This is a genomic window from Micromonospora reichwaldensis, assembly GCF_031845925.1.
GTDB classification, from domain to species: domain Bacteria; phylum Actinomycetota; class Actinomycetes; order Mycobacteriales; family Micromonosporaceae; genus Micromonospora; species Micromonospora reichwaldensis.
Genome location: NZ_JAVRFL010000020.1, coordinates 1 through 57671, shown reverse-complemented (window position 1 = coordinate 57671; position 57671 = coordinate 1). Strand labels below are relative to the sequence as shown.

Here is a 57671-nt window from a genome sequence, read left to right as displayed (position 1 = left end):
TCTATGGAGCGGGGCACCGACCCCAGGGCGCCGAGGTGGACGACACTGGCCGCCCCGCTGACCGCCTCGTCGAGCAGGTCACGGTCGAGAATCGTCCCAGTGAACAGCCGGACCGGCAGGTCGATCAGGTTGTCCAGCGATCCGGTGGAGAGGTCGTCCACCGCGACTATCTCGGTGACGGCCGGCGCTTCAGCCAGGGCGCGTACCAGGTTGGAGCCGATGAATCCGGCACCACCGGTAACGACGATCTTCAAGGGTTCCTCCTCGTGCTGCTCGCCCGGCGCACCACCTGAGCGCAGGCACGGGCGCCGAGCCCTCAGACCCGCGCCCGCCTCAACCAACGACCGGCGCAGCCGAGCGTCACGCAGAGCGCCTGGCCTATGACACAGCGACATTTCAAGCGACCACCGGCGCGCATTCCGATACGCCCGTCGGGACGTTCGGGATGTGGTGAGCTGTAGACATGGATCGGAGCCGGCTCGGGCTGGTGCTGCACCCCACCCGGGACGTCTCCGCGGTGGTCGACACCATCGTGACCTGGGCCGCAAGGCACCACATCGACCTGGCCGTACGCGCCGAGGACCGGCACCGCGTACCGGCCACGGTCGAACCGCTGCCGGTGGGCGAGGTGGCCGTCCGGTCGGACGCGCTGATCGCCATCGGCGGCGACGGGACGATGCTCGGCGCGCTCCGGTCGGCCGTCCACGATCCGAAGCCGGTGCTCGGCGTACACGTCGGCAAGCTCGGCTTCCTCGTCGAGGTGGAGCCGCCGGAGCTACCGAGGGCCCTGGACCGGCTGGTGGCGCACGACTTCACGGTGGAGAACCACAGCTGCCTGGCCTGCGACGTCTGCGGCGACGACCTCGTCGCGTTCAACGACATCGCGCTGATCCGGCAGCCCGGATCCGGCTTCGTCAGCGCCTCCCTCGCCGTCGACGGGCAGCAGTACGGGTACTACCGCTGCGACGCCCTGGTGGTCAGTACCCCCACCGGCTCGACCGCCTACAGCTACGCCGCCGGCGGCCCGCTCGTCTCGCCGGCCACCGAGGCGGTGGTGGTGACCCCGTCCGCCCCGATGGCGGGCATCTCCCGCGCGGTGGTGCTCTCCCCCGACGAGACAATCCGCCTGGAGTTGCGCGAGGACTCCGGGCCGGTGGCGGTGGAGGTCGACGGCCTGGTCATCCGGGACGCCGCGACGGAGGGCGTCGTGCAGATCCGCTACCGGCACGACGCCGGCCTGGTCGTCCGCCTGGACCCGCGCCGCTACCAGGAACGCAACCAGCTCAAGCTGAGCCTGCTGGACCTGCCACTGCTTCCCGACCAACTCCGCGAACTGCTGCCGGAGGGCCTGCGGGAGAGGTTCAACCGCCGCGAGCTGCCCCCGCCCCGCTGACCATGCCCCCACGCCCCGCCCCGGCCCTCGGCATCCCCGGCGGTCCGGGCGGCTGGCGGCTGGCGGCTGGTGTGCGGCTGCTGGTCGTGCGGCGGTTGCGGGACCGGCGCCACGGACCTGGTGCAACGCTGTCGAGCTGCCCCACATATGGGACCACTTCTCGCGCAGCCTCCCTGCCCCAGCTATAGGGGCAGCTCGACAGCGCGCACACTGCGCCCAGGACCCTGGCACCACACCACGCCGATCCGGCATCACAGGACCCGACATCGCACGGTTGAACACCGCACGATCCGACATCGCACGGTCCGATACCGCAACGATCCGACACCGCACGGTCCGATACCGCACGGTCCGGCCCACGCGACCCGCGGCGCGTCAGCGCACCGCACGACGATGCTGGACCAGGCGGCCGGGTAGCCGGGCGAGATGGCGACGGCGCCGAAGGTGCCCAGCACCCGGCCAAGCCGGAAGGCCGCCCGGGACTGGTGTGCCCGGGCGGACTCGGCTCCGGGGCGACGAGGTGGCCGATGAGTAGCCGGCGAGACGGTGGTTGACGAGGGTGGCGCGGGCGTTCAGGCCTGCTGGAGTACCTCGGAGACCAGGTCCTTCGCCTCCTGCTGGATCCGGGCGAGGTGCTCCGGGCCCTGGAAGGACTCGGCGTAGATCTTGTAGACGTCCTCGGTGCCCGACGGCCGGGCGGCGAACCAGCCCGATTCGGTGGTCACCTTGAGCCCGCCGATCGGCGCGCCGTTGCCGGGCGCGGTGGTGAGGGTCGCGGTGATCGGCTCGCCGGCCAGCTCGGTGGCGGTCACCTGCTCCGGCGAGAGCTTGCCGAGCACGGCCTTCTGCTCGCGGGTCGCCGGCGCGTCGATGCGGGCGTACGCGGGCGCGCCGAAACGCTCGGCCAGCTCCGCCCAGTGCTCGCTGGGGGTGCGGCCGGTGGTGGCGATGATCTCGGCGGCGAGCAGGCAGAGCAGGAGGCCGTCCTTGTCGGTGGTCCAGGTGCCCCCGTCGCGGCGCAGGAAGGACGCGCCGGCGCTCTCCTCGCCGCCGAAGCCCACCGCGCCGTCGAGCAGCCCCGGCACGAACCACTTGAAGCCGACCGGCACCTCCAGCAGCGGGCGGCCCAGGTCGGCGGCGACCCGGTCGATCATCGAGGAGGAGACCAGGGTCTTGCCCACGGCGGCGGCGGGGCCCCACTGCGTCCGGGTACGGAACAGGTGGCCGATCGCCACCGCCAGGTAGTGGTTGGGGTTCATCAGGCCGCCGTCGGGGGTGACGATGCCGTGCCGGTCGGCGTCGGCGTCGTTGCCGGTGGAGACCTGGTAGTCGGCGCGGGCGGCGATCAGGGAGGCCATCGCGTTGGGCGAGGAGCAGTCCATCCGGATCTTGCCGTCGCCGTCCAGGGTCATGAACCGCCAGGTCGGGTCGACCGTCGGGTTGACCACGGTCAGGTCCAGCCGGTGCCGCTCGGCGATCTCGCCCCAGTAGGCCACGCTCGCGCCGCCGAGCGGGTCGGCGCCGATGCGCACCCCGGCGTCGCGGATCGCGTCGATGTCGATAGCCGCCGGCAGGTCGTCGACGTAGCGGGCGAGGAAGTCGTACGACCCGGTGGTGTCGGCGGCGCGGGCCCGGGCGTACGGGATCCGCCGGACCTCCTTCAGGCCCTCGGCGAGGATGGCGTTGGCCCGGTCCTGGATCCACCTCGTGACGTCGGTGTCCGCCGGGCCGCCGTGGGTGGGGTTGTACTTGAAGCCGCCGTCGTCGGGCGGGTTGTGCGACGGGGTGATCACGATGCCGTCGGCGAGCCCGCTGGTACGCCCCCGGTTGTGGGTGAGGATGGCGTGCGACACCGCCGGGGTGGGCGTGTAGCCGTCGCGGCTGTCGAGCAGCACGGAGACCTCGTTGGCGGCGAGGACCTCCAGCGCGTCCACGGCGGCCGGGGCGGAGAGCGCGTGGGTGTCCCGGCCGAGGAAGAGCGGCCCGTCCAGGCCCTGCTCGCGGCGGTAGTCGCAGAGCGCCTGGGTGACCGCGAGGATGTGGTCGGAGTTGAACGCGTTGCGCAGGCTCGACCCGCGGTGCCCGGACGTGCCGAAGGAGACCTGCTGCGCCGGGTCCTGCGGATCGGGATGCTCGGCGTAGTAGGCGGTCACCAGCCGCGGCACGTCGACCAGGTCGGCGGGCTGGGCGGGCTTGCCGGCCCGGGGATGACTGCTCACGGTTCCACCTTCTGTCCCTTGCCGATCACCACGATGCCGTTGTCGGAGACCGTGTAGCGCTGCCGGTCCTTCTCCAGGTCGACGCCGATCTCGGCCCCCTCGGGCACGATCACGTTCTTGTCGAGGATCGCCCGGCGCACGACCGCGTGCCGGCCGATGTCGACCCCCTCCATCAGCACCGCGCCGTCCACGTGCGCCCAGGAGTGCACCTTCACCTTGGGCGAGACGACCGAGTTCTCCACCAGCGAGCCGGAGATCACCGCGCCGGGCGAGACCATCGAGGCGACCGCCCGGCCGACCCGCTCACCCCACTGGTGCACGAACTTGGCGGGTGGGTAGGTCAGCTGCCCCGTGTAGATGGGCCAGTCGAAGTTGTAGAGGTTGAACACCGGGTGCACGTTGATCAGGTCCATGTGGGCGTCGTAGAAGGAGTCGAGCGTCCCCACGTCGCGCCAGTAGCCGCGGTCCCGGTCGGTGCTGCCGGGCACCTCGTTGTCGCGGAAGTCGTAGACGTTGGCCTCGCCGCGCTCGACCAGCATCGGGATGATGCTGCCGCCCATGTCATGCTTGCTGGTCTTGTCCTCCGCGTCGCGCTCGACCGCCTCGCACAGCGCCTTGGTGCTGAACACGTAGTTGCCCATCGAGGCGTAGATCTGGTCGGGCGCGTCGGGCAAGCCGACCGCGTCGGTGGGCTTCTCGCGGAACGCCCGGATCCGCCGGCCGTCCTCGCCGACCTCGATGACGCCGAACTGGTCGGCCATCGACAGCGGCTGCCGGATGCCGGCCACGGTGACGCCGGCGCCGGAGGCGATGTGGTCCTCCACCATCTGCCGGGGGTCCATCCGGTAGATGTGGTCGGCGCCGAAGACGATCACGTGGTCGGGCTGCTCGTCGTGGATGAGGTTGAAGCTCTGGTAGATCGCGTCGGCGGAGCCGGCGAACCACCACGGGCCGCGGCGCTGCTGCGCCGGCACCGGGGTGACGTAGTTGCCGAGCAGGGTCGACATCCGCCACGTCTTGGTGATGTGCCGGTCCAGCGAGTGGGACTTGTACTGGGTCAGCACGACGATCTTGAGATAGCCGGCGTTCGCCAGGTTGGACAGGACGAAGTCGACCATGCGGTACATCCCGCCGAACGGGACGGCCGGCTTGGCCCGGTCCGTGGTGAGCGGCATCAGGCGCTTGCCTTCTCCGCCGGCCAGGACGATCGCGAGCACCTTGGCAGCCATGTCCAGACGCTATCTACCCCGCCGTCACTTCACCACTCGTACGGCACAGTTCCACAGCCGGGTGCGGTGGCGCGTTCTGCACTAGGGTGCCGTTCATGAACGACTCCGCCGGGCTGCGCGTCGACCTGCTGACCCGTGAGTACCCGCCCGAGGTGTATGGCGGCGCCGGTGTGCACGTCGAGTACCTGGCCCGGGAGCTGCGCCGGCTCGCCGACGTACGGGTGCACTGCTTCGGCGCGCCGCGCACCGAGGCGGGTGTCACCGCGTACGCCGAACCGGCGGGCCTGACCGGCGCGAACGCCGCGCTGCGGACGATGGGCGTGGACCTGGAGATGGCCGCGGCCTGCGCCGGCACCGAGGTGGTGCACAGCCACACGTGGTACGCCAACTTCGCGGGGCACACGGCGAAGCTGCTGCACGGCGTGCCGCACGTGGTGACCGCGCACAGCCTGGAGCCGCTGCGGCCGTGGAAGGCCGAGCAGCTCGGCGGCGGCTACGCACTCTCCTCCTGGTGCGAGCGCACGGCGTTCGAGGCGGCCGACGCAATCGTCGCGGTCAGCGAGGGGATGCGACGCGACGTGCTGACCGCCTATCCGGCGGTGAACCCGGACCGGGTCCGGGTGGTGCACAACGGCATCGACACGGCGCAGTACGCCCCGGACCACGGCACGGACGTGGTGGACCGGCTCGGCATCGACCCGGCCCTGCCCAGCGTGGTGTACGTGGGGCGGATCACCCGGCAGAAGGGCCTGCCCTACCTGCTGCGCGCGGCGCGGGACCTGCCGGCGGACACCCAGCTGGTGCTGCTCGCCGGCGCACCGGACACCCCGGACATCGCCGCCGAGGTGGAGGGCCTGGTGGCGGAGCTGCGGGCGACGCGCTCCGGGGTGGTGTGGGTCGCGGAGATGCTGCCCAAGCACGAGGTGATCCAGGTGCTCACCCACGCCACGGTCTTCGTCTGCCCCTCGGTCTACGAGCCGATGGGCATCGTGAACCTGGAGGCGATGGCCTGCGAGACGGCGGTGGTGGCCACCGCCACCGGCGGCATCCCCGAGGTGGTCACCGACGGCGAGACGGGGCTGCTGGTCCCCATCGAGCAGGCCACCGACGGCTCCGGCCGGCCGCTGGACCCGGACCGCTTCGTGGCCGACCTGGCGGCGGCGATGAACGAGCTGCTCGCCGACCCGGCTCGCACCGCCGACTTCGGCCGGGCCGGCCGGCAACGCGCCGTCGACCACTTCTCCTGGGACACCATCGCCGCCCGCACCCTCGACCTCTACCGCTCGCTGCTGAAGTGAGTCGGCAGGGTCGTCGATCCGGCACCTGACCGTCGAGACCCCAGTCGCCGACGGTGGGCAGAATGGCGGCATGGGCTGGCGGAGGAGACGTGCGCCGATCCGGCTGCGCAGCCGGTGGCTGCCCGGGTACTGGCTGCGCCACCCTCTGCTCAGCCTCGTGGTCCTGCTGGTCGGGGCCGTGGGGCTCTTACTGCTCCAGATCGACTCGGCGTACCGCACGCACCGGTTGAACACGTACGGCGTGCGCGCCACGGCGACGGTGCTGGAAGTGCACGGTCTTCAGCGGGACTCGTACGTGGTGGCCTCGTTCACCACCGCCGACGGCCATGACGTCGTCACGCAGGTCAGCGACTACTACTGGCGTCCACGGCCGCGGGTGGGCGATGCGGCCACCGTGGTCTATGACCCCGCCTCACCCGACGCGATCGTGCGCGACGTACGCATCGGCGACGACCGGTACGCGGCGTGGGTCGGCATCGGCCTGGTCGTGGCGTTGGGATCGGGTGGCGGTGTGTTCCTGTGGCGCACCTGGCCGATATGGCGCGAGAACGCCGAAGACTGGCGATCCGGACGCCACTTCGCCTGATGGCGAAGCGGGGTCAGGTGGCGTGCAGGGCGGCGGCGAAACGCCGGCCGGCTCGCTGGCCGCGCGGCCTCAGCCCGTCGGGGTGATCAGATCGAGCTTCGGGAAATAGGTGCGGTAGCGGGTGCCGTCGCGGGTGAGCAACCGGTACCCGCACACCGCTGCGTGCGCCCCGATGTAGAAGTCGGCGATCGGCGATCGCTTGGCCCCTCCCTGGGAGCGGTATCTCGCGTAGGCCTTCCCGGCCAGGAACCCGGCCAGGTAGGGCAGTTCCTCGCGGAGGAGGTCCGCCGCCGGAAGCGCCTCGTCGAGCTCCTCGATGGTGTCGAACCGGACGGAGACCTCGGCGTAGACGATCGGGTTGATCACCAGGGCGCCGGTGTCCCGGGCGGCGGCGAGGGCATCACTCGACCAGCCCGCCCAGTTCGGGTCCTCGGTGAAGATGTCGAGCAGCACGTTCGTATCCACCAGCGTCGTGGCGGAGTCGACGGGCCGCGGTGCCAGCGCGCGGAGTCTTTCACTCCCCACGTAGCAGCTCCATCAGCTCGTCGGTGGACATCCCGCGGGTCTGCTTCGCACCGCCACGACCGCGCATGTGCCGAACCAAGCGCTGCCCTCTGCTCTCCGCGCCGCTAATCCGGACGATCCGCAGTGCACCGCCCTCCTCCACGACGTCGACCTCGTCGCCCTCGTGCAGCCCGTGTCGAGCCCGCAACGCGGCCGGGATCGTGACCTGGCCCTTGCTGTTGAGCTTCATGACGCCTCCTCCTACCACGTAATACGAACGATACGTGTCGGAAGTGAGGTACGGGCAGGCGATGCGGCAGCGTCAGGTGACGTGCAGGGCGGCGGCGAGGCGGGCCAGGCCGGCGGGGGCGGCGGCGTACCGGGCCACGGTGGCGACCAGGTCGCGCACCGCCGGCCGGTCGTGCACCTCGCTGTGCGCGGTGCGTTCGGCGTCCAGCAGCGCCCGCCCCGCCCGGACCATGTCGCCGGCGAGAGCGTGTACGCGGGCCACGTCGAGCAGGTACGCCGCCCGGTGCTCGGGCGGCAGCCACCGCCACTGCTCACCGCAGACCAGCCGCTCGTGCCGTACCGTCGTCGCCTGCACGTCTCCGACGGCGGCCTCGGCCACCACCCGCGCCGCCTCGACCGACGCCCGGCCGAAGCCGCCGACGGTGCCGACCGCTGCCGCGGCCTGGCCGAGCAGGCCGGCCACCCGGTGCTCGTCTCCCCGGCCGGCAGCGGCGAGGGCGGCCTGGAGCAGCAACGTCACGCGCAGCGACGGGGCACCGTCACCGCCCGGCGACAGGGCACCCTCGGCCGGCTCGCGCGGCGGGAGACGGCGGGCGGCCACGAGCGCCGTCTCCATCGCGGAGCGCCGCCGGCCGACGGCCCGCAACGCCTGACTCAGCGGTACGGTGGCGACGGCGGCCAGCCGCGCATCGTCCGTGGCCAGCGCCACGGCCATCCCCCGGTCGGCGGCCAGCCACGCCAACTCCCCCTGACCGACCTTGACCAGTACCAGGGCGACGAGCCCGTACGCGGACACCAGCAGCTCGTCGGCAGCCCGGCCGGGGCGGGCGACCCGCGCCTCGCGGGCGGCGTCGAGCAACCCGGGCAGCAGGCCGAGCAGGATCGGATACCGGGCGTGCCGGTAGCTCTGCTCGGCATGATCGAGGCGGGCCCGCACCGTCGCGACGTCGGGCGGCCGGGACGACGCCTCGACGTGGTAGCGGGCCAGGGCGGCCCGGACCCGCGCCACACCGGCGACGGCGACGTCCGGTTGCCCGATCCGCTCCGCGAGCAGAACCTCCAGGTCGATCCGCAGCGCCTCGGCGACCTCCCGCAGGTTGGACATCCGTTCCAGCGGGCGCACTCCGCGCTCGACCTTGTCCACCCAGCTCTTCGACTTGCCGAGGCGGTCGGCGAACTGCTGCTGGGTCATGTTGCGCCGTACCCGCCACTGGGCGACCCGCCGGCCCACCGGCAGGCCGGTCACCGCCGGCCCGTCCCGCTCACCGCAGGATCCCGGCCGCGACGAGCACGAGTACGAGCAGCGCCACCGTGATGCCGTAGGCGTACTGGCGACGGGTGAGCGGCGCGCGCTGCGGGCGGGGCGGACAGGGCACCTGATCCCCGTCGGGTTGCCGAGCGCGGGCACCCGGAACCGGATGCGCCGCCGGCAGCGGCCCGTCGGGCGGACGCTCCTGCATGGTGAACCTCCCTGCGGGTGAGTACGACACGTGCGGTCAGAACGAGGTGCGCGAAGCATGCGGTGTGGATCAGGGCGCGGTGCGGCTCAAGGCGAGGTGTGGGTCAGGGCGGGTCGGGCGGAGAGGACATCCGCGTTCCCTCGCCCGGCCCCGGGGGCACTCCGCTGCTGACGAGAGAACCCCTGCCACTCGGAACTTAGGACCCTTAGTACCCAGAGTCAACACAGGGTCCACACCGTGTCGCGCGTAGTGGGACGCTGGGCGGGCTGACGAGAGGTGGCCCCCATGCCCCGCAAGCCTGTCTACGAGCAGGTGGTTGATGACATCACCACTTCGATCCGAAGCGGCACACTCAAGCCCGGCGACAAGCTGCCCACGATCGCCGAACTCGCCCGCCAGTACAACTCGTCCGACAACCCGATCAAACGGGCCCTCTGGATCCTGGATGAGCGGGGCTGGATCGAGGTCCACCAGGGCAAGGGCTCGTTCGTGGCAACCGAACCGCCCGCCTGAACCCCAATCTTCCACCCCCTGGGCATAGCGTTCCGAATCTCGGGACAGCAGTAGATCTTGGCAGGAAACGGCCTTTGGAGGGGCCATTTGGTACCAAGATCTACAACGCCACCATCCACACCCCGCCACCGTGCCCACGCCAGCCACCGTGACCACGCCAGCCGCCGCGCCTTGAGCGACGACGGCGGACTCGGGCGGATGGTGCGGGCACCAGGTGTCCGCCGGGCCCGACCGGACCTCTCTGGACACGTCGGGAGGGAGGGCGATGGGGTGCTTGGCCGCGCGCGAAAGGATCTCGCGCAGTAGGTTGAACCGGTGACTGGACGGTTCCCGATCGAAGACGTCTCCCCCGTCGTCTCCTGCGGTCGCTACCCGGCCAAGGCGGTGGTCGACGAGCCGGTGCCGGTGTCGGCCCGCGCCTACCGGGAGGGGCACGACGCGCTGGGCTGCAACGTGGTCTGGCGTGGTCCCGACGGGCGGGCCCGACCGTTCACCCGGATGCGCCCCGGCGAGCCCGGGCAGGACCGCTGGCACGCGGTGATCCGCCCCGACGCGGTCGGCGAGTGGACCTTCACCGTCGAGGCGTTCCAGGACCCGTACCTGACCTGGCAGAACGCGGTCACCAAGAAGATCGCCGCCGGTCAGGGGCCGGCGGACCTGGCCAACGACCTCGCCGAGGGCGCCCGGGTGCTGACCGCGGCCGTGGAGCTGGTGCCGGCCGGCGACGCGGGGCGGGTCCGCGCGGCCGTGGCGGCGCTGGGCGACGCCGACAGGGAGCTGCCCCGGCGGGTCTCCCCCGCGCTGGAGCTGGCCGACCTGCTCTGGGAGCACCCGGTCCGCGAGCTGGTCACCACCGGCGCGGAGCACCGGCTGTGGGTGGACCGCCGGCGGGCGCTCTTCTCCACCTGGTACGAGTTCTTCCCCCGCTCGGAGGGGGCGGTCCCGGCCACCGCCGACGCGCCGGCCCGCTCCGGCACGTTCGCCACCGCCACCGAGCGCCTGCCCGGCGTCGCGGCGATGGGCTTCGACGTGCTCTACCTGCCGCCGATCCACCCGATCGGCCGGGTCAACCGCAAGGGCCCCAACAACTCGCTGACCGCCGGGCCGGACGACGTCGGCTCGCCGTGGGCCATCGGCGCCGCCGAGGGCGGCCACGACGCCATCCACCCCGACCTGGGTACGCCGGAGGACTTCCGCGACTTCGTCGTCGCCGCCGCCGAGCAGGGCCTGGAGGTGGCGATGGACCTGGCGTTGCAGTGCGCGCCGGACCACCCGTGGGTGACCGAGCACCCGGAGTGGTTCACCACCCGGGCCGACGGCAGCATCGCGTACGCGGAGAACCCGCCGAAGAAGTACCAGGACATCTACCCGGTCAACTTCGACAACGACCCGGAGGGCATCCGGGCCGAGGTCCTGCGGGTGGTGCTGCACTGGGTCGGCGAGGGCATCCGGATCTTCCGGGTGGACAACCCGCACACCAAGCCGTTCGACTTCTGGCACTGGCTGATCGCCGAGGTGAAGAAGGTCGACCCGGACGTGCTCTTCCTCGCCGAGGCGTTCACCCGTCCGGCGATCATGCACGGGTTGGGCAAGATCGGCTTCACCCAGTCGTACACGTACTTCACCTGGCGCACGTCGGCGGCGGAGATGCGGGCGTACTGCGAGGAGCTGGTCGAGGCGGCCGACTACATGCGGCCCAACTTCTGGCCGAACACGCCGGACATCCTGCACGAGTCGTTGCAGCACGGTGGCCCGCCGATGTTCAAGATCCGGGCGGTGCTGGCCGCGTTGCTCTCCCCCTCCTGGGGCATGTACGCCGGCTACGAGCTGTTCGAGCACGTCGCCCGCCCCGGCGCGGAGGAATACCTCGACAACGAGAAGTACGAGCTGCGCCCCCGGGACTGGGCCGGCGCGCAGGCTCAGGGCCGCTCCCTCGCGCCGTTCATCGCGGTGCTCAACCGCGTACGCCGGGAGAACCCGGCCCTGCACCAGCTGCGCAACCTGGTCTTCCACGACATCGACAACCCGGCGCTGCTCTGCTGGTCCAAGCACGACCCGGACACGGGCAACACGGTCCTCGTCGTCTGCTCGTTCGACCCGCAGGCCGTGCAGTGGGGCAACACCACGCTGGACATGCCCGCGCTCGGCCTCGACTGGCACGACCGGTTCACCGTGCGCGACGAGCTGACCGGCGCCAGCTACGACTGGGGGCAGCGCAACGCCGTGCGCCTCGACCCGTACCTGCAACCGGCGCACGTGCTGACGGTGCGGCGACCCGCGCCCGGTGCCGGCCCCGTGCCGGCGCAGGCGGCGCCGGATCTGACCGTCGAAGACGTCCCCGACGACCTCTCGGGCGGCACCGCCCCCACCGCTCCCGCCCAGAAGGACGACGCCCGATGGACCAGTTGATCGCCGGCGCCACGCACGACCCGCACGCCGTCCTCGGCGCGCACCCGGCCGACGGGCGGACGGTCGTCCGGACGCTGCGCCGGGGCGCCGCCGACGTCGCCCTCGTCGTCGACGGCGAGCGGCACCGGATGCGGCGGGTGCACGACGTCGGCGTCTTCGAGGCGGAGGTCGCGGGCGAGGTGCTCGACTACCGCGTCGAGGTCGACGGCCGGACCCACGACGACCCGTACCGCTACCCGCCCACCCTGGGCGAGCTGGACCTGCACCTCATCGGCGAGGGCCGGCACGAGCGGCTCTGGGAGGCACTCGGCGCCCGGGTCTTCGACGAGGGCGTGGCGTTCACCGTCTGGGCGCCGAACGCGCGCGGGGTGCGGGTGGTCGGGGACTTCGCGGGCTGGGCGCCGGACGACGGCTGGCCGATGCGCTCGCTCGGCGGCAGCGGGGTGTGGGAGCTGTTCGTCCCGGGCGTCGGGGCGGGCGCCCGCTACAAGTACCGGATCCTGGGCGCCGACGGGCAGTGGCGGGACAAGGCCGACCCCCTGGCGGCGTACGCGGAGGTGCCGCCGGCCACCGCGTCGGTGGTGCACCACTCGACGTACGAGTGGGGCGACGCCGACTGGCTGGCGCGGCGGGCCCGGCGGCAGCCGCACCAGGAGCCGATGAGCGTCTACGAGGTGCACCTCGGCTCGTGGCGCCCCGGGCTGAGCTACCGGGAGCTGGCCGAGCAGCTGACCGCGTACGTCACGGAGCTGGGCTTCACCCACGTGGAGTTGCTGCCCGTGATGGAGCACCCGTTCGGCGGCTCCTGGGGCTACCAGGTCACCGGCTACTACGCGCCGACGTCCCGCTTCGGCGACCCCGACGAGTTCCGTCACCTCGTGGACGCGCTGCACGCCGCCGGCATCGGCGTGATCCTGGACTGGGTGCCGGCGCACTTCCCCAAGGACGAGTGGGCCCTCGGGCGCTTCGACGGCACCGCCCTCTACGAGCACCCCGACCCGCGCCGGGGCGAGCACCCCGACTGGGGCACGTACGTCTTCGACTTCGGCCGCCCGGAGGTGCGCAACTTCCTGGTCGCCAACGCGCTCTACTGGTGCGACCAGTTCCACGTCGACGGGCTGCGGGTGGACGCGGTCGCCTCGATGCTCTACCTGGACTACTCCCGCCAGGAGGGGCAGTGGCTGCCCAACCGGCACGGCGGCCGGGAGAACCTGGAGGCCATCGCCTTCATGCAGGAGGTCAACGCGACGGTCTACAAGCACCACGCCGGGGTGACGATGATCGCCGAGGAGTCCACCGCCTGGCCGGGGGTCACCCGCGCCACGGCCGACGGCGGGCTCGGGTACGGCTTCAAGTGGAACATGGGCTGGATGCACGACACCCTGCTCTACACGTCGAAGGACCCCGTCCACCGGCAGCACCACCACCATCAGCTCACGTTCTCCCTGGCGTACGCCTGGAGCGAGAACTACGTGCTGCCGATCAGCCACGACGAGGTGGTGCACGGCAAGGGCTCCCTGGCCGGCAAGATGCCCGGCGACACCTGGCAGCGGCTGGCCAACGTACGCGCCCTGCTGGCGTACATGTGGGCGCACCCGGGCAAGCAGCTGCTCTTCATGGGCTGCGAGCTGGCCGACGACCGGGAGTGGAGCGAGGAGCGGGGCCTCGACTGGTACCTGCTGCACGACCCGGCCCGCGCCGGGGTGCAGCGGCTCGTCGGCGACCTGAACCGCGTCTACCGGGACACCCCGGCGCTGTGGGCGCAGGACACCGAGCCGGCGGGCTTCCGCTGGATCGCCGGCGACGACGTCGCCAACAACACCGTCTCGTTCGTCCGGATCGCCCCCGACGGCGCGACCCTGGTCTGCGTGGCGAACTTCTCCGCCCTGCCGCTGGAGGACTACCGGGTCGGGCTGCCGGCCGGCGGCACCTGGGCGGAGGTGCTCAACACCGACGCCCACCACTACGGCGGCTCGGGGGTCGGCAACCTGGGCGCCGTGCACGCCGAGGACGTGCCGTGGCACGGGCTGCCCGCCTCGGCGGCGCTGCGGGTGCCCCCGCTCGGCGTGCTCTGGCTGCGCCGCGACTGAGCCGGGCGTCGCCCTCGCACGGTGTACCACGACCAGGAGCCCCATCCTCGACGACCAGCCGGGGCGACGACCCACCGCACGGAAGATCTTGGTAGGAATCGGCCCCTGGAGGGGCCGATTCCTACCAAGATCTCCAACCCTCCCAAGAGGCGGAACGGTTCTTCCGAAGGGCGGGAAGAGGAGGGCGCCTGCGGCCGAGAGACCGGCTGGGATCAGAGGCGGGTGATCCGGACGGCGTCGGCGACGACGTACCCCTGGGTGCTGGTCCAGCGGCTGACCCCGACGACCTGGCGCGTCCCCGCGGCAAGGTCGTAGGTGCCGAGCACCCGCCACTGCCCGCCGCCGCTGCGCTGGTCGACGGTGGCGGTCACGTTCCCGTTCGCCGTCGCCACCAGGTGCGGGGTGGCGCTGTTGTAGCCGGGGTCGGCCGGGTACCAGACCTCGACCCGGTACGAGCCCGCGGCGGGGAGCGTCGCGGTGAACCAGGCCGGGTCGCTGACCGCCTGCGGGCTGGCGAACCGGTAGTTGGCCCCGTAGCGCGCCGGGAGGTACGACGACGTGCCCCAGGTGGCGGCTGCGGTGAAGCCGCCGGCCGTGGCGTTGTCCACGATCACACTGAACGTACCGCCGGTGCCGGTGACCACCCGCGCGTTGCTCGCGGCGCTCTCGTGGTGCAGCCGGTCGAGCGCCGTCACCAGGTAACGGTACGTCGAGCCGACCGCAGCGGTGGCGTCGGTGAACGTCCCGGTGCCGCCCGAGGCGCGGACCGTGCCGAGCAGGTTGCGGGCGTCGGCCAGGTCGCAGGCGTCGACCGCGCCGTCGCCGGGCAGCCGGTACACCGCGTACGCGGCGGTGCTGCCGGTGGCGCCGCGCTGCCAGGTGAGGGTCACGCCGCCGGTGCCGCGTACCGCCGAGGTGAGGTTCGGGGCGGCGGGCGCGGCGCCGCCCACCCCGGCCGGCGCCAGCGCGGGCCGGCGGTAGTGGTCGGTCGCCGTCCGGGAGACGGCGCCGATGCGGTCCGCGCGGACGTCCTTGGCGCTGAAGTGGATGTCGCCGACGATCCTCGGGTAGCTGCGGTTCAGCGTGAGGTGGTCGGTCAGCTCGGCCGGGTCCTGCCAGGCGGCGTCCTGCCCGGACGCGCCCGCGCGGTAGGTGGCCTGCCCCACGAGGAGCTGCACGTCGGTGCCGGCCACGGTCTCGGACCACCAGCGGACCAGCTCCGCGTAGTCGGCCGCCGGGTGGCCGATGTGCCAGTAGATCTGCGGGGCGATGTAGTCGACCCACCCCTGCCGCACCCAGCGCCGGGTGTCGGCGTAGATCGCGTCGTACGACTGGAGGCCCGTGGTGCGCGAGCCGAGCGGGTCGGTGCCGGCGTTGCGCCAGATGCCGAACGGGCTGACACCCAGCTTCACCCACGGCTTGGCCGCCCGGATCTTGTCACGCATCTCCCGGACCAGCAGGTTGACGTTGTTGCGCCGCCAGTCGCCGATGGTGCTGAAACCGGCGCCGTACTGGGCGTAGGTGGCCTGGTCGGGGAACGCCACCCCGCTGACCGGGTACGGGTAGAAGTAGTCGTCCCAGTGCACCGCGTCGATGTCGTAGCGCTTGACGGCGTCCAGCATCGCGTCCTGCACGAAGGCGCGGACGGCGGGAATGCCGGGGTTGTAGTAGATGTGCCCGCCGTAGGTGACGGTCCAGCCCGGGTTCTTGCGGGCCGGGTGGCTGGCCGCCAGCTTGGTCAGGTCGGTGTGGTTCGCCACCCGGTACGGGTTGAACCAGGCGTGGAACTCCAGGTTGCGGGCGTGCGCCTCGGCCACCATGAAGGCCAGCGGGTCGTAGCCGGGGTTGCCGCCCTGGGTGCCGGTGAGCCACTGCGACCACGGCTCGTACGTCGACGGCCAGAACGCGTCGGCGGCCGGGCGGATCTGCACGACGACGGCGTTCATCCGACGCTGCTTGGCCAGGTCGAGCCAGCCCCGGTACTCCGCCTGCTGGGCGGCGGGCGTGAGCCCCGTGCGGCTGGGCCAGTCGATGTTGGCCACGCTGGCGATCCACATGCCGCGCAGCTGCCGCTTCGGGGTGGCCGGGTCGGTCACGCAGGCCGCCTGGGCGGCGACGGGCACGGTCTCCGACGCGGTGTCCGACGCGGTCCCCGGCCCGGCGGGCGGGGCGGCGGGGGCGGCCGTGGGGAGGGCCGCGCCGAGCGCCAGCGCCGCCGCCAGCGCAAGCCCGGACAGGTATCGACCATAATCTCTACGCACGAAAAGATGTTCAATGTTGCCGGCTTGTTGCGCAAGTATCCTTCACAATTTTTCGCCCTGCGAACCTCGCCCGGGCCGAACTCCCCCGCCGCTAACCCCCGACCTTGATGGGAACCACCCCAACTCTCACCACGCACCACTCACGGTGCGTCACTCTCTAGCCAAAGACCTCAAATTCTTACTCTGCGTCATCGAACTTGCCCTGTGGAAAGCTCAGGACATCCAGCCCCACACCGAAAACGGGCGATACCGGGCTCTTCGCCTCATTCCGCCGGGGAAACCCCCATGCCTTCGCACTCGCTTTGCTCTGCAGCCAGATACGCGCCACTAACGCAGCGTGCCTGGTGCTGATATGGCTGCAGAGCAAAGCGAGCGGAGCGGAAGTAGCCAGGAGGAGGCTTCCACCACTCTGCGTGACGCGAGTGGCGGTGACGGGCTCCGAGAAAGGCTCCCCAAGGTCGTCCCGCTCCGGGCGGAGCAGGGCGCTCCGGGCGAAGCAGGCTCTCCCGCCACCCGCTTGCCCGCAGCCGCCGCCACCCGCAGCGCTGCCTGCGGCCGCCGCCCGCCGGCAGCGGGGGCGTCAGACCAGGCCGGCGTCGCGCAGCAGTTTCCACAGGCCCGCGCCGTCGGGCGCGGAGAGCCACTTCTGCCCCACCGGCCCCGCCGACGACTCGCCGGCCGGGGTGGGCAGGCTACCGGCCAGCACCGCCTGCGTGGGCGAGAGCCGGCGGATACCCACGCCGGCCACGTTCTCCGGGTGGGCGGCGGCGAACTCGCGGTAGATCTCCGGGTCGTGCTGCCCGTCGTCGCCGACCAGCAGCCACTTCACGTCGGGAAACTCCTTGGCCAGCCGGGCCAGGGTGACCCGCTTGTGCTCCCGCCCGCTGCGGAACCAGCGGTCGGCAGTCGGCCCCCAGTCGGTCAGCAGCAGCGGCCCGGCCGGGTAGAGGTGCCGGGACAGGAACCGGGTCAGCGTCGGCGCCACGTTCCAGGCGCCCGTGGAGAGGTAGAAGACCGGAGCGCCCGGGTGCGCGGTGACCAGCCGCTCGTAGAGCACCGCCATGCCGGGCACGGCGTTGCGGGCGTGCTCGTCGAGGACGAACGTGTTCCAGGCGGCGAGCAGCGGCCGGGGCAGCGCGGTGACCATGACCGTGTCGTCGATGTCGGAGAGGATGCCGAAGCGCACCTCCGGGTCGAGGATGCGCACCGGCGCCTCGACCGGCTCGGCGTCCGGCAGGCTGATCCGCACCGAGCCCCAGCCGGGCGGCAGGTCCGCCTCGACCACGGCGTCGACGAACCCGCTGCGGTCGGCCCGCGCCTCGTGCCGTTCCCCGCCGGCCTCGATGGTGACCGTGACGTGCTTGGCAGGCAGCGTGGTGAAGCTGCGCCACCCGCGCACCTTCTCCAGCCGGCCGCGTTGGCGGGTGTCCGGCCGGCTCAGCAGCACCCGGCACATCACCCGCACCCAGCCGGGCGCGCCGTAGCCGGTGTACGCGATGACGTTCGTCCGCCAGCCGGTGCGCCGCAGCCGGCGCTCGACCAACGAGTGCACGGCGTCCTCGATCCGCGCGGCCCGGTGCAGGTTCGGTACGGCCAACTGGCCGGCGGCAGTGGGTGGCACGTCAGCAACCCTGCCACAACCCGGCCACCTCGGCCACGCGAGGCGATCTTCCCCGGCCGCCGGGAGGGCCCGACGCCTTCCCCGGCCGCCGGGAGGCCCGCCGCCGTGCCCGCCGTGGTCCGGCGGATCGTCCGCGCTGCGCCGATCCGCCCCGGCCGGCCCCGGCGGCGTGAAACACTCCGGTCGGGACGACGACGGGGGCGTTGGTCGTGTCGCAACCAGTGCGCAAGCGTGGGCGGTGGCGCCCGCAGCTCGACCGGCCGGCGCTCGTGGCGCTGCTGTTCGGGCTCGCCGGGGTCGGCTACCGGCTGGTCCTGACCCTGCACACGGTGCCCGTCTCCAACAGCGACGAGGCGACGTTCGGGCTGGCCGCGCTGCACATCGCCCAGGGCCGCGAGCTGCCGGTCTTCCTCTACGGGCAGCGCTACATGGGGGTGCTGGAGTCGTACCTGGCCGCGCCGCTGATCGCGGTGGCGGGGCCGGGCTGGCCGCTGCTGCGCCTGCCGCTGCTGCTGCTCTACGCCCTCTTCCTCTGGCTGATCCACCGGCTGACCCGGCGGATCGGCTCGCCCTGGTTCGCCACCGGGATCGTCGGCCTGCTGGCACTCGGCGGGGAACGGGTCGTCCGGGACCAGCTGACCGCGGTCGGCGGTCGCCCGGAGGTCAAGGTCGCGGTGCTGCTGATGCTGCTGATCGCGGTGGGACTCGCCCGGGGAACGGTGCGGCACCGCCGGCTGGCCGTCGGGCTCTTCGGCCTGCTCGCCGGGGTGTCCGTCTGGTCGGACTGGCTGATCCTGCCCTACCTGGCGGTGGCCGCGCTGGTGCTGGCGTGGGTGGCCCGCCGGGAGCTGCTCGGTTGGGCCGGGGCGCTGCTGCTGGCCGGGTTCGCCGTCGGGATCGCGCCGATGATCCGGGACAACCTGCTCGCCCCACCCGGCGAGGACTCGCTGTCGGTGTTCCGCGAGATCAGCACCAAGGCCGGGCCGACGCCGCCGTGGTCGCGGCGCCTCGACGGCGGGCTGCTGGAGGGGGTGCCGCTCGCCGCCGGCCTCTGCCCGGTGGACGGCTGCGCCCGCTGGCAGGGCTGGTTCGGGCTGCTCTACCCCGTGCTGCTGGCGGTCGCCGCCGCGCTCGCCGTCCTCGCGTACCGCCGGGCCGCGGGCGCCCCACGCGGCGAGCGGGTCGGCCCGGTGGTGCACCTCGCGCTGGTCGTCGGCGCGGCGTTGACCCTGCTGTCGTACGTGCGCAGCCCGCTCGCCGCCACCAGCCCGCTGGACAACGCCCGCTACCTGTCGGTGCTCCAACTCTCCCTGCCGGCGGTGCTGTGGCCGCTCTGGGTGGCGGCGGTCGCCTGCTGGCGGGGCACGGTCGGCGCGTTCGGCCGCCTGGCCGGGGCGCTCTCCACCGCCGTGCTCGCCGCGCTGGCCGCGACCACGCTGGTGGTCACCGTGCTGTTCGCGGCCACCGGCACCGCGGCGTCCCGGATCGAGGAGCGGCAGGCCCGCGACCTGGCCGACACGCTCCGCGCAGGCGGCCCCCGCGAGGTGTACGGGGACTACTGGACCTGCAACCGGCTGATCTTCAACACGGCCGAGGCGGTGGTGTGCGCGGTGCTCGACGGCGACCTCACCCCCGGGCAGAACCGCTATCCGGCGTACTGGCGGCAGGTGGGGCGGGCCGACCGGCCCGGGTACGTGCTGGCGGCCGACTCGGCGGCGGAGCGGCGGCTGCGCCGGCTGCTGGGCGACCGGGCCGACGCCGCGCTGGTCGCCGACGTGGGCGGGTATCGCGTGTACCACCCCCAGACGCCGGTGCGGCCGTGGCGGTAGGGCCGGCCCGTACGCTGGCCGGACCGGCGCGCGGACGCCGCGCCGAGCCGAGGAGTCACCGATGCTCATCCTGCTGCCGCCCTCCGAGGGGAAGGCCGACGCCGGCACCGGCCGGCGGCTGGACCTCGCCGGGCTCTCCCTGCCGGAGCTGACCGGCGCCCGGGAGGAGGTGCTGACGGCGCTGGTCGCGCTCAGCGCCGACGGCGACGAGGGGGCGGCCCAGGCGGCGCTGGGGATCAGCGAGGGCCAGCGCGGCGAGCTGCGCCGCAACGCCCGGCTGCGGGTGGCGGCCACCGCGCCCGCCGGCCGCGTCTACACCGGGGTGCTCTACGAGGCGCTCGATCTCGCCTCGCTGCCGGCGCCCGCGCAGCGGGCCGCCCGCCGGTCGGTGCTGATCAGCTCGGGGCTCTGGGGCGCGGTACGCCTCACCGACCGGATCCCGCCCTACCGGTGCCCGATCGGGGCACGCCTGCCGGGGCTCGGCGCGCTGTCGGCGTACTGGCGGCGGGCGCTCGCGCCGGCGATGGCCGCGGCGGCCGGCGACGGGCCGGTGCTCGACCTGCGCTCCGGCGCGTACGCGGCCACCTGGGCGCCGCGCGGCGAGGTGGCCGACCGCACGGTGACCGTCCGGGTGCTGCACGAGCGGGAGGTCGACGGCGTGCCCGTCCGGTCGGTGGTGAGCCACTTCAACAAGGCCACCAAGGGCCGGCTGGTCCGCGACCTGCTGACCGCGGGCGCCCGGCCGCGCACCGTCGGCGGGCTGCTGACCGCGCTGCGCGACCTGAAGTATCCGGTGCTGGAGCAGCCCGCCCCGCCCGGTCGGCCACGCCAGGTCGACGTGATCGTCACGGAGCTGTAGGACAGCCGCAAGATTTCCTCAAGGCTGGGGCCGATCGGTTTCCCCGGCGGCGTCGAGCGACCACGGTAGAGGGACCCCCGACGCCGACAAGGAGTGCCCACGTTGGCTTCCGAACAGATCCTGCTCGATCGGCCGCGCCTGCCCGCGACGCCGCCGCCGTTGGACTGGTCCACCCTGGCCGACGCGTTCGAGGCCGCCTGCCTGCTGCGCTGCACGCCCCCGCCGGCCGTCGTCGGCAACCGCCGGCCGGCGGCGGAGCACCGCCCCCCGTCGGTGGAGTTCAACCGGGAGGAGGCGGCGCACCGCATGCGTCAGCTCCTGCACCGGCTGGACGTCCCCATCGAGCACGAGGTGACCGTGGGCGGCCTGCGCCGCCGCTTCGAGCTGCACCGGCTCTCCGTGCCGCACCAGCACCGGCCGGCGTACGCGAGGACGCTGGAGGCCGGTTGGCGGCAGGGCCGGCGCGAGCTGCTGGGCGGGCCGGTCCCGGGCGCGTCGACCGTACGGCGGGCGTGGCGGCCTCGGCTGGCGGCGGCCGCCTGGCGGGCCGCCCTGCTCGCCGGTGGGCGGCACGTCCGCCGGCACATCCTCGGCGTCCGGATCACCGACCGGGAACTGGCCGCCATCCTGGTACGCGGGGCCGCCCTGCTGGACGTTCCGGCGCTGCTGCGCCCCGGCACCGGCTGTTACCTGGTCTGTGTCGCCGACGGCCCGGACCGCCAGCGGATCCTGCACAGCACCGCGCTGGATCCCGCCCACCTGCGCGAGCGGTCCTGATTGCCGGATGAGCACCTTCGGCGGCGCTGCGGCCCGGTCGCGTACCGCAGCGAGCTGACCATCTTCACCCACCCGCCGCCGGGTTCCTAGCCCGGTCGGTGGGCGGCGGGTTGCGGCGACGGCCCGCACGGCGCAGAGTGCAGCGCGTGAGTCGCACCGGGTTCCGCCGTGTCCGCCCGCGCCGTGTCCGCCCGCCGGCGCTGCTGGCGCTGCTGCTGGTGGTGGCGTTGCCCGGCGTCGCCGGCTGCCAGGACGCTCCCGAGCCACCGGTACGGATCCGGATCGCGACCGGCAGCCCGACGGCGGTCTACCACGCCTTCGGGCAGTCCCTGGCCGCCGTGCTCAACCGGGAACTGCCGGACGTCCGGGCCAGCGTGGTGGTGACCGCCGCCTCGGCGGAGAACGTCCGGCTGGTCGGCTCCGGCGAGGCGGAGCTGGGTTTCACCCAGGCCGACGTGCTGCCGGCCGCGCCGGCGACGCACCCGTCCGTGGTCGCGGTCGCCCGGGTCTACGACGACCTGCTGCACCTGGTCACCACCGCCGGCGGTCCCGTCCGCACCCTGACCGACCTGCGCGGGCGGCGGGTGTCCGTGGGGGCGCCTGGCTCCGGCACCGAGATCACCGCCGTCCGGCTGCTGGAGGTGGCCCGCCTGGGCGGCGACCGGGTACGCCAGGAGCACCTCGGCCTCGACGACTCGGTCGCGGCGTTGCGGGCCGGCACGATCGACGCGTTCTTCTTCTCCGGCGGGCTGCCGGTCAGGGCGCTGGAGCAGCTCACGGACGACAGCGCGACTCGGATCGTCGACCTCGGCGAGTGGACCGGGCCGCTGCGCGAGAGCAACCCGGAGGTCTACGTCTCCCGCGACATCCCCCGCTCGGTGTACGGCACCGACCCGGTGACCACGGTGGCCAACCCGAACTTCCTGATCGTCCGGGCCGACCTGCCGACGCCGCTGATCCGGGAGGTGACCCGGCTGCTGATGGAACGCCGCCAGGAGTTGGCCGCCGCGCACCCGGCCGCCGGGCGGATGAGCCCCCGCTCGGCCATCGCCACCGCTCCCCTGCCGCTGCACCCCGGCGCCGCCGACTGGTACCGCGCCGCCAAGCCCTGACCCTGCGGCACCCCTGCGCCGCCGTCGAGCTGCACCGCGCCGCCAAGCCCTGCCCCCACGACACCCCGCGCCGGTGCCGACCCGCACCACGCCGCCAGGCCTCGCCCCTACGGCATCCGACGCCGCTGTCGAGCTGCCCCGTGGTGCGGGGCAGGTCTCATGGATGGGGCAGCTCGACAGGGACCGCACCCCATTACCTGGCGGCAACCCGCACCGGACCGGGCTCAGCGCTCGGGCGCCCGGGCCGCCCGCGCCGCCCGGGCCGCCCGCGCCGGCCACGGTGGCCGACGGACCGACGGGAGCCCAGCGGCGGTCGGCGCGGCGGCCATCGCCGGGGGTGACGCGGGAGCGTCGTCGCGGGCCGGGCCGGCGGGGGCGCCGGAATCGGCGTCGGCGGAAGCGGGACCGCCTGGAGCGGCGTCAGCGGGGCCAGCGGCGGCATCGGCGGGGGCGGCGTCTGCGGGGGCGGCGGGGGCGGGGAACCAGAGGCCGGCGACCAGGCCGCGCGGCTCGCCCCCGCGCATGGTGAGCCGCCCGTCCGAGGCGTCGACCAGCACGGCAACGATGGTGAGGCCCAGCCCGGCCCCGTCGATGTTCTGCACCTCCGGGGCCCGCCAGAACCGCTCGGTCGCCTGCCCGAGCTGGCTCGCCGTCATGCCCGGGCCGGTGTCGCGGACCTCCAGCGCGGTGCCGTCGCCGTCGTGCCGGACGGTCACCGTCACCTCCCCACCGGCGTCGCTGAACTTGACCGCGTTGTCGATCAGCGCGTCCAGGGCCTGGTCGATGGCGGTCGGCACGGTCCGCGCGTACGCCGGGGCGTCCCCGGCCACCAGCCGGAGGGTGATGCGGTGGTGCCGGGCGAGCGGCTCCCAGGCGGCCACCCGGGACGCGGCGACGGCCGCCGCGTCGACGGTGACCCGCTGGTTCTCCCGCCGCTCGGCGCGGGCCAGGGTCAGCAGCGCGTCCAGGACGAGGGCCAGCCGGTCGGTCTCCTCCAGGGCCAGTTGGTGCTCGGCACGCCCGTCCGCGTCGGTGAGGCTCGGGCCCAGCTCCTCCACGCGCAGCCGCAGCGCGGTCAGCGGGTTGCGCAGCTGATGGCTGGCGTGGGCGACGAAGGCCCGCTGCCGGTCCATCACGTCGGAGACGACGTCGGCCATGTGGTTGAAGCTGGTCGCCAGGCGACGCAGTTCCGGCGGGCCGAGCCGGTGCTGCACCCGCGCGCCACGGTCCCCCTCGGCGATCTCATGGGTGACCGCGTCCAGCTCGGTGACCGGGCGCAACACCCAGCCGGCCAGCCCGAACGCGGTCAGCACGCAGGCCAGCACGGCGAGCAGGCCCGTTCCGGCCAGCGCCAGCCACCAGACGGTCACGGCCCGCCGGACCGGATCGGCGGGGGTGGTGATGACCACCGCCCCGAGCACCTCGCCACCGTCGTTGATCGGCACCGCCACGACGATCGGCCCGTCGACCCACGGCCACACCGAGTCCGGCCCGCTGGCCTGCTGGCCGGAGAGCGCCATGTCCAACGCCTCGCGGGAACCCGGGGCCATCCGCCAGCTCCCGGAGGCCGCCACCGTCCGACGCTCCCGGTCGACCACCGCCGCGCCGATGTCGTACAGGGCGTCGTAGCTGCGCAGCTCGTTGGCGAGCGGGCCGGGGGTGCCGCCGCGCAGTGCCGGGCCGGCCAACGAGGCGAACCGGGTGGCGTCGGCGAGCCGGTCGGCGCGTACGCGGTCGGTCTCCCGGTTGGCCAGGGTGACCGCCAGCGGGGTCTCCAACGCGATCAGCACCAGCACCATCAGCAGCAGATAGCTGATCACCAGCCGACGTCGCACGGCGTCCCCTCACTCGCCGCGCAGTCGGTAGCCGACCCCGCGTACGGTCTCCACCAGGCCGGGGTCGCCCAGCTTGCCACGCAGCGAGCCGACGTGCACCTCGACGGTGTGCCCGTCGCCCCAGGTCGAGCCCCAGGCATCGAGCAGGATCCGTTCCCGGGCCACCGCCACGCCGGGCTGCCGGGCCAGGGAGAGCAGGACGTCGAACTCCTTGCGGGTCAGCGCCACCGGGCGGCCTCCGACGGTGACCGTCCGGGCGGCCACGTCGACGCGTACGGGCCCCACCTCGATCAGGTTGCGCTCCGGCACGGCATGCGCCGCGCGGCGCAGCACCGCCTCGATGCGCGCCTGGAGCTCGGTCATGGAGAAGGGCTTGACCACGTAGTCGTCCGCGCCGAGCCGCAGGCCGAGCACCCGGTCCCGTTCCTCGCCGCGGGCGGTGACCGCGATGATGCCGAGCTGGCTGCTGCGCCGCCGCAGCTCCCGGCACAGGTCGGTGCCGTCCCCGTCGGGCAGGGTCAGGTCAAGCAGCACCAGGTCGCAGGGGGCGGCGCAGAGGGCCGCGGCGACGGTCGCCGCGTGCTCCACCTCGTACCCCCGGCGGGTGAGGGCGGAGGAGAGCGCGGCGGCCACCCGGCGGTCGTCCTCGACCAGCAGGATGCGCACCCGGGCCCCCATTCGTCGGTCCGTCGACCCCGAATGGTGGCAGAAGTACGCCCGCGACGGGAGGGCCGGTCCCGCACCGACCCGGCGACGGCCCCGTCGGCGCGCCGGCGCCGGGGCGCCGGTGGTGGTCGACCGGCAGGTCAGAGACCGAAGACCTCGTCGGCCGTGGCGTCGCGGACCCCGTCGACGAAGCCCCGGAAGCCGGGGTCGTCGTGGCTGGCGGGCACGCTGGTGACGATCTCGCCGGTGGCCTGGGTGACCGCGTCGACCAGGGGCGGATAGTCGATCTCGGCGTCCGGGAGGGTGTCGTCGTCCGCCTGGCCGAGGTTGATCACGTGCTGCACGTCCTCGGTCGGGGTGTCCGGGTCGCCGGCCCACTCGCCGCCCGCCCGGTGGCACTCGTCGTACAGCGCCCGCTGGCTGTCGGTCCAGTCCTCGTCGTAACTCTCCATCGCCATCCCTCCGCGACCCGCTGCCCCGAGCATGCCGGGCGGCGGCGGACACCGGGGCGGTACCGGGAAACCGGGACGGCCGCCGGCGGGACCGGCCGCGCGTAGGCTGCCGGGGTGATCTACAAGCTCCTCACCACCACCGAGTGGGACGACGCGCTGGCCGCCGGCCACCTCGACGGTACGGCGCTGGACCGGCAGTCCGGGTTCATCCACCTCTCCGGCGCCGACCAGGTGGTCGGTACGGCCCGGCGGTACTTCGCGGGCGCCACCGGGCTGACCCTGCTGACGGTGGACCCGGACCGGCTGGGCGACGCGCTGCGCTGGGAGCCGTCGCGCGACGGGGCGCTCTTCCCGCACCTGTACGGCCCGCTGCCGGTGCCCGCCGTGGTGGCCGCCGACGCGCTGCCGGCGGACCTGCCGGTCGCCGACGCGGTGGCGGCGCTGCTCGCCTGACGGGTCGCTATGCTACGCCGAGTCCGCTCCCCCGGCCTCGCCCGCGCGCCCCGGGGCGGGTGCGGCAGAACCGGTCCGCGCGATCGACGCCCGCCCGGCGTACGCCGACGCGGATCACCGACGGCGCGACGCCGCGCCCCGAGCCATGCGAGTTGAAGGATGACTGACAGCAGTTCCCTGCCCCCCTCCGTCTTCGTCCACCCGACGGCCGACGTCGAGGAGGGTGCCCGCGTCGGCGACGGCACGAAGGTCTGGCACCTCGCCCACATCCGGTCCTCGGCGCAGGTCGGCGCCGGCTGTGTCATCGGCCGCAACGTGTACGTCGACGCCGGCGTGACGGTCGGCGACCTGGTCAAGATCCAGAACAACGTCTCGGTGTACCAGGGCGTCACCATCGAGGACGAGGTCTTCGTCGGCCCGTGCGCGGTCTTCACCAATGACTTCCGGCCCCGGGCGCAGAATCCGGACTGGACGATCACGCCGACCCTGGTCCGCCGGGGCGCCTCGATCGGCGCCAACGCCACCCTCGTCTGCGGCATCGAGGTCGGCGAGTACGCGATGATCGCGGCCGGGTCCGTGGTGACCCGGGACGTGGCGCCGTACCAGCTCGTCGCCGGCAACCCGGCGCGGCCGAAGGGCTGGGTCGACGAGCGCGGCGAGGTCGTCTCCCGGGACGTCGACACCCCGCCGCAGCGGCAGGGCTGACCTCTCGGCGACGACGGCGCCCCGCGAGGAGGGCCTCAGCGGCAGAGCCGCCCGATCTCCTCCCGGAACCGCTCCATCGGGTTCTCCTCGGCCGGGCCGAGGAGATAGGTCTTCAGCTCCCGCCGGGCCTCGGTCATCGGGTCGGCCCCGGCCCGGGTCACCGTCACGATCTTCTCCAGCTCCCCGCAGTCCCGGGAGAGCAGGTACGCGCCCCGCGAGGTCGGGTACTCCTGGCGGAAGTCGTCCTCCGGCAGGCCGCTCGGGTTACACACCACGTACGGCCGCTGGCTCTGCACGAAGTCCGAGACCACACTGGACACGTCGCTGATCAGCAGGTCGGTCTGGTTGAAGCAGTCGAACAGGGCCGGCGTCCGGCCGGTGACCACGAGGTGCCGCGTACCGTCCAACGAGGTCGCGTCCGGGTTGCCGCCAGCGGCGCGGATCCGGTCCACGATCCGCTCGTGCGCCGCCTTGGCCTCCTTGGACCGTGATCCGGTCAGGGGGTGCGGCTTGTAGATGAGCCGGACGGCGGGCGCGCCGGCCAGCAGTCCCTTCACGATCCGCTCCCCCATCAGCACCAGCGAGGTGTGGTACGGGTCGTCGTCCAGCCACCCCTCCCAGGTCGGGGCGTACAGCACGGTGAACGGCCGGTCGACCGACTCCGCGCCGAACGTGTGCACCCCGGCGAGCTGCGGGCGTCCGACCTCGACGATGTCGGAGTCGAGTACGCCCACCCCGGCGCGCGCGTACCGCTCGCGGCCGGCGAGACCGGCGACCCACACCTCGTCGTACACCTTGCTGTACGGGTTGACGCTGGCCTGCTTGTCGCTGTCGCCATGCCCGACGAAGACGTGCTTCATGCCCGGCTCGCGGAGCATGTGGATGTTCGCCCCGACGTTCGCCGCGTAGAGCGCCGCGCGCACGCTTCGCAGTTCGAGGTTCATGAAGTCGACCCCGGCCGGCACGCAGATCACCGGCAGCCGGGTGTCGGCGAGTTCGAGGAACGCCTCCTTGCTGCGCAGCAGCACCACCGCGCGCTGGTCGAGCGCCTCCGTCGGGGCGAGCCACATGTTGGCCTGGTAGACGTCCTTGGCCGGGCCGGCGAAGTAGAAGGCCACCTCGGGGCGGTAGCTGTCCAGCCAGCGCTGCACGGCCGGCAGCAGCGGGCCCTGCCCCATCCCCCGCCCACGCAGCCAGGTCAGCGCGACGAGCCCGCCGACCAGCGCGGCGGCGAGCACCGCCACCACCCCTGCCCCGAACACCGGCGCGGGATTGTCGAGCACCGCCGCGAACACCGCGGCCGGCGCCAGCACCACGTTCACCAGGGCCAGCCGGTCGCCGGCGAGCCAGGACGCCCACTCGGGCGGGCGGGGCGCCCCGCGCATGGGGCCGAGTTCGATGTTGCGGACCAGCGCCGACTGGGGGTTGCGCCGGTCGATCATCGTGGCGAAGGCGCCGGCGAAGACCGAGATCAGCCACACGGTGGAGGGCAGCAGCAGGAACAGGCTGAGGTCCGCCGCGTCGGGGCGGACCGTCGCCACCACCAGCAGGACGACCGCGAGGTCGCGGGTGAGCTGGCGGTAGTCGCCGCGCAGCCCGACCTTCTCCAGCAGCACGTGCGTGGCGGGCGACCAGCGGGCGAGCGCGTACTCGCCGGCGAGGGCGGCGAGCCCGGCGACGGAGAAGACGCCGATCCAGCCGAACAGACCGGCGGCGAGCATCACCAGGTAGGCCACCAACAGCAGCGCGCCGCGAGCGGCAACTCCCGCCGGTCCCATCAACTTGCCGAACAAGGACTAGCTCCCTAGAGGTCGACGACTGGCTCACCGGCTGTCGCCGGCGCCGTGACGGCACGAGTTCCCCGCTGCGGCGGCCGTCGGGGCCCGGACACCAGCGGTGCGCCCCGGGTCGCGACGGGGACGGTCTGTGGACGCGCTCGACCGGCCCGTCCCTCGTCGTCACCGACCGGCGGCGGCACCGGCGCCCGCGGCCTGCCCGCCACCACGCCGGTGTGACCTTAACGCGAAGGAACGCACCGGTATCGCTCGGGTACCGGCACACCGGGACGATTCCCTACGACTGGGCGGCAGCCGGGGCCGGGGCGGGACGATCGCGACGAAAGCGACGAGACCGACGGGGCCCGCGATGGCAGGCTCGCCTACGCGGGGCGGGTGGGTCACGTTCCTATACTGGTCCGGCCGCTCGCCACCCGGCCGGCGCAGCCACGCCGGAGGCCTCGCACGCCATTCGTCGCGGGGACCTGCGTGTTCCGCTGGAAAGGATCCACGGTTTGACGACCCTGATCGCGCTCGCCGTCGCCGTCGTGCCCGGCGCGCTGCTCGGATTCGCGCTTCCCCCCGGCCGTTACCGGTGGGCGACCTGGGCCGCCGCCCCGGCCCTGACCCTGGGCCTGGTCACCCTCGCCATGACCTGGCTGCCCCAGCTCGGGCTCCCCGACGATCCGCTGGCGGTGCTGGCCGCCGAGGTCCTGCTCGCCGGCCTCGCGGTGCTCGCCTCCCGCCTGGTGAGCCGCGGCCTGGTCGAGCGGAAGGCGACCGCCGGCGACACCGACCGGCACGCCGACGCCTCCCGCACCGACGCCTCGACCGGGTGGCGGGCCCGGGCGGGCCGGCTGCGGCTGCCCGCGGTTCGACCCGGACGCGCGGACGTGATCGGCATCGCGGTGCCCGCCGCGGTCAGCGTCGCCTTCGGCTGGCTGATGCTGGGCCGCCTCATCGCCCCGCCCGGCTGGGACGCCATGAACCACGGCTTCCTCACCCGGCGGATCATGGACACCGACAGCGTGCTGATCTCCTCGGCCTGCACCACGGGCGCGACCGAGCCGGCGCTGTCCTGCTCCTTCTACCCGCTCGCGGCCAACGTGGCGTGGGCGCAGGCAGCGGAGCTCTCCGGCGGGCGGATCAGCACCGTGATGAGCGCCTGGTCGATCCTCGTCGGGCCGCTCGCGCTGGTCGCCGCCGTCTACGCCTGCGTCCGGGCGCTCGGCGGTCGACCTGTGGTCGCGGCCAGCGCCGCCGCCGCGCCGGCCGTGCTCGGTCCGATGTGGATGTCGGTGATCACGGGCCGGATCACCGAGCAGACCGCCCCCTGCATGGCCGGGGCGATCGCGCTGCTGATCGCGCTCTCCGCGCGCGGCGCCCACCCGGTCCGGTTGGGCCTGCTCGCCGGCCTCTGCGGCGCCGGGATCGTCATGACCCACACCTACGACGTGCTGTTCATCGCGGTCCTCGCCGTCGGCATGCTGCTGGCCCTACGCGGCCGCTGGGTGCTGCGCCGGGTCGCCGCGGCGGCCGGGGCGATGCTGCTGGCCGGCCTGGTGCCGCTGGTCCCGCTGCTCGGCGTGCTGGCCGGCGCCAACGGCGAACGGCTGTCCAACCCGCCCGCCCTGCTCGGCCGGTACGACGAGGCGTTCGAGTACTGGGTGAGCGACCCGCAGCGGTACGTCCTGTTCGCCTACCCGGGGGTCGGCGGCGCCGACTTCCAGCTCGGCGAACCGACCATCCGGATCGCCCTCTGGCTGGTCATCCCCTGCCTGCTGCTCTCGGTGCTCTGCCTCGTGCTGCCCCGGCTGCGCTGGGCGCGACCCTGGTTCGCGGCCGGCGTGATCTGGACCGCGATCGGAGTCTGGACCACCGCCTCCGACTCGACCGCCGCGATGACGCTCTCCAGCCTCTGGTACGGCGTCCGGGAGCGCGTCCGCTCCATGATCTTCCCGGTGTACGGGGTGCTGGCGGTGGCCGGGGCGGTGGTGCTGGGGATCGCGGTGCAGTGGCTGCTGGCCCGCGTCGCCCGGCGTGCCGAGGCGCTGCGCGGCTCCGACGTGCCCACCGCCGTCGCCGCGGCGGCGCTGGTCGTGGTGCTGCTCGGCCTGGCCGCCGTGCCGGCGAGCTGGCAGCCGCTGCGCGGCGCGCTGAAGGGCCGGGCCCCGGTCGGCGAGTCGTACGTGCGCGCGTACGAGTGGCTGGCGGAGAACACGCCGCGGGGCGGCACGGTCGCCTACGACCGGCACCACGAGTTCATCAGCTGGTCGTACGCCGACTACGAGGTGCCGATGCTGTTCGGCATCCCGCCGCTGCCCGGCCTGCCGACGGAGAACTACGACCGGCGCTGGGACGCCTGGAACTGGCTGGTCGACAACGCCGACGCCCGGCCGGCCGGCTGTGAGGTGCGCCGGTTCAACATCTCCTACCTGGTCGTCGGGACGCGGAACATGCCCGGCGCCTGGGACAAGCACTACGAGCGCAAGCGGCTGGAGGCCAGCGACCGCATCGAGCTGGCCCAGAAGTTCGGTCGGATCAGGATCTACCAGGTCACCGACGCCGGGCGGAGCTGCGCCGAAGGCGGCTGAGCCGGCGCGGGACCGGACCGGTCGACGAAAAAGGGCGGGGCGACCGTGGTCGCCCCGCCCTTTCGTCGGTGTGCGTCAGCGCCCGTTGTCGGCGAAGAGCCGGCCGACCACCCGGTGCGCGGGCAGGATCCGCTGCCGCTCCGCGTCCGCGTCGGCGGTGCCGGCGACGATGTCGACGAAGTGGTCGAGCTGGGCGGCGAGCGGCTCCCGGTTGGTGAGCAGCTCGGGCACCTCGATGATGGTCTGCTGCCGGTAGCCGCGCCCGTCCGGGGTGGCCGCGTCCGAGGAGACGTGCCGGTAGATGGTGACGTGCTTACGGATCAGGTCCGCCTCGACCAGCCGGTCGACCTCGCTGATCACCAGCGTGCGGACCTTACGCTGCCCGATCCGGCTGGCCGAGACGTTGGCCAGCCCGCCGCTGCCGAAGCTGAGCACGGTCTCCGCCACGTCCTCGGCCTCGGTGAGCGAGTCCGGGTGGAAGTGCCCGAAGGTCCCCCGTACCGCCGCCGGCTCCTCCCCGCCGAACGCCTGGATGGCCAGGTCGACGTCGTGGATGAGCAGGTCCCAGGCGACCCCGGTGCGGATCCGCGGCGCGTACGGCGAGTGCCGGGTGGCCGTCAGGTGCACGGGGCGGTCGACCAGGGCCAGTGCGGTCAGCACCGCCGGGTTGAAGCGCTCCAGCAGCCCGCACAGCAGCGGCACGCCACGCTTCTCGGAGACCGCGACGATCTCCTCGGTCTCGGCGAGGCTGCCGCAGACCGGCTTCTCGATCAGCAGCGGCTTCTCCGCGGCGAGCACCTGCCCGGCGAGGCCGTGGTGGAACTCGGTCGGCGCGGCGATCACCACGGCGTCGACGTCGGAGAGATCGTCGGCGTCCGGGGCCCAGCCGGCGCCGTACCGCTCGGCGATCTGCTGGCCGACGGAACGCCGGGGCTCGATCACCCGGGCCAACTCGGCCCGGTCGGACTGGGCGATCACGCGGGCGTGCAGGGAGCCCATCACCCCGGTGCCGACCAGGGCGAAACGCAGTTTGGCGGTCACGCGCCCACCGCCGCCCGGACGGCCTCGACCACCTGGTCGAGGTCACTGTCGCTGAGGTGGTGGTGCACCGGCAGCGAGACGCACCGCCGTACGACGTCCTCGGCCACCGGCGCCGGGTCGGCGACGACGCGGGGGTGGTCCCGGTAGCAGTCGTAGTCGTAGACCGTCTTCGGGTAGTAGATGCCGCAGCCCACCCCGCGCTCGGTCAGCCGGGCGATCACCTCGTCCCGGCCCACCGGGGCCTCGTCGGTGACCAGCACGGTGTACTGGTGCCAGACGTGCGAGCGGCCCGGCAGCTCGGCCGGCAGGCGCAGCCCCGGGACGTCGGCCAGGCCGGCGGAGAGCCGGGCGGCGTTGTCCTTGCGGCGCTTGACGTTCTCGCCGTACGCGGCGATCTGCGGGATGCCGAGCGCGGCCTGCAGGTCGGTGAGCCGGTAGTTGTGCCCGGCCACCTCGTACTGGTAGCGCTGCCGCATGCCCTGGTTGCGCAGCACGCGCAGGCGGTCGGCGAGGCCCGCGTCGTTGGTGGTGATCATGCCACCCTCACCGGTGGTGAGGTTCTTCGTGGCGTACAGGGAGAAGGTGCCGAGCCCGAAGCTGCCGGCGCCGCGGCCGGAGATCGTCGCGCCCAGGGACTGCGCGGTGTCCTCGACGAGGCCGAGGCCGTGCCGCTCGGCCAACGGGGCGATGGCGTCCATGTCGGCGGGCTGGCCGTACAGGTGGACCGGCATCAGCACCCGGGTGCGCGGGCCGACGGCGGCGGCGAGCGCCTGCGGGTCGACGCAGAAGTCGTCCTCGCGGATGTCGGCGAACCGGGCCGTCGCGCCGGCCTCCAGGATCGCGTTCAGCGTCGCGACGAAGGTGAAGGGGCTGGTGACGACCTCGTCGCCCGGCTGGAGGTCGAGCACCTGGAGCGCGGCCACGAGAGCCGTCGTGCCGTTGTTGACGGCCACCGCGTGTTCGACGCCGACCAGATCGGCGAACTCGCGCTCCAGACGGGCCACCATCGGTCCCTGCGCGATGACGCCCGAACGGATCACCTCGACCGCCAACCGTTCGGCCGCCTCGTCCAGCTTGACGACGGAAATCGGGATCACAGGAGCTCTCCTTGGGGTTTGGGGCAGCGTTGCAGACCGTAGCAGCGCCGGAGTTGCGAGGCACATCTGGACCGTCGCGGCGAGAGCCGGCGCACGCCGGACTCGCCGCTCGGGCGGGTTCGTGGTAAACGCCCCGCTGCGCTAGTCTCGGCGAATTGTGCAGGCGACCCCGACGGGGTCCGGGCGACGCAAAGGCAGGACGGCCGTGGCAGAGACCGCGACGCAGGTCGAGACGGGGGCCGCACCGGCCGAGAACGCCGATGCGGCGAAGGGACCGTCCCGATGGCTCTCGCTGGGCGTACGCGTCGTGGTGATCGCGGCGATCGCGGCGGGCATGACCTGGAGCGTGGTGAGCCAGTGGCCGGACGTCCGGCAGACCTGGCTCGACCTCGCGTGGCCCTCGGTGGTGCTCGCCGTGCTGGCGGTGCTCGCCGGGATGTTCGCGAACTCGATGGCGTGGCGGGCCGCCGCGGCGGACCTGGAACACCGGGTGTCGGTCCCCGCCGCCCTGCGGATCTGCATGGTCGGGCAGCTCGGTAAGTACATCCCGGGCAGCGTGTGGGCGTACGTCCTGCAGATGGAGCTGGGCCGGCGGGCCGGCCTGCCGCGCGCGCGGGCCTTCCTGGCCACGCTGGTCGCGTTGGGCCTCGGCGTGGTCGCCGCGCTCGGCGTGGGCCTGCTCAGCCTCCCCTCGCTGCTGGACGCGACCGCCGAGACCGGGGCCGAGTACGCCGAGCCGGTGCGGGTCGCGCTCTACATCGTGGCTGTGCTCTTCCCGATCGCCCTGATCTGCGCGATCCCGGCGGTGCTCACCCGGCTGATCCAGCTCGTGCTCAAGGTGCTGCGCCGGCCGCCGCTGCAGCACCGGTTGACGCTGCCCGGCGTGGCGCGCGTGGTCGGCTGGAGCGCCCTCGGCTACACCCTGTTCGGCGTGCACCTGTGGCTGTTGGCCAACGCCCAGGCCGCCCCCGGCCTCGGCGGCCTGCTGCGCAGCATCGGCTCGTTCGCCATCGCGATGACCGTCGGGATGTTCGCGTTCCTCTCCCCCTCCGGCCTCGGCGTGCGGGAGGCCGTGCTGGTGGCCACCATGGCGCCGTTCCTCGCGGACGCCGGCGGCCTCGGTGCGGCGACGGGGATCGCGCTGGCCTCACGGCTGATCTTCACGGTGGCGGACCTGCTCGCCGCCGGCATCGCCGCCCTGTCGGGGGTGCGTCAGCTGCGCCGTCCGGGCGGGGCGCCCGACGTCGAGGCGACGCACGGGGAGCCCGCGGCGCCGGCCACCGCCGAGCAGCTACCCGCGCCGCGCCCGGCCGCCGAGCCCTCCCCCGCGCCGGCGCGCACCCGCTGAGGCCACCGCCCGCCCGGGATCCGCAGCACGTCAGACGCCGGTGCCCCCGACCAGTCCTGGTCGGGGGCACCGGCGTCTTCGGCGTACGGTCAGCGGCGGCGGGCGGCCGCCATCTCGGTGAGCACCTCCAGGTGCCGGTGCAGCACCCGGTCGAGGCTGAACCGCTCCCGGATCAGCGCCTGGCCGTTGACCCCGATCTGCTTGGCCAGGGCCGGGTCGGTCAGCGCGGCGATCAGCCGCTCGGCCAGGCCCCGGACGTCGCCCGGCCGGCAGAGCAGCACGTTCTCGCCGTCGCGCAGCGAGATGCCGGGGAAGTTGTCGGCCCGCGCCGGCGCCACCACGGGCACCCCCGCCGCCATCGCCTCCAGGGTCGCCGTGCCGAGGCCGAGCCCCTGCTCGTGCGACTCCACCGTCGCGGCGGCCAGGTAGTCGGGGATCTCGTTCTTGGGCACCTTGCCCGCCGTGACGACGGCGTGCTCGACGCCGAGCGCGCGGGCCCGCTCGGCGAAGAGCCCGTAGTAGATCTGGCCGCAGACGAGCAGCTTCGCGTCCGGCACCCGGGCCAGCACCTCGGGCAGCGCCTCGACCAGGGCGACGCGGTCGCGCAGCGGGATCACGTGCCCGACGGAGAGGATCACCGGCGAGGTGCCCAGGTCGTGCCGTTCGCGGACCCGCTGGCCGTTGCCGCCGACCACCCAGTCCGGGTCGACCCCGACCGGGATCGGCACCAGGCCGGAGTGCGCGCCCCGGTAGCGGGACTCGATGTACTCCTGCATGAGCACGTCCATCACCACCAGCCGCGGCTTCGACCGCCACATGAACGGCTTGACCATGGTGGCGTCCAGCCCGCGGAACACCTTCGCGTAGCGGGCCTGCGGGTTCTCCAGCCGGGTGTGGATGGAGAGCAGCGCCGGCACTCCGCGCTTGCGCGCGTAGAGCGCGGTCGCCCAGGTCAGGTCGAAGAACTGGCCGTGCTGGTGGATCACGTCCGGCCGGAACTCGTCGAGCAGCTTGCGGACCCGCCGCAGCAGCGTGGGCCGGCTGGTGAACGAGATGTCGAAGCTCACAGCCAGCCGGGTCTGCGGCAGCATCCACGCCGGCAGCCGGACGATCCGGAGGCCGTCGCGCTCCTCGACCTCCGGGGCGTCCTGGTAGGCGGCCGTGAGCACCAGCACGTCGTGCCCCTCGGCGGCGTAGCCCTTGGCGAGCGACTCGGACAGGTGCGAGCTTCCGCCCGCACGCGGCGGGAAGAAGTTGTTGACGACTGCGATACGCACGGGAGGGGTGCTCCTAGCTCTCCGCTACAGGGACGAACCGGACATCGCCGCCGTCCAACTCGACTGTGGAGACCACCTGGGCGGGGACCCCCGTCACGACCGCCCCCGGTGGCACGTCTCTGGTGACCACGGCCCCCGCGCCGACGACCGCGCCGTCGCCGATGGTCACGCCCATCATCACGGTCGCGTTCGCCCCGATGAACACCCGGTCGCCGATCACCACGGGCGCCCGGTCCACCGAAGCATAGGCACGCCCCGACACGCAACGCCGCGCGGTGGAGTGGGTGTAGATCTGCGCGCCGCAGCTGATGTCGCAGCCGGCTCCGATGGTCAGCCCGCCGGAGCCGTCGATGACGGTGAACGCGCCGATCCACGTCCCGGCGCCGATCACGGGCTCGCCGATGACCCAGGCGTGCGGGTTGTACGGGTTCGCCGGGAGCCCGTGCGACGACGGACCCCCGGCGGACGAGGGCTGGGTCACGCGACCTCGGTCTTGATGAGGTCGGTCATCCCGTCCTCGACGGCGATGGTCGACTCCCAGCCGAGCACCTCGCGGGCCCGGGTGACGTCGGCGGCGCGCCGGCTGACCAGCACCTCGCGCGGGTTGAACTGCGGCTGCACGTCCACGCCGACGGCCTTGATCAGGATCTCGGCGAGGGTGGCGATCGAGGTGTCGATGCCGGTGCCGATGTTGACCGGCACGTTGCCCTGCTCGGCCTCCATCGCGGCGACCACGGAGCGGGCGATGTCGTGCACGTGGATGAAGTCCATCGACTGCTCGCCCTTGCCGTCGATGACCGGCGGCTCGCCGTTCTTCAACCGCTTCACGAAGTGGTTGATCACGGAGGTGTAGTAGGCGGTCGGCTTCTGGCCCGGGCCGTAGACGTTGAAGAACCGCAGCGCGATCCAGTTGAGGCCCTTGCTGCGCTGGTAGAAGCCGAGCAGGTCCTCGCCGGCCCGCTTCGAGATGCAGTACGGGGTGAGCGGGTCGAGCCGGTCGTCCTCGTGCATCGGCAGCTTCTGCGGGTCGCCGTAGACCGAGGCCGACGACGCGAAGACCAGCCGCTTGACCCCGTGCTCGGCAGCGGCGGCGAAGACGTTGTGGTTGCCGACCATGTTGATGTCGATCGACTCGTGCGGGTCGGCCTGGCTCTTGTTGATCGAGACGGCGGCGAGGTGGATCACGTAGTCGCAGCCCTTCATGGCCGCGTGCACGGCGCCGCCGTAGCGGACGTCCTGGTCGATCAGCTCGACGTCGCCGGTCGCCACCAGCTCCGCGACGCGGTCCCGGTCACCGCGGAACATGTTGTCGAAGATGCGGACGCGGTAACCCTTCTCCAACAGCATCGGCACCACGTGCAGGCCGATGAAACCCGCGCCTCCGGTGATGAAGACGGTCTGCTTCGACATGGCGGAGCGTGTCCTTCCTGGGGGGATCAGCGGCTGGTGGCCGCGGTGGTGACGACGTCGATCAGCGCGGCCGCGACGGTCTCGACCTGGACGTCGGTGAGGTTGGCGTGCATCGGGATGGCCAGGTGCCGGGCGAACAGGTCCGCCGAGACCGGGCAGGGCGTGGTCTGGCCGTAGAGCGGCTGGACGTGCGAGGCGTACGTGCCGAAGGTGCACTGCACGCCGCGCTGCCGCAGCGCCAGCGCCACCGCGCCCCGGTCGACCGAGGGGGCGAGCGTGACGACGTACGACTGCCAGGGGTGCTCGCGGTCGGGTGCCTCGTACGGGGTGGTGATCAGCTCGTGGTCCTTGAGCAGCTCGCCGTAGCGGGCCGCGGTGCGGCGCTTGGCGGCCAGCAGCTCCGGCAGCCGGTCGAGCTGGGCGATCATGATCGCCGCGGAGATGTCGGAGAGCCGGTAGTTGTAGCCCAGCTCGGTGAAGGTCGGGATCGGCAGGTGCGACAGCTCGGCGCGGGTGAGCGCCCCCTCCACCCCGTACGTGTGCAGCTTGCGGGCGTGCGCGGCGAGGTCCTCGCGGTCGGTGACGTAGGCGCCACCCTCGCCGGCGGTGATGCCCTTGCGGCCGTGGAAGCTGAAGGTGGCGACGTCGGCCAGGCTGCCGGCGGGCCGGCCCTTGTAGGTGGCGCCGGCGGAGCAGGCGGCGTCCTCGATCAGGAACAGCCCGTGCCGGTCGGCGATGGCACGCAGCTCGTCGTAGTCCGCCGGCTGCCCGAAGGCGTCGACGGCGATGATGCCGACGGTGCGCGGGGTGACGGCGGCCTCGACGGCGGCCGGGTCGACCGTCCAGGTGTCCGGCCGCACGTCGGCGAAGACCGGCTTGGCGCCGGTCCACATCACCGAGTGCCCCGTGGCCGGGAAGGTGTAGTCGCCGACGATCACCTCGTCGCCCGGCTTGACACCCAGGGTGAGCAGCGCGAGGTGCAGGGCCGACCCGCAGTTGCTGGTGGCGAGCGCGTGACCGGTGCCGGTGACGGCGGCGAAGCGCTCCTCGAAACGACGACAGGTGGGCCCGGAACCAGCGAGCCAGCCGGAGGCGAAGACCTCGGCGATCGCGGACAGCTCCGCCTCGCCGACCGTGGGCTGACCGAGCGCGATGACCTCAGACATGAGACTCCCAGAGAGATGGACCCGGAGCAGTCTAGGCCAAGCGGGCGGGTCTTCCGCGACTCGGGCGCGCCGGGTGGGCTTGGTTACCATCGGTCGCGGCGTCCGGCAGGGGAGATGAGATGACCAGGTTCGTAGTGGTGGGTGGCGGCATCGTCGGGCTCGCGGTGGCACACCGGCTGATCACCGACCGGCCCGGGGACCAGGTGACCGTGCTGGAGAAGGAAGCCGGCTGGGCGGCCCACCAGACGGGCCACAACTCGGGCGTCATCCACGCCGGGGTCTACTACAAGCCCGGCAGCCTGAAGGCGACCATGTGCCGGGCCGGCAGCGCGTCGATGGTCGAGTTCTGCGAGCGGCACGGGCTCACGTACGACATCTGCGGGAAGTTGATCGTGGCGACGGACGCCGCGGAGCTGCCCCGGCTGCACGACCTGCACCAGCGCGCCCTGGCCAACGGCCTGCCGGCGCGGCTGATCGACGCCGCCGAGGCCGCCGAACACGAGCCGCACGTGGCCACCGTCGGCGCGCTGCACGTCGCCTCGACCGGCATCGTCGACTTCGGGGCGGTCTGCCGCAAGCTCGCCGAGCTGCTCGCGGCGGGCGGGGCGGAGCTGCGCACGGAGACCGAGGTCACCGGCGTGGCCAACCGGCCGGACGGGGTGGTGGTCCACACCACCCGGGGCGAGGTGGTCGCGGACGTCCTGATCAACTGCGCCGGGCTGCACGCGGACCGGATCTCCCGGCTGGCCGGCGTGCCCACTCCGGTGCGGATCGTGCCGTTCCGGGGCGAATACTACGAGCTGGTGCCGCAGCGGCAGGGCCTGGTGCGGGGGCTGATCTATCCGGTGCCGGATCCGCAGTTCCCCTTCCTCGGGGTGCACCTGACCAAGATGATCGACGGCACCGTGCACGCCGGCCCGAACGCGGTGCTGGCGACCGCCCGGGAGGGCTACTCCTGGGGCCGGTTCAGCCCGCGCGACGTGTGGGACGAGCTGACCTACCGGGGGCTGTGGACGCTGGCGCGCCGACACTACCGGTACGGCTTGACCGAGGTGACCCGGTCGCTGTCGAAGAAGCGGTTCGCGGCGAGCCTGGCCCGGCTGGTGCCCGAGCTCACTGCGGCGGACATCGTCCGGGCGGGCGCGGGCGTGCGCGCGCAGGCGATCCTGCCCGACGGCGGCCTGGTGGACGACTTCCTGATCGTCGAGGCGGAGCGGCAGGTGCACGTGCTCAACGCGCCCTCCCCCGCCGCGACGAGTTCGCTGGAGATCGCCCGGCACATCGTCTCCCGGCTGCCGGTCGACGCCCCGCGCTGACCCGGCCGCGCACGTGGACGGCGGCCGCGGCGCTCCCGGATCGGTGCGGGCGCGGCACCCACGGCCGCCGGAAGAGTCGGGCGCGGGCGCCGAGGGGGTGGCCGGGAGCGGTCAGGCGGGCGCGGCGTCCGCCGCCGCGTCGCGGGGGCGTGGCACGCCGGCGCCCGCGCCCAGCCCGGTGGCCACCGCCTCCACCAGCGTGCCGAGGTAGGCGTCGGTGAGCGGGGTCCGGGAGATCGCCAGCCGCCAGTAGAGCGGGCCGACGATCAGGTCGACGGCCGCCTCGGGGTCGGTGCCGGGCGGCAGCTCGCCGCGCTGCACGGCGCGGCCGATCAGCCGGCCGCCGATCTCCTGCTGCCGGGCGCGCAGCACCTTCTGCAGGGTCTGGTCGATGGTCGGGTTGCGGGCGGCCTCGGCGAGCAGGTCGGGAATGATCTGCGAGGCCAGCGGGTGCCGCAACGCGTGCGCCACCACCTGGAAGAGCAGTTCGAGGTCGCCGCGGAGCGTGCCGGTGTCCAGCGCGGGCAGCTTGCCGGTGGCCGCCGCGGCGACGATCTCCAGCACCAGGTCGAGCTTCGAGTTCCAGCGCCGGTAGATTGCGGTCTTGCTGACCCCGGCACGCCGGGCCACCGCCTCGATGGAGAGCCGGCCGTAGCCGACCGCGGCGAGCTCCTGCATCAGGGCACGGCGGATGGCCGTGGTGATGTCGTCTCGGAGCACTGCCGCGCCGGCCGGCGCCCGCCTCTTCCCGGTCGTCACCTGGAGCTCGTCTCGGCTGTCACGAGGAACAATGTAGCGCAACGACGGTACGGTTGCGTCCCGACGTGTTTCGGACTACTGTCCACGCAGCGGCGAGGCGGCGCTCCACGCTCGGTTCCATCGTCGCGCCCCACCCGTCGTCACGAAAGATCGGAGCGGCCATCCCATGGCCAACACCGCGCTGGCCGATCCCGACTCCGGCCTCTCCCAGGCGCAACTGGCCGCCCGGTACGGGCTGCGGTTCGCCGGCGAACGGCCGTCCCTGGGCGAGTACACCCGGCGGCTCTGGCGCTACCGGCACTTCATCTCCGCGTACGCGAACGCCAAGCTGGTCGCGTCGTTCAGCAACGCCAAGCTGGGGCAGCTGTGGCAGGTGCTCACCCCGCTGACCAACGCGGCGGTCTACTACCTGATCTTCGGCTTGGTGCTGGAGCAGGACCGTGTCCCGAACTTCATCGCCTACCTCTGCACCGGGCTGTTCATCTTCAACTTCACCCAGACCGCCGTGCAGACGGGCACCCAGTCCATCACCAGCAACCTCGGGCTGATCCGGGCGCTGCACTTCCCCCGGGCCTGCCTGCCGCTGGCCGTCACCGTCACCCAGTTCCAGCAGTTGCTCGGCTCGATGGTGGTGCTCGTCGCCATCGTGCTGGTGACCGGCGAGCCGATCACCCTGGCCTGGCTGATACTGCCGCCGGCGATCCTGCTCCAGACGGTCTTCAACGCCGGGCTCACCATGACGGTGGCCCGGCTGGGCGCGAAGCTGGCGGACCTCAAGCAGGTCATGCCCTTCGTGCTGCGCACCTGGATGTACGGCTCCGGGGTGCTCTACAGCGTGGCGCTCTTCGAGGAGCAGCTGCCGGCCTGGGCCGCCCGGCTGGTCGAGTTCAACCCGGCCCTGGTCTACATCGAGCTGGCCCGGGTCTCGCTGCTGGAGCAGGCACCGCTGCTCAGTTCCTCCCTGCTCCAGCTCTGGCTGGCGGCGGTGGGCTGGGCGATCGTGATGGGCGTCGGGGGTTTCATCTACTTCTGGCGGGGCGAACAGGAGTACGGCCGTGGTTGAGCAGTTCGAGTCGTCCAACGACGTCACCGTGACGCTGCCCCGGATCCAGGAGCGGATCCCCACCGTGGTGGTCGACGACGCGCACGTGATCTACCGGGTGCACAAGGGCGCGGGCGGGGGCGGCGGCCCGGTCGGCGCGCTCAAGCGCATCGTCAGTCGCAGTTCGGCCCCGAACATCCGCGAGGTGCACGCGGTCAAGGGGGTCAGCTTCACCGCGTACCGGGGCGAGGCGATCGGGCTGATCGGCAGCAACGGCTCGGGCAAGTCGACCATGCTGCGGGCCATCGCCGGGCTGCTGCCGGTCAACCGCGGCGCCGTCTACACCCAGGGGCAGCCCTCGCTGCTCGGGGTGAACGCGGCCCTGCTCAACGACCTCTCCGGCGAGCGCAACGTCGTGCTGGGCTGCCTGGCCATGGGCATGCCGCCGGCGGAGGTGCAGCGGCAGACCCCGGAGATCATCGAGTTCTCCGGCATCAACCAGCGGGGCGACTTCGCCTCGCTGCCGATGCGCACCTACTCCTCCGGCATGTCGGCCCGGCTGCGCTTCTCCATCGCGGCGGCCAAGAAGCACGACGTGCTGCTCATCGACGAGGCCCTCGCCACCGGCGACAAGGGCTTCCGCAAGCGCAGCGAGCAGCGGGTCCGGGAGCTGCGGGAGAGCGCCGGCACGGTGTTCCTCGTCAGCCACCAGCTCTCCTCGATCCGGGACACCTGCGAGCGGACGATCTGGCTGGAATCGGGCGTCCTGCGCATGGACGGCCCGACCGACGAGGTGCTGCGGGCGTACGAGGCGTTCGCCAACGGCAAGTAGGGTCCCGCGCACGTACGGCATCGACTCGGCACCGGACGGCCGCGTCGTCCCGTTGGGGCGACGCGGCCCGCGCGTTAAGGTTCATCCCGCCGCCGCGCGGGCGGAAACCTCTGTTCACCATCCCCGAGAGTGAGGATTCGGCAATGACGCAGGACCACACCACTGGCTCGGACGCCACACCGGACACCCCGGCGCCGTGGCGGCCCTCGCGGACGGTGGCGGTGGTGCTGGCCGGCGGCACCGGGACCCGGCTGGGCCTCGGCATCCCGAAGCAGTTGCTGAAGATCGCCGGTAAGCCGATCATCGAGCACACCCTGGCGGTCTTCGAGGCGGCGCCCGAGATCGACGAGATCGTCGTGCTGATGGCCACCGGCCACGTCGCCGACGCGCAGCAGATCGTCGACAAGGCCGGCTTCCGGAAGGTCACCAAGGTCATCGAGGGCGGCGACACCCGCAACGCCACCACCCGGATCGCGCTCGACGCCGTCGGCGAGGGCGACTGCAACATCCTCTTCCACGACGCGGTGCGGCCCCTGGTCAGCGGCCGGATCGTGCGGGAGTGCGTGAACGCGCTCTGGACGTACGCGGCGGTCGACGTGGCCATCCCGTCGGCCGACACGATCGTCCAGGTCGACGAGGACGACTGCATCACCGACATCCCCGTGCGCTCCTCGCTGCGCCGGGGCCAGACCCCGCAGGCGTTCCGCTCGGGCACCATCCGCGAGGCCTACCGGCGCGCCGAGAACGACCCGCACTTCGCCGCCACCGACGACTGCGGGGTGGTGCTGCGCTACCTGCCCGGCACCCCGATCAAGGTCATCGACGGCTCCGACGAGAACATCAAGGTCACCCACCCGGTCGACGTGCACCTGGCGGACAAGCTGTTCCAGCTCGCCGCCGCGCAGGCGCCCCGGGTGACCGACGAGCGCAGCTACACCGAGGAGCTGACCGGCCGGACCATCGTGGTCTTCGGCGGCAGCTACGGCATCGGCCACGACCTCGCCGGACTGGCCCGCCGCTACGGCGCGCAGGTCTTCCCGTTCAGCCGCTCCAGCACCGGCACCCACGTCGAGCGCGCCGAGGACGTCGAGGCGGCGCTGAAGACCGCCTTCGAGGCCACCGGGCGGATCGACCACGTGGTGGTCACCGCCGGCATCCTGGAGAAGGGTCCCCTGTCCGAGATGGACCAGGAGACCATGGACCGGGTGCTCCAGGTCAACTTCGTGGGGCCGGTCATCGTCGCCCGCCAGTCGCTGCCCTACCTCCAGCAGACCAAGGGCCAGCTGCTGCTCTACACCTCCAGCTCCTACACCCGGGGCCGCGCCGACTACGCGCTCTACTCCTCCACCAAGGCGGCCCTGGTCAACCTCACCCAGGCGCTCTCCGACGAGTGGGCGGAGTTCGGCGTACGGGTCAACTGCGTCAACCCCGAGCGGACCGCGACGCCGATGCGCACCAAGGCGTTCGGCGAGGAGCCGGAGCACACCCTGCTCGCCGCCGAGACCGTGGCGCAGGCGTCGCTGGACGTGCTGATCTCGGACCTGACCGGCCAGGTCATCGACGTGCGTCGCGCGCCCGGCGAGGTGCCGGCCCAGCCGGGGTCGGCGCGGGTGGAGCGGGACGCCAGCCCGGCCGACGCCGGCTGACGCGGATTTCGGGCCACGGCGGGAATCGGAGCCGACATGCGTGGTGACCTGGTTCGGAAGCTGCTCGCCCGCGCGCTGGCCACCGGCCTGGCGGTGCTGGCGTTCCTCGTCGTAGCGCTGACCGGGGCGACCGGCTGGGGGCTGGGGCTCGCCGTGGCCGCCCTCGCGGCGGCCACCTGGGAGCGGCGGGTGCGGCCGGGCGCCGACAACGCCGCCGAGACCGCGCTGGTCGCGGCGGCGATCCTGGTCGGCTACGCCCGCCGCCTCGACGCCGGGTTCGATCCCGCGCTGGCCGTGACCGCACTGGCCCTGCTGGGGCTGGTGCTCCTGGTCAACCCGCTCCGCGACGCCGGCGGCCTGGAGGTACGCGCCGCGAACCTGCCGGTGCGCTCGTGGACGCCGCTGGTCGCCGCCCGCCTCGGCGACGCGCTGGCGGGGCTGCTCGCCCTGCTGGCGCTGGCGGCCGTCGCGGGCCTGCCGGCCGGTGTCGCGCTGGCGGCCGTCGCCCTGGTCGCCGCCGGGGCCGCGGCGGTCGGGCTGGACCTGGCCCGGCGCAAGTTCCGGCCGGGGGCCGGCGGCTCGGCGGTGTCCCGCGCGCTGCGCCGGCACCAGCCCGAGTTCCTGCTCCACTTCTCCGCGCCGCCCGGCTCGGAGTACCAGGTCACCATGTGGCTGCCGTACCTGGAGCGGATCGGCCGGCCGTTCCTGGTGATGGTGCGCGAGCCGGAGTCCCTGCCCCTGGTCGCCGCGGCCACGAGCGCGCCCGTGGTCTACTGCCCCACCACCAGGGCGATGGACGAGGCGCTGGTGCCGAGCCTGCGGGTGGCGTTCTACGTCAACCACGGCGCGAAGAACAGCCACTGCATCCGCTTCACCCAGCTGACCCACGTCCAGCTGCACCACGGCGACAGCGACAAGGCCCCCAGCGCCAACCCGGTCTCGGCGATCTTCGACCGGATCTTCGTCGCCGGCCAGGCTGCCATCGACCGGTACGCCCGCGCCGGGGTGGACATCCCGGCGGAGAAGTTCGTCGTCGTCGGCCGCCCCCAGGTCGAGTCGATCGAGGTGCGCCCGGGGCCGGCGCACGGGCGGGCCAACCCGACCGTGCTCTACACGCCGACCTGGACCGGACACAACGCGGACGCGAACTACTGCTCCCTGCCGGTGGCCGAGACGCTGCTGCGCCGGCTGCTCGACCGGGGCGCGACGGTGATCCTGCGGGCCCACCCGTACACCTCGCAGAACCCGGCCTCCGCCCGGCAGCTGGGCCGGCTCACCGAACTGCTGGCCGCCGACCGGGCCCGCAGCGGCCGGCAGCACGTCTTCGGCACCGCCGCCAGCCGGGAGCTGACCCTGACCGAGTGCGTGAACCGCTCGGACGCGCTGGTCTCCGACGTGTCCGGGGTGATCTCCGACTACCTCTACTCCGGCAAGCCGTACGCGGTGACCGACATGGTGGACTCCGGCGACCGGTTCCCCGAGCAGTTCCCGCTCGCCGGGTCGGGCTACGTGCTGCGGCGCGACATGGCGAACGTGGACGAGGTGCTGACCGCGCTGCTGGACACCGATCCGCTGGCCTCGGCGCGATGGGCCACCCGGAGCCGCTACCTGGGTGACTTCCCCGCCGAGTCGTACGCCGAGGCGTTCCTGGAGGCCGCCCGGCGCCAGCTCGACGGGGAGTGGAGCGCACCTGCCCCGCGCGCCGGCGGGGCCGGCCTGCCGCTCGACCCGGACGAGGCGACGCTCTACCCCGCCACCTGACCTTTCCCGCCCGGCAGGCCTTATTGCCACAGTGCGGCAACTGCTACGTTCAGGCGACAAGCCGGTCGCCGGGAACGGCAGTCGGGAGGCCCGGGTGCGTACGATCAGGCTGTTCCGGTCCATGTCCGGGCCGGTGCGGCTGCTGCTGGTCAACCAGTGCGGGATGGCTGTCGGGTTCTACCTGCTGGTGCCCTATCTCGCCACCTACCTGACCAACGACCTGCAGATGGCCGCCGCGGTGGTGGGCGCCGTGCTGGGGATCCGTACCTTCGCCCAGCAGGGACTGACCGTGGTGGGTGGCGCCGCGGCCGACCGCTTCGGCTGCCGGCCGGTCATCATCGCCGGCTGTGCGCTACGGACGCTGGCCTTCGCCATCTTCGCCTTCTCGAGCAGCGCCGTCGGGCTGATGAGCGCCGCCGTCCTGACCGGTCTGGCCGGCGCGCTGTTCTCGCCGGCCGTGCGCACCTATCTGGCGCTTGAAGCCGCCGACCGGCGGGTCGACGCGTTCACGCTCTACAGCCTCACGAACACGGTCGGCGCGTTGGCGGGCCCGCTGCTCGGCAGCGTGCTCATCCTCGTCGGGTTCGGGCCGATGGCGCTCACCTCGGCGGTCATCTTCGCCGTCCTCACGATCGCCCAGGCGCGCTGGCTTCCGGCGCGGTCCCCGCAGGCGCCGGCCGGGCCGTTGCGGGCGAGCTGGCGGCAGGTCACCACCGACCGCCGGTTCATGGTCTTCACCGTCGCCTGCGCCGGCATGCTGACGCTGTACAACCAGTTCTACCTGCTTCTTCCGCTGGAGGCGGCTCGGGTCACCGGTTGGGCCAGCGCGACCGGAGCGGTCTTCCTCATCTCCACCGTGACGACACTGCTGCTACAGGTGCGGGTCTCCCAGGCGCTGGCACGCCGGATGTCCTCGCACGGCGCGATCGTCGTCGGCCTGCTGCTCTCCGCCGTGTCCTTCATCGCCGGCGCGGGCAGCGCGACCTGGCTGTCCGCCGGCGGCCGGAACACCGCGATCGCGATCGTCCTGGCGGCGTCGATACCGGTGGCCCTCGCCACGGCGTTCCTGGCGATCGGCCTCAACGTCGCCCAACCGTTCGCGCTGAGCCGTGCCGCCGACTTCGCCCGGCCGGGCCTGACCGGCACCTACCTGGGCGTGTACGCCTCCGCAGGGGGACTCGTCGCCGCTGGCGGCAACACCGTCATCGGCTATCTGACGGACCTCGGTGAACGCTGGCACCTGCCCGCCCTCCCCTGGCTGGCACTCGCCCTCCTCGCCGCGGGTTCCGCCGTCGCGATCACGGCGATCCGACCACCACGCGTCCGGGACCAGGGCGAGACCGGGCACGGGGAGGTGCCCGCCGCACGCCCCGAGGCACCGGCGGCCGCCGGCTCTTGATCGTCGGCCACGTCCCCCGCCGCGCGGCCCCGGGACGGCAGACGGATCAGCGGTACGGCTCGACGAGGTCCAGGACCGCCTCGGGGGCCTCGACGTGGGCGTTGTGCCCGAGGCCGGGCAGGACGGCGACCGGCACCCCCAGTTCCGTGAGCTGGGCGTCGGTGACCATGGGGTCGTGCTCGCCGCGGGCCAGCAGCACGGGCACGTCGGTCGCCGCCAGCAGGGCGGGCAGGTCCGGCGCGCCCACGCCGAACGCGGCCGGATCCATCGCCAGCCGCCAGCGGCCGTCGACCTGCCGCAGCCCCGCCTCCACGACGGGATGGTCCGGGGCGAAGAGCCCGGTCAGGCCGGCCACCCGCAGGTAGCGGCGGGCCGCCTCGTCCCGGCTGGCGAACCAGGTCACCGGCCGGGCCGCCAACTCACCTGCCTTCGCCAGCTCCGCCGGCGACCAGACGGCCTTGATGCCGAGCCCGACCACGGCGTCGACGGGCAGCCCGGCGCTGCGGGCGGCCAGCGCCAGCGCGACCACCCCGCCGAGGGAGTGCCCCAGCACGACGAGCCGGTCCCCCGCCGCGAGCCCCGCGGCGATCCGCGCGGCCAGCCCCGGGAACGAGTACTCCGGCAGCGGCGGCGACCAGCCGTGGCCGGCGAGGTCCGGTGCCAGCCACCGCCCCGCCCACCGACGCTCCAGCAGCGGCGCCCAGGGCAGCCACACGTCGCCGGTCGCGCCCATGCCGTGCAGCAGCAGGAGCACCCGCCGGCCGTCCCGGTCACCCGACTCATCGACCATGGGCGCAGTGTGCCACCCACCGGACGCCGGGGGCGAGGGCCGTGACCCGGACACGACATCGGGCGCCGACCCCCGCGTAGGGGAGCCGGCGCCCGACGGGGTCGCTCAGGCGGAGTAGCCGCGGGTGGCGGCCCAGTTCGCCAGGGCGATGGTGCTGATCCAGTACGAGGCGGTCGCCGGGTTCGCCGAGTCGGCGATCTTCACCAGCCGCCCCTCGTCCTGGTAGCCGACCACCGCGACGTAGTGGCCGCCGGGGAAGGAGTGCCAGCCGCCGTCGGTGTCGGTGGCGCTGCCGGCGACGTTGACCACGACGCCCCGCCCGTCGGCGATGGCCGCGACGACGTCGGCCTGGAGCCGGTCCATCTGGGCCGGGGTGGCGGCGCCACCGGGGATCATCCGGGTCCGGTACGGGTCGCCCTTCACCGTCGCGTTCAGCACGCGGGTGGTGTCCTGGGCCGAGTCGGTGCCCATCTGGTCGGTGCCCAGCTGGGCGCCGAGGGCGTCCTGGCTGCGCGCGATGCCGGCGGCGCTGAGGGCGTGCCGGACGGCCGCCGGACCACAGTTGTAGAAGGTGGTCTGGGCCTGGTAGTCGTAGTCCAGGCTCTTGGCGGCCGGAGGCTTCGGCGGCGCCGGCTTGCGGGTCAGGTCCGGGTCCGGGGCGGCGCTGGACGCGCTGGCCGACGGGGCGGCGCTGGACGCGGCCGGGGCGGCGCGGGACGGGGCGGGCGCGACCCGGGTCTGGCTGCGCGAGGCCGCCGCGTCGTCCCGCAGTTCGGTCGCGGCCACCGGGGCCTGCGCGGCGGCGGGTGCCTCGTCGGCTCCGGCCAGCAGCGCGCCCGTGCCCGACGCCAGCACGAGCGCCGCGGCGGACGCGGCGGCCAGCTGGTACGGACGCTCGGACGTGAGGCGACGCAACTGTCGCTTGAGGTGGTGCTTCACGGTTTCCTCCACGGGCTCGGGGGTGAGCGGCCGTCGGTCCGCGCCGAGGGCAGGGCGGACCGACCGCGCGGACGGGCGTCCGGGCGGGTGGTGGGCCACTCAGGGGATGCGCCCGGGACGCCGGGCGACGGACGGTGACCGGTGGGTCAGCTCAGGACCTGCGGGCGGACGAGCGCGATCACCGCGGCGCCGTGGAGACGGCGGCACAACCGAGGGGTGTACGGGTGTGGCATGAGGATGGAACTCCTTCCGACACCGCCGACCGGGTTAGCTGACGGATTCGGGCGGGAAGAACGCCCTACCACGGGCCAACGGCCCACGGATTCACCCCAACGAGCACTGGGTCCCCGGTTCGTCGTTCACGATTAGGCGGGTCGGCGCGGCGTCGCCTCTGGCGATCGGGTACCGCACCGGACGCGCCGACATTACTGGCCGGTCCGCGCCCTGCCAACCCCGTCCCACCTGCCTAAACCTTGATCGGGAGACAATTTTTGCGGGCACTTCGCCACTGACGTGACTCAATGGGACGACCGTTTCTGCGCGCACCTCCGGGCGACAACGGGACAAGTGGCGGACATCGGCGCCGAAACCCCGGCGGGATTCGGCCCGGACGCGCCCGATGACCGGTTCGCCGACGTGGTGACCGGCGTCACCGAAACGGTCGGGATTTCGTCGGCGGACACTCCGACCGCCGGGGCGCTCAGCGCGAGTCGGCGTACGTCGGTCGGTGGTCGTCCTGCGGGCCGGCGGCCCGGGGGCGCGGCACGGCGCTGCCCCGATCCCCCGGCGCCGCCCCGGGGCCGCCGGAGTCCTTCCCGGCGCCGTCCCCGTCCCGCGGCGTCCGGGCCGGCCTGCGCGGGGTGAGCAGCCGCATCATCGGCGTCTCGACGAGACGGTGCAACAGGCCGGCCAGGGCCAGGTTGAACAGCAGGAAGCCGAGCACCACCGCCGGTCCCCACCAGCCGGTGAAGCCGACGCCCCAGTCGCCGGTGAGCCGCAGGACGGTGATCATCACGAGGACGTGCACCAGATAGAAGGCGAAGGAGACCTCGCCCAGCCAGACCATCGGCCGGGACCGCCACGGCGAGCGCCGCCCGCGCACGTCCGCGTCCGCCGCCGCGGCGATGACCAGGATGTACGCCACCGAGAGCAGCGCCGCCCACAGTTCGGCGCGGACCCACTGCGCGGCGACCACCCAGGTCGCCACGAAGAGCAGGCTGGCCAGCGGCAGGCCCGGCCCACGCCACCGGCCACGCCGCATCAGCTCGGCGGCGGCGACGCCCATCCAGAACTCCAGCGACCGCACCGGCGGGAAGACCTGGGTGAACCACCAGCGGCTCTCCTCGGGCACCAGCGCCTGGGCCGGCCAGAGCGCCAGGATGAGCAGCGGCACCGCGACCACGACGGCCCACAGGGCCCACGGCCGGGCCCGGCGGATCAACGGCAGCGCCAACGGCAGGCAGAGGTAGAAGAAGAACTCGCAGGACAGCGACCAGCTGACCGTGTTGATGCTGTAGAAGTGGCCCGGCCGCGGGTCCCACGCCTGCAGGAGGAACAGGTTCTCCACCGCGACGAACCGGTCCACGGGATCGGCGAACCAGGCCGCGACCGCCAGGGCCGCCACCCACAGCACCACGTGACTCGGCCAGATCTTGGCCACCCGGCGCCGCCAGAACGCCAGACGGGTGTCGGTGGGTCGGGCCGACCAGACCAGCACGAAGCCGCTGAGGATGAAGAAGAACTGCACGCCCGACAGCCCGAGGGCGAAGGCCCAGTCCACGACGGCCTTCTGGCCCGGCTCGGCGATGACGCCCATCGTCGCGACGTGGAACCCGAAGACGAGCAGGGCGGCGACCCAGCGCAGCCCGGTCAGCGACGGCAGGCGGCTGGCCGGGGACGCGGGCCGGGCGGCCGGCGCGACGGTAGCGGCGTCGTTCATGCCGGCATCCCGACGATCCGCAGGGTCACCAGCACGTACGTCTCCTCCTCGACCCCGTCGTCGGGTGTCCCGGGAGGACGCCCCGTGGCGGCTCCGGTCGGCACCGCCCGCCGGGCACCATACCCGCCGCCCCTGCTGATCTTCCCGTCCCGCCCGGAAGCGACCGTTCCGCCCCATCCGGGGTGATCGTTGCGTCCCGGCCCGTGACGGGAGTGATCGTTGCGTCCCGTCCCGTGACGGGATGACGGCCGGCTATGCCCACGTCGGCCCGTGGCCTAATATTCCGTGACCCGGAGGTGACGAGAGGCGGGGCACATGCATCGGCGGATCCTGATGCGGGCCAAGAAGGGCCCGTTTGACGTCTACTCGCCGGAGGAGAGCTACGAGCACAACTGGATCGGGGAGAACAACGGCAACCTCGTCTTCAGCCACGCCGCTCACAAGCTGCTGCGCACCGCCACCGCCGAGATCGCCTCGACCGAGTTCAAGGTCAACCCGCGCGACGCCGACATGATCAACGAGCGGTACGACGTCTACGTGGTGCCGCTGGCCAACGCCTTCCGGCGCAGCTACGCCCACCGCGTCGAGGCGATGACCAAGCTCATCGAGCGGCTGAGGATCCCGGTGGTGGTGCTCGGGGTCGGCGTACAGACCGACGTCCACGGCGACCGGGAGTACCTGCGCCCGATCGACGACGTGGTGACCCGGTTCGTCCGGGCGGTGCTGGACCGCTCGCCCAGCATCGGTGTCCGAGGCGAGATCACCGAGGGCTACCTGCGCACCCTGGGCTTCTCCGCCGTCGACGTGATCGGGTGCCCGTCGATGTTCCTGCACGCCGACAACCTCCGGGTGGAGAAGCGGAAGACGGCGCTGGCGCCGGACGACCGGCTCGCGCTCACCGTCTCGCCGTACGTCAAGTCGATGGCGAAGATCATCACCCGGCACCACGAGCGGTATCCGAACCTGCGCTACCTGCCGCAGGACCTCAAGACGCTCGGCACCCTGCTCTACGGCGACGCCCCCGAGGATCGGGGCAAGTCCAGCGCGATCCCGATCCACACCTCGCACCCGCTGTTCACCGAGGACAAGGTGCGGATGTTCGTGGACCCCTGGACCTGGATGGACTACCTCTCCGGGTTCGATTTCGCGTTCGGCACCCGGATCCACGGCACCATCACCGCGCTGGTCGCCGGCACGCCCGGCTACCTCTTCGCGCACGACTCGCGCACCCTGGAACTCGCCCGCTACTTCGACATTCCGCACCGGGTGATGAAGGACGTGCCGGCGGACGTGGACGCCGCCCAGCTCTACGACGAGGCGGACTACACGGCGCTCAACGACGGCCACAAGGCACGCTACGAGACCATGCTGGCCTTCCTCGCCAAGCACGACCTGGGCAACGCCTTCGCCGACGGCGACAGCGCGGCCCGGTTCGACGCGCAGGTGCGGGCCACCACCTTCCCGCCCGCCGTGCGCCCGGCCGCCGCGACCCCTCCGCCCGCGCTGTTGGAGCGCATCCAGTGGCTGCACGACCGCAACACCGAGTTGCAGGCGGAGGCGGAGACCCTGCGCGAGCAGCGCCTGCGGAGCCGGGTGAAGCGGGCCGTCGGCGGCCCGGTGCGCCGGATCCTCAACCGTTGACCCGACGTCGGCCAACGCCGACGTGTGCGCCAGGTGACCGGCGGGCGACAAGCCGACCCCATCGTCGTACACCTGTGCCAACGGGCGGTACGCTCGCCCGATGACCGGGGCCGCCTACCAGCCGTCGATGCTCGACCTCACCGCCGCGCAGCCGTCGCTGGGTCCACTGGGCGGCCGGCTGCGCCGGCACCCGCTCACCCCCGGCGCGTGGGTCGACCACCTCCCCGGCTGGGTCGCCGGTTCCGACCAGGTCTTCGACACCCTGCTGCGGGACGTGCCCTGGCGGGCCGAACGCCGCACCATGTACGACGCCGAGGTGGACGTGCCCCGGCTGCTCTGCTGGTACGCCGGCCACCGCCCGCTGCCGCATCCGCTGCTCACCGAGGCGCGCACCGCCCTCACCCGGCACTACGCCCCCGAGCTCGGCGAGCCCTTCGTCACCGCCGGCATGTGCCTGTACCGCTCCGGCCGGGACAGCGTCGCCTGGCACGGCGACACCCAGGGCCGCTCCGCGCACACCGACACCATGGTCGCCATCGTCTCGTTCGGCTCGCCCCGCACGCTGCTGCTGCGGCCCCGGGGCGGCGGCGCCAGCCTGCGCTTCCCGCTCGGGCACGGCGACCTCGTCGTGATGGGCGGCTCCTGCCAGCGCACCTGGGAGCACGCCGTACCCAAGACCACCCGGCCCGTCGGGCCCCGGGTCAGCGTCCAGTTCCGGCCCGTCGGCGTCGCCTGAGCCGACCTTTCCTCCGGGCCGGATCGCGCCATGGCCGGGCGGAGGGCCAGGCCGTCCGGTCGGTACCCCCGACGCGGCCGTTCGGACGAAGATCCGCAGGATCGGTGGCGGGTCGACCGTTTCGTGCGCGTGAACGGCAGATGGCGGGCGCCGAATGTCGGCCCCCGTGCCGGGTCGGTACACCCACCGTCACCGTCCCTCGTGCTAGCTTGACCGCGCCAATCACTCTGCGCTGTCTTCGGGAGCTTTCCGTGCTCGTTGGACGCCCGACCGCGCGGTGGGCCGGTCCGCGTTCCCTTCCCGCCCTGCTGCGCCGCCACGTCGGCCTCGTCGTCGTGCTCGCCGCCGGTGTCGCGCTGCGGATCACCACGATGGCCGCGTACCCGCCCGCCCTGTGGTTCCAGGGCGACTCGGGGACGTATCTCAGACGGGCCGCCGAATGGCCGGCCATGCCGGCCCGGTGGACGTACCCGTGGCTGCTCAAGGGCTTCGAATGGACGGGCACCGTCGCCTCGGTGGTGGCCCTGCAACACCTGGCCGGGCTCGCCCTGGGCGTCGCGGCCTACCTGCTGCTGCGCCGCCTGGGCGGCGGCCCCTGGCTGGCCACGCTCGCCGCCGCGCCGGTCCTGCTCGACGCCACCCAGCTCACGCTGGAGCAGTACCTGCTCACCGAGACGCTCTTCACCACCGCGCTGGCCGTGGCGGTGCTGCTGCTCGTGTGGCGGGAGCGGCCCGGGACGATCGCCGGCCTGGGCGCGGGCGTCGCCGTCGCGCTGGGCATGGCGACCCGGCCCACCGGCGTCGTCGCTCTCGGCGCCCTGCTGCTGTTCCTGCTCGTACCGTGGCGCGGCTGGCGGGCCCCGGCGGCCTACCTGCTCGGCATCGTCGTCCTCTTCGGCGTCGCCTTCGCCGGCATCGGTACCGTCAAGGGCGCGCTCGGCCTGGAGGGCGGGAAGTTCCTCTACGGCCGGACGGCCCAGATCGCCGACTGCGACCGGCTCGAACTTCGGCCCGGACTGCGAAAGCTGTGCCCGACGCAGCCGCTGGGCCAGCGTCCCGCCCGGCCCGACTGGTTCATCTGGAACCGGGACAGCCCCATCCGCGCCGTCGAACGGCCCGAGGACCTCGACGAGTTCGCCCGGGAGGTGCTCCGGCAGCAGCCCGGCGACTACCTGGCCGCCGTGGCGTCGGACACCGCCCGCTACTTCTGGCCGGCCCCGCTCGCGCCGACCGAGGCGTGCCTGGCCAACTGGTGGCGACCGCAGCCCGCGCCGACCGACTGGGCGGCGGACCGTGACTGCGTGCCGCGCACCGCCAGCCCCGACTACCGGTGGCAACCGGCGCCGTCGCGCGACGTCGAGCCGAACGCGGCCAGCCGGTTCCTGCACGGCTACGGACGGTACGCGGTCACCCCGCCGCCGGCCCTGGCCGCCATGGTGCTGATCGCGCTGGTCGGGGCGGTGTGGCCGCGCCGGGGCCGGCTGCGACTGAGCATGATCGGCCTGCTGTACGCCGGCGTCGGCCTCGGAATCATGGTCTTCTCGGTGGCCACCTCGATGTTCGACCACCGCTACGGCCTGCCGGCGCTGGCGTTCCTCCCGATCGCCGCCGCGGTCGGCTGGCAGCGGCTGCGGTCGGCACCTCAACCCACGGACCGGACCACGCCGGCCGACGGCGAGCCGGACCGGCTCGCGCCCACCACGGCAGAAAGCAACGGGGAGCATGACGAACGAATCGAAGATCGAGGTCACGGTGCTGCTGCCGTGCCTCAACGAGGCTGAGACCCTGGAGGTCTGCGTACGCAAGGCGCTGCGCTCGCTCGCGGAGTGCGGGGTGGTCGGGGAGGTGCTGGTCTCCGACAACGGGTCCACCGACGGGTCGCAGGAGATCGCCGAGCGGGCCGGCGCCCGGGTGGTGCACGCGCCCATCCGCGGCTACGGTGGCGCCCTGCTCAACGGCATCGACCAGGCCCGCGGCCGGTTCATCATCATGGCCGACGCCGACGACTCCTACGCGCTTGCGGACCTCGGCCCGTTCGTCGAGGCGCTGCGCGCCGGGCACGACGTGGTGATGGGCAACCGGTTCCGGGGCGGCATCGCCGCAGGCGCCATGCCACCCCTGCACCGCTACCTCGGCAACCCGGTCCTGAGCTGGCTCGGCCGGCGACTGTTCGGGCTACGCGAGGTCCGCGACTTCCACTGCGGCATGCGCGGGTTCCACGCCGAGCGGATCCGCGCGCTCGGGCTCTGCATGCCGGGCATGGAGTTCGCCTCCGAGCTGGTGGTGCGGGCCGCGCTGGCCGGCTACGACATCGCCGAGGTGCCGACCACCCTGTCGCCCGACGGCCGGTCCCGCCCGCCGCACCTGCGCACCTGGCGCGACGGCTGGCGGCACCTGCGGTTCCTGCTGGTGTTCGCCCCGCGCAAGACCCTGGTCCGGCCGGGCGGTGCGCTGGCCGGGCTCGGACTGGCCGGAGTGGCGGCGCTCACCCCGGGCCCGTTTGCCCTCGGTCCGGTCCGGCTCGACGTCGCCACACTGGTGTACGCGTGCCTGATGGTGCTGGTCGGGGTGCAGCTCGTGCTCTTCGGTGGCCTGGCCGAGATCTACGGCCGGCAGGAGGGGTTGGCCCGGCAACGCACGTCGGACCGTTGGGTCCGCTTCCTGCGGCTGGAGACCAGCGTCACCATCGGTCTGCTGCTGCTCGTCGCCGGCGTCGCGGGCACCGGCGGGGCGGTCGCCCACTGGGGGCTGGACGGGTTCGGCGACCTCGACCCGCGCGAGACGATGCGGGTGGTGCTCCCGGCGGCCACCGCGATCGCGCTGGGCATGGTCGTGCTCTTCTCCGGCCTGGTGGGCAGCCTGCTCACCCTGCGACCGACGCATCGGGCGCCGGCGCTCGTCCGCCAGCCCGGGCCGGGGCGCGACCAGGTCCTCAACACCAGGTGACGGCAGGGGCGACCATCCCGCGCACGGTCGCCCCGCCCGCTCCCCCGCGACCGGACCGGTCCCACCCGCGCCGGTCCGGCCCCTCCGCCCGCCGACACCTCGCCGACGACGGTGTCCCGAAGCGGCGGCTCCGGAGTCGGCGGGCTGCCCAGCCATCGAACCCGGTGGCGCACCCAGGTCCCGGGCGCGGTGACGTGGGGACCGCGGGAGGGTGACGGACGAGGTGGGGTGGGGTTCTGCTAGAAACGACTCCCGGGTTCCACCTGCGCCCCCGTCACCTCTCCACGACGCGAAGGGCGTTCCATGACCCAGTCCTCCACCGAGCCGCGCTCCCGTTGGTCCGCGTGGGCGGTCCACGGCGACGGCCGGTCCATCCGCCCCGGCGACGTGGTCCACCCCGACGAACGCCTCTCCTGGCCGCGGACCCTCGGCGTCGGCGTGCAGCACGTCGTCGCGATGTTCGGCGCCACCTTCACGGTGCCGCTCATCACCGGCTTCCCGCCCGCCACCACGCTCTTCTTCTCCGGGCTCGGCACGCTGCTGTTCCTGCTGATCACCGGCAACCGGCTGCCCTCGTACCTCGGCTCGTCCTTCGCCTTCATCGCGCCGGTGCTGGCGGCCAAGGCCGGCGGCGACATCGGCCCGGCGCTCGGCGGCATCGTCGTCGCCGGCGTGGCGCTGGCCGCCGTCGGGCTGGTCGTCCAGCTCGCCGGGTCGCGCTGGATCGACGCGCTGATGCCGCCCGTGGTCACCGGGGCGATCGTCGCGCTGATCGGCCTGAACCTCGCTCCCGTCGCCTGGGACGGCGACGGGAGCGGCACCGGCGTGAAGGCGCAGCCGCTGATCGCGGTGGTGACGCTGGCCGCCATCCTGCTCGCCACGGTGGCCTTCCGGGGGTTCCTGGCCCGACTCTCCATCCTGCTGGGGGTGGTGGTCGGCTGGGTACTCGCCGCCGTGCTGGGCGACCTGGATCCGAAGGCGGTCGACGGCCTGCGGGACGCCGCCTGGGTCGGCCTGCCCGAGTTCCACGCGCCGAGCTTCAGCCTGCGGGCGGTCGTGCTGGTGATCCCGGTGATCCTGGTGCTGATCGCCGAGAACGCCGGGCACGTCAAGGCGGTCGCCGCGATGACCGGCCGGAACCTGGACCGGGACATGGGCCGGGCGTTCATGGGCGACGGGTTGGCCACGATGCTCGCCGGCTCCGGCGGCGGCTCCGGCACCACCACCTACGCGGAGAACATCGGCGTGATGGCGGCGACCCGGGTCTACTCCACCGCCGCGTACTGGGTGGCCGGCCTGACGGCGGTGCTGCTCGGGCTCAGCCCGAAGTTCGGCGCGCTGATCCTCACCGTGCCGGCCGGCGTGCTCGGCGGCGCCACCACCGCCCTGTACGGCCTGATCGCCATCCTCGGCGCGCGGATCTGGATCGAGAGCCGGGTGGACTTCCACGACCCGGTGAACCTGATGACCGCCGCCGTCGCGGTGATCGTCGGCGCGGCCAACTACACCCTCACCGCCGGCGACCTCTCGTTCAACGGCATCGCCCTGGGCACCGCCGCCGCCCTGACCGTCTACCACGGCATGCGCCTGATAACCCACCTACGCCCCCCCACCCCCGCTCCGCGCCCCACCCCGCCCCCCACCCCGCCCCGTTGATCATGAAGTTGTTGTCGTGACACGCCGGGCGGAGTGACAAC

Annotated in this window: 47 protein-coding genes, 1 pseudogene and 1 riboswitch (1 of these 49 running past the window's edge); of the genes and pseudogenes, 25 read left to right on the top strand and 23 right to left on the bottom strand. The window is 73.2% G+C overall.

The window, feature by feature from the left end:
• Positions 1 to 254, bottom strand: the 5' portion of a protein-coding gene (locus RM555_RS17970; RefSeq protein ID WP_311412845.1) for an NAD-dependent epimerase/dehydratase family protein. It extends 691 nt beyond the left edge of the window; the window shows 254 of its 945 coding nt (coding positions 1-254); its start codon is at positions 252 to 254; the stop codon falls past the left edge of the window.
• Between the two features lie 209 nt (positions 255 to 463).
• Between RM555_RS17970 and RM555_RS17965 the strand changes: the two genes are divergently transcribed.
• On the top strand, positions 464 to 1393 hold the full coding sequence (locus tag RM555_RS17965; protein ID WP_311412844.1) for an NAD(+)/NADH kinase: 930 nt from the start codon (positions 464 to 466) through the stop codon (positions 1391 to 1393).
• A 572-nt stretch (positions 1394 to 1965) separates the two neighbouring features.
• Here RM555_RS17965 and pgm read toward each other — a convergent pair.
• Complete coding sequence (gene pgm, locus RM555_RS17960; protein WP_311412843.1) at positions 1966 to 3612, bottom strand: phosphoglucomutase (alpha-D-glucose-1,6-bisphosphate-dependent); 1647 nt, start codon at positions 3610 to 3612, stop codon at positions 1966 to 1968.
• A complete protein-coding gene (glgC, locus tag RM555_RS17955; RefSeq protein WP_132235810.1) occupies positions 3609 to 4841 on the bottom strand; it encodes a glucose-1-phosphate adenylyltransferase in 1233 nt (410 codons plus the stop codon). The genes pgm and glgC overlap by 4 nt, the downstream gene beginning before the upstream one ends.
• A gap of 95 nt (positions 4842 to 4936) precedes the next feature.
• On the opposite strand from glgC, the gene glgA reads away from it, so the two are divergent.
• On the top strand, positions 4937 to 6139 hold the full coding sequence (gene glgA / locus RM555_RS17950; RefSeq protein WP_311412842.1) for a glycogen synthase: 1203 nt from the start codon (positions 4937 to 4939) through the stop codon (positions 6137 to 6139).
• 70 nt (positions 6140 to 6209) lie between these two features.
• Entirely contained in the window at positions 6210 to 6725 is a 516-nt protein-coding gene (locus RM555_RS17945) for a DUF3592 domain-containing protein (protein ID WP_311412841.1), read from the top strand.
• A 69-nt stretch (positions 6726 to 6794) separates the two neighbouring features.
• Here the strand turns inward: RM555_RS17945 and RM555_RS17940 are convergent, their stop codons facing one another.
• The 4 genes from RM555_RS17940 to RM555_RS17925 form a co-directional block, all read right to left on the bottom strand.
• Positions 6795 to 7250 carry a type II toxin-antitoxin system VapC family toxin gene (locus tag RM555_RS17940; protein WP_311412840.1) on the bottom strand — a complete coding sequence of 152 codons (456 nt, stop codon included), beginning with the start codon at positions 7248 to 7250 and terminating at the stop codon, positions 6795 to 6797.
• On the bottom strand, positions 7240 to 7479 hold the full coding sequence (locus RM555_RS17935) for an AbrB/MazE/SpoVT family DNA-binding domain-containing protein (RefSeq protein WP_311412839.1): 240 nt from the start codon (positions 7477 to 7479) through the stop codon (positions 7240 to 7242). The genes RM555_RS17940 and RM555_RS17935 overlap by 11 nt, the downstream gene beginning before the upstream one ends.
• Before the next feature lie 72 nt (positions 7480 to 7551).
• The gene (locus RM555_RS17930; RefSeq protein WP_311412838.1) at positions 7552 to 8724 is read right to left on the bottom strand and encodes a helix-turn-helix transcriptional regulator; all 1173 of its coding nucleotides are present in this window, start codon (positions 8722 to 8724) and stop codon (positions 7552 to 7554) included.
• Positions 8725 to 8740: 16 nt separating this feature from the next.
• On the bottom strand, positions 8741 to 8938 hold the full coding sequence (locus RM555_RS17925) for a hypothetical protein (protein ID WP_311412837.1): 198 nt from the start codon (positions 8936 to 8938) through the stop codon (positions 8741 to 8743).
• Positions 8939 to 9223: 285 nt separating this feature from the next.
• On the opposite strand from RM555_RS17925, the gene RM555_RS17920 reads away from it, so the two are divergent.
• From RM555_RS17920 to glgB, 3 genes are all read left to right on the top strand, one after another.
• A complete protein-coding gene (locus RM555_RS17920) occupies positions 9224 to 9451 on the top strand; it encodes a winged helix-turn-helix domain-containing protein (RefSeq protein WP_311412836.1) in 228 nt (75 codons plus the stop codon).
• Between the two features lie 315 nt (positions 9452 to 9766).
• Positions 9767 to 11860: an alpha-1,4-glucan--maltose-1-phosphate maltosyltransferase gene (locus tag RM555_RS17915; protein WP_311412835.1), complete on the top strand. Its 2094-nt coding sequence runs from the start codon at positions 9767 to 9769 to the stop codon at positions 11858 to 11860.
• Positions 11848 to 13950 carry a 1,4-alpha-glucan branching protein GlgB gene (gene glgB / locus RM555_RS17910; RefSeq protein ID WP_311412834.1) on the top strand — a complete coding sequence of 701 codons (2103 nt, stop codon included), beginning with the start codon at positions 11848 to 11850 and terminating at the stop codon, positions 13948 to 13950. The genes RM555_RS17915 and glgB overlap by 13 nt, the downstream gene beginning before the upstream one ends.
• Positions 13951 to 14162: 212 nt before the next feature.
• Here the strand turns inward: glgB and RM555_RS17905 are convergent, their stop codons facing one another.
• The gene (locus RM555_RS17905; RefSeq protein WP_311412833.1) at positions 14163 to 16211 is read right to left on the bottom strand and encodes a family 10 glycosylhydrolase; all 2049 of its coding nucleotides are present in this window, start codon (positions 16209 to 16211) and stop codon (positions 14163 to 14165) included.
• Between the two features lie 580 nt (positions 16212 to 16791).
• Positions 16792 to 17832: an App1 family protein gene (locus tag RM555_RS17900; RefSeq protein ID WP_311412832.1), complete on the bottom strand. Its 1041-nt coding sequence runs from the start codon at positions 17830 to 17832 to the stop codon at positions 16792 to 16794.
• 209 nt (positions 17833 to 18041) lie between these two features.
• On the opposite strand from RM555_RS17900, the gene RM555_RS17895 reads away from it, so the two are divergent.
• The 4 genes from RM555_RS17895 to RM555_RS17880 all read left to right on the top strand — a co-directional run bounded on the left by RM555_RS17895 (position 18042) and on the right by RM555_RS17880 (position 22409).
• Entirely contained in the window at positions 18042 to 19661 is a 1620-nt protein-coding gene (locus RM555_RS17895; RefSeq protein ID WP_311412831.1) for a hypothetical protein, read from the top strand.
• Between the two features lie 61 nt (positions 19662 to 19722).
• Positions 19723 to 20520: a peroxide stress protein YaaA gene (gene yaaA, locus RM555_RS17890; protein WP_311412830.1), complete on the top strand. Its 798-nt coding sequence runs from the start codon at positions 19723 to 19725 to the stop codon at positions 20518 to 20520.
• Positions 20521 to 20622: 102 nt separating this feature from the next.
• Positions 20623 to 21297 (top strand): hypothetical protein, encoded by a 675-nt coding sequence (locus RM555_RS17885; protein ID WP_311412829.1) that lies wholly within the window; start codon positions 20623 to 20625, stop codon positions 21295 to 21297.
• 137 nt (positions 21298 to 21434) lie between these two features.
• Entirely contained in the window at positions 21435 to 22409 is a 975-nt protein-coding gene (locus RM555_RS17880) for a TAXI family TRAP transporter solute-binding subunit (protein WP_396888794.1), read from the top strand.
• A gap of 455 nt (positions 22410 to 22864) precedes the next feature.
• Here RM555_RS17880 and RM555_RS17875 read toward each other — a convergent pair.
• From RM555_RS17875 to RM555_RS17865, 3 genes and pseudogenes are all read right to left on the bottom strand, one after another.
• Positions 22865 to 24244, bottom strand: a pseudogene (locus RM555_RS17875) (ATP-binding protein); the annotation flags it as partial.
• A gap of 9 nt (positions 24245 to 24253) precedes the next feature.
• Positions 24254 to 24922, bottom strand: coding sequence for a response regulator transcription factor (locus RM555_RS17870; RefSeq protein WP_311412827.1), 669 nt, complete (start codon positions 24920 to 24922; stop codon positions 24254 to 24256).
• 128 nt (positions 24923 to 25050) lie between these two features.
• Complete coding sequence (locus RM555_RS17865; protein ID WP_311412826.1) at positions 25051 to 25362, bottom strand: hypothetical protein; 312 nt, start codon at positions 25360 to 25362, stop codon at positions 25051 to 25053.
• Between the two features lie 114 nt (positions 25363 to 25476).
• On the opposite strand from RM555_RS17865, the gene RM555_RS17860 reads away from it, so the two are divergent.
• Both RM555_RS17860 and RM555_RS17855 read left to right on the top strand, forming a co-directional pair.
• A complete protein-coding gene (locus tag RM555_RS17860; protein ID WP_311412825.1) occupies positions 25477 to 25815 on the top strand; it encodes a DUF952 domain-containing protein in 339 nt (112 codons plus the stop codon).
• 159 nt (positions 25816 to 25974) lie between these two features.
• A complete protein-coding gene (locus tag RM555_RS17855) occupies positions 25975 to 26520 on the top strand; it encodes an acyltransferase (protein ID WP_311412824.1) in 546 nt (181 codons plus the stop codon).
• A gap of 35 nt (positions 26521 to 26555) precedes the next feature.
• Here the strand turns inward: RM555_RS17855 and RM555_RS17850 are convergent, their stop codons facing one another.
• On the bottom strand, positions 26556 to 28313 hold the full coding sequence (locus tag RM555_RS17850) for a CDP-glycerol glycerophosphotransferase family protein (protein ID WP_311412823.1): 1758 nt from the start codon (positions 28311 to 28313) through the stop codon (positions 26556 to 26558).
• A gap of 497 nt (positions 28314 to 28810) precedes the next feature.
• On the opposite strand from RM555_RS17850, the gene RM555_RS17845 reads away from it, so the two are divergent.
• Positions 28811 to 30889 carry a DUF6541 family protein gene (locus RM555_RS17845; RefSeq protein WP_311412822.1) on the top strand — a complete coding sequence of 693 codons (2079 nt, stop codon included), beginning with the start codon at positions 28811 to 28813 and terminating at the stop codon, positions 30887 to 30889.
• Between the two features lie 75 nt (positions 30890 to 30964).
• Here the strand turns inward: RM555_RS17845 and RM555_RS17840 are convergent, their stop codons facing one another.
• Together RM555_RS17840 and RM555_RS17835 are read right to left on the bottom strand one after the other, a co-directional pair.
• Positions 30965 to 31930, bottom strand: coding sequence for a Gfo/Idh/MocA family protein (locus RM555_RS17840; protein ID WP_311412821.1), 966 nt, complete (start codon positions 31928 to 31930; stop codon positions 30965 to 30967).
• On the bottom strand, positions 31927 to 33027 hold the full coding sequence (locus RM555_RS17835; protein ID WP_311412820.1) for a DegT/DnrJ/EryC1/StrS family aminotransferase: 1101 nt from the start codon (positions 33025 to 33027) through the stop codon (positions 31927 to 31929). The genes RM555_RS17840 and RM555_RS17835 overlap by 4 nt, the downstream gene beginning before the upstream one ends.
• A 205-nt stretch (positions 33028 to 33232) precedes the next feature.
• On the opposite strand from RM555_RS17835, the gene RM555_RS17830 reads away from it, so the two are divergent.
• On the top strand, positions 33233 to 34375 hold the full coding sequence (locus RM555_RS17830) for a lysylphosphatidylglycerol synthase transmembrane domain-containing protein (protein WP_311412819.1): 1143 nt from the start codon (positions 33233 to 33235) through the stop codon (positions 34373 to 34375).
• An 89-nt stretch (positions 34376 to 34464) separates the two neighbouring features.
• Here the strand turns inward: RM555_RS17830 and RM555_RS17825 are convergent, their stop codons facing one another.
• From RM555_RS17825 to RM555_RS17810, 4 genes are read right to left on the bottom strand one after another with little or no spacing between them, the layout of a single operon-like run.
• Positions 34465 to 35652: a glycosyltransferase family 4 protein gene (locus tag RM555_RS17825; RefSeq protein ID WP_311412818.1), complete on the bottom strand. Its 1188-nt coding sequence runs from the start codon at positions 35650 to 35652 to the stop codon at positions 34465 to 34467.
• Between the two features lie 13 nt (positions 35653 to 35665).
• Complete coding sequence (locus RM555_RS17820; RefSeq protein ID WP_311412817.1) at positions 35666 to 36133, bottom strand: acyltransferase; 468 nt, start codon at positions 36131 to 36133, stop codon at positions 35666 to 35668.
• The gene (locus RM555_RS17815) at positions 36130 to 37062 is read right to left on the bottom strand and encodes an NAD-dependent epimerase/dehydratase family protein (RefSeq protein WP_132235770.1); all 933 of its coding nucleotides are present in this window, start codon (positions 37060 to 37062) and stop codon (positions 36130 to 36132) included. Before RM555_RS17815 ends, RM555_RS17820 begins: the two co-directional genes overlap by 4 nt.
• Positions 37063 to 37088: 26 nt before the next feature.
• Complete coding sequence (locus RM555_RS17810) at positions 37089 to 38228, bottom strand: DegT/DnrJ/EryC1/StrS family aminotransferase (protein WP_311412816.1); 1140 nt, start codon at positions 38226 to 38228, stop codon at positions 37089 to 37091.
• A 119-nt stretch (positions 38229 to 38347) separates the two neighbouring features.
• Here RM555_RS17810 and lhgO point away from each other — a divergent pair, with 119 nt between their 5' ends.
• Positions 38348 to 39544, top strand: coding sequence for an L-2-hydroxyglutarate oxidase (gene lhgO / locus RM555_RS17805; protein ID WP_311412815.1), 1197 nt, complete (start codon positions 38348 to 38350; stop codon positions 39542 to 39544).
• A 111-nt stretch (positions 39545 to 39655) separates the two neighbouring features.
• Here lhgO and RM555_RS17800 read toward each other — a convergent pair whose 3' ends face one another.
• Positions 39656 to 40264: a TetR/AcrR family transcriptional regulator gene (locus RM555_RS17800; protein ID WP_311412891.1), complete on the bottom strand. Its 609-nt coding sequence runs from the start codon at positions 40262 to 40264 to the stop codon at positions 39656 to 39658.
• A gap of 205 nt (positions 40265 to 40469) precedes the next feature.
• Here RM555_RS17800 and RM555_RS17795 point away from each other — a divergent pair, with 205 nt between their 5' ends.
• The 5 genes from RM555_RS17795 to RM555_RS17775 all read left to right on the top strand — a co-directional run bounded on the left by RM555_RS17795 (position 40470) and on the right by RM555_RS17775 (position 46983).
• Positions 40470 to 41366 carry an ABC transporter permease gene (locus RM555_RS17795; RefSeq protein WP_311412814.1) on the top strand — a complete coding sequence of 299 codons (897 nt, stop codon included), beginning with the start codon at positions 40470 to 40472 and terminating at the stop codon, positions 41364 to 41366.
• Positions 41359 to 42177 carry an ABC transporter ATP-binding protein gene (locus RM555_RS17790; protein ID WP_311412813.1) on the top strand — a complete coding sequence of 273 codons (819 nt, stop codon included), beginning with the start codon at positions 41359 to 41361 and terminating at the stop codon, positions 42175 to 42177. Before RM555_RS17795 ends, RM555_RS17790 begins: the two co-directional genes overlap by 8 nt.
• A gap of 143 nt (positions 42178 to 42320) precedes the next feature.
• Complete coding sequence (locus RM555_RS17785; protein ID WP_311412812.1) at positions 42321 to 43823, top strand: bifunctional cytidylyltransferase/SDR family oxidoreductase; 1503 nt, start codon at positions 42321 to 42323, stop codon at positions 43821 to 43823.
• 36 nt (positions 43824 to 43859) lie between these two features.
• Positions 43860 to 45584, top strand: a complete 1725-nt coding sequence (locus tag RM555_RS17780) for a CDP-glycerol glycerophosphotransferase family protein (protein WP_311412811.1) — start codon at positions 43860 to 43862, stop codon at positions 45582 to 45584.
• 94 nt (positions 45585 to 45678) lie between these two features.
• Complete coding sequence (locus RM555_RS17775; RefSeq protein WP_311412810.1) at positions 45679 to 46983, top strand: MFS transporter; 1305 nt, start codon at positions 45679 to 45681, stop codon at positions 46981 to 46983.
• 46 nt (positions 46984 to 47029) lie between these two features.
• Here RM555_RS17775 and RM555_RS17770 read toward each other — a convergent pair whose 3' ends face one another.
• The 3 genes from RM555_RS17770 to RM555_RS17760 all read right to left on the bottom strand — a co-directional run bounded on the left by RM555_RS17770 (position 47030) and on the right by RM555_RS17760 (position 50651).
• Positions 47030 to 47773 (bottom strand): alpha/beta fold hydrolase, encoded by a 744-nt coding sequence (locus RM555_RS17770; protein WP_311412809.1) that lies wholly within the window; start codon positions 47771 to 47773, stop codon positions 47030 to 47032.
• Positions 47774 to 47878: 105 nt separating this feature from the next.
• On the bottom strand, positions 47879 to 48724 hold the full coding sequence (locus RM555_RS17765) for a C39 family peptidase (protein WP_311412808.1): 846 nt from the start codon (positions 48722 to 48724) through the stop codon (positions 47879 to 47881).
• 229 nt (positions 48725 to 48953) lie between these two features.
• Positions 48954 to 49094: riboswitch (cyclic di-AMP (ydaO/yuaA leader) on the bottom strand.
• A gap of 318 nt (positions 49095 to 49412) precedes the next feature.
• Complete coding sequence (locus RM555_RS17760) at positions 49413 to 50651, bottom strand: acyltransferase family protein (protein ID WP_311412807.1); 1239 nt, start codon at positions 50649 to 50651, stop codon at positions 49413 to 49415.
• Positions 50652 to 50966: 315 nt separating this feature from the next.
• On the opposite strand from RM555_RS17760, the gene RM555_RS17755 reads away from it, so the two are divergent.
• The 5 genes from RM555_RS17755 (at position 50967) to RM555_RS17735 (ending at position 57630) form a co-directional block, all read left to right on the top strand.
• Positions 50967 to 52292 (top strand): polysaccharide pyruvyl transferase family protein, encoded by a 1326-nt coding sequence (locus tag RM555_RS17755; RefSeq protein ID WP_311412806.1) that lies wholly within the window; start codon positions 50967 to 50969, stop codon positions 52290 to 52292.
• 100 nt (positions 52293 to 52392) lie between these two features.
• Positions 52393 to 53028, top strand: a complete 636-nt coding sequence (locus tag RM555_RS17750) for an alpha-ketoglutarate-dependent dioxygenase AlkB (protein WP_311412805.1) — start codon at positions 52393 to 52395, stop codon at positions 53026 to 53028.
• Positions 53029 to 53279: 251 nt separating this feature from the next.
• Positions 53280 to 54809 (top strand): glycosyltransferase family 39 protein, encoded by a 1530-nt coding sequence (locus tag RM555_RS17745; RefSeq protein ID WP_311412804.1) that lies wholly within the window; start codon positions 53280 to 53282, stop codon positions 54807 to 54809.
• Positions 54751 to 55974 carry a glycosyltransferase family 2 protein gene (locus RM555_RS17740; RefSeq protein WP_311412803.1) on the top strand — a complete coding sequence of 408 codons (1224 nt, stop codon included), beginning with the start codon at positions 54751 to 54753 and terminating at the stop codon, positions 55972 to 55974. The genes RM555_RS17745 and RM555_RS17740 overlap by 59 nt, the downstream gene beginning before the upstream one ends.
• A 303-nt stretch (positions 55975 to 56277) precedes the next feature.
• Positions 56278 to 57630, top strand: a complete 1353-nt coding sequence (locus RM555_RS17735) for a uracil-xanthine permease family protein (protein ID WP_311412802.1) — start codon at positions 56278 to 56280, stop codon at positions 57628 to 57630.
• Positions 57631 to 57671: the final 41 nt, after the last annotated feature.

Coding starts and splice junctions, on each gene's coding strand:
- RM555_RS17965 (WP_311412844.1), top strand. CDS start 464: ATGGATCGGAGCCGGCTCGGGCTGGTGCTGCACCCCACCCGGGACGTC.
- glgC (WP_132235810.1), bottom strand. CDS start 4,841: ATGGCTGCCAAGGTGCTCGCGATCGTCCTGGCCGGCGGAGAAGGCAAG.
- glgA (WP_311412842.1), top strand. CDS start 4,937: ATGAACGACTCCGCCGGGCTGCGCGTCGACCTGCTGACCCGTGAGTAC.
- RM555_RS17945 (WP_311412841.1), top strand. CDS start 6,210: ATGGGCTGGCGGAGGAGACGTGCGCCGATCCGGCTGCGCAGCCGGTGG.
- RM555_RS17935 (WP_311412839.1), bottom strand. CDS start 7,479: ATGAAGCTCAACAGCAAGGGCCAGGTCACGATCCCGGCCGCGTTGCGG.
- RM555_RS17925 (WP_311412837.1), bottom strand. CDS start 8,938: ATGCAGGAGCGTCCGCCCGACGGGCCGCTGCCGGCGGCGCATCCGGTT.
- RM555_RS17920 (WP_311412836.1), top strand. CDS start 9,224: ATGCCCCGCAAGCCTGTCTACGAGCAGGTGGTTGATGACATCACCACT.
- glgB (WP_311412834.1), top strand. CDS start 11,848: ATGGACCAGTTGATCGCCGGCGCCACGCACGACCCGCACGCCGTCCTC.
- yaaA (WP_311412830.1), top strand. CDS start 19,723: ATGCTCATCCTGCTGCCGCCCTCCGAGGGGAAGGCCGACGCCGGCACC.
- RM555_RS17870 (WP_311412827.1), bottom strand. CDS start 24,922: ATGGGGGCCCGGGTGCGCATCCTGCTGGTCGAGGACGACCGCCGGGTG.
- RM555_RS17865 (WP_311412826.1), bottom strand. CDS start 25,362: ATGGAGAGTTACGACGAGGACTGGACCGACAGCCAGCGGGCGCTGTAC.
- RM555_RS17855 (WP_311412824.1), top strand. CDS start 25,975: ATGACTGACAGCAGTTCCCTGCCCCCCTCCGTCTTCGTCCACCCGACG.
- RM555_RS17815 (WP_132235770.1), bottom strand. CDS start 37,062: ATGTCGAAGCAGACCGTCTTCATCACCGGAGGCGCGGGTTTCATCGGC.
- RM555_RS17810 (WP_311412816.1), bottom strand. CDS start 38,228: ATGTCTGAGGTCATCGCGCTCGGTCAGCCCACGGTCGGCGAGGCGGAG.
- lhgO (WP_311412815.1), top strand. CDS start 38,348: ATGACCAGGTTCGTAGTGGTGGGTGGCGGCATCGTCGGGCTCGCGGTG.
- RM555_RS17795 (WP_311412814.1), top strand. CDS start 40,470: ATGGCCAACACCGCGCTGGCCGATCCCGACTCCGGCCTCTCCCAGGCG.
- RM555_RS17785 (WP_311412812.1), top strand. CDS start 42,321: ATGACGCAGGACCACACCACTGGCTCGGACGCCACACCGGACACCCCG.
- RM555_RS17780 (WP_311412811.1), top strand. CDS start 43,860: ATGCGTGGTGACCTGGTTCGGAAGCTGCTCGCCCGCGCGCTGGCCACC.
- RM555_RS17770 (WP_311412809.1), bottom strand. CDS start 47,773: ATGGTCGATGAGTCGGGTGACCGGGACGGCCGGCGGGTGCTCCTGCTG.
- RM555_RS17760 (WP_311412807.1), bottom strand. CDS start 50,651: ATGAACGACGCCGCTACCGTCGCGCCGGCCGCCCGGCCCGCGTCCCCG.
- RM555_RS17755 (WP_311412806.1), top strand. CDS start 50,967: ATGCATCGGCGGATCCTGATGCGGGCCAAGAAGGGCCCGTTTGACGTC.
- RM555_RS17750 (WP_311412805.1), top strand. CDS start 52,393: ATGACCGGGGCCGCCTACCAGCCGTCGATGCTCGACCTCACCGCCGCG.
- RM555_RS17740 (WP_311412803.1), top strand. CDS start 54,751: ATGACGAACGAATCGAAGATCGAGGTCACGGTGCTGCTGCCGTGCCTC.
- RM555_RS17735 (WP_311412802.1), top strand. CDS start 56,278: ATGACCCAGTCCTCCACCGAGCCGCGCTCCCGTTGGTCCGCGTGGGCG.